At 57.0% G+C, this 57,671-nt stretch carries 50 protein-coding genes, 2 tRNA genes and 2 riboswitches (2 of these 54 cut by a window edge); of the genes, 23 read left to right on the top strand and 29 right to left on the bottom strand.

Annotated elements, in window-relative coordinates:
- On the bottom strand, positions 1-109 hold the 5' end (the start) of the coding sequence (locus B5G37_RS04265) for an Ig-like domain-containing protein (RefSeq protein WP_087254375.1). The gene continues 3,320 nt to the left of window position 1, outside the view; only the first 109 of its 3,429 coding nucleotides appear in the window; the start codon lies at positions 107-109; the stop codon falls past the left edge of the window.
- 106 nt (positions 110-215) lie between these two features.
- Positions 216-406, bottom strand: a riboswitch (cobalamin riboswitch).
- Positions 407-619: 213 nt separating this feature from the next.
- On the opposite strand from B5G37_RS04265, the gene B5G37_RS04260 reads away from it, so the two are divergent.
- Both B5G37_RS04260 and B5G37_RS04255 read left to right on the top strand, forming a co-directional pair.
- A complete protein-coding gene (locus tag B5G37_RS04260; protein WP_158099344.1) occupies positions 620-1,435 on the top strand; it encodes a histidinol-phosphatase HisJ family protein in 816 nt (271 codons plus the stop codon).
- Between the two features lie 25 nt (positions 1,436-1,460).
- Positions 1,461-1,817, top strand: coding sequence for a CoA-binding protein (locus B5G37_RS04255; protein WP_087254369.1), 357 nt, complete (start codon positions 1,461-1,463; stop codon positions 1,815-1,817).
- A 42-nt stretch (positions 1,818-1,859) separates the two neighbouring features.
- Here the strand turns inward: B5G37_RS04255 and B5G37_RS04250 are convergent, their stop codons facing one another.
- Genes B5G37_RS04250 through B5G37_RS04205 form a run of 10 tightly spaced genes read right to left on the bottom strand, consistent with a single transcriptional unit; the run spans position 1,860 to position 9,518 of the window.
- Positions 1,860-2,876 (bottom strand): ATP-binding cassette domain-containing protein, encoded by a 1,017-nt coding sequence (locus B5G37_RS04250; protein WP_087254366.1) that lies wholly within the window; start codon positions 2,874-2,876, stop codon positions 1,860-1,862.
- Between the two features lie 5 nt (positions 2,877-2,881).
- Positions 2,882-3,538, bottom strand: a complete 657-nt coding sequence (gene modB / locus B5G37_RS04245; RefSeq protein ID WP_087254363.1) for a molybdate ABC transporter permease subunit — start codon at positions 3,536-3,538, stop codon at positions 2,882-2,884.
- A gap of 19 nt (positions 3,539-3,557) precedes the next feature.
- The gene (modA, locus tag B5G37_RS04240) at positions 3,558-4,376 is read right to left on the bottom strand and encodes a molybdate ABC transporter substrate-binding protein (protein ID WP_087254359.1); all 819 of its coding nucleotides are present in this window, start codon (positions 4,374-4,376) and stop codon (positions 3,558-3,560) included.
- Between the two features lie 12 nt (positions 4,377-4,388).
- Complete coding sequence (locus B5G37_RS04235; protein WP_087254356.1) at positions 4,389-4,874, bottom strand: MogA/MoaB family molybdenum cofactor biosynthesis protein; 486 nt, start codon at positions 4,872-4,874, stop codon at positions 4,389-4,391.
- Positions 4,875-4,878: 4 nt separating this feature from the next.
- On the bottom strand, positions 4,879-5,313 hold the full coding sequence (locus B5G37_RS04230) for an MOSC domain-containing protein (protein WP_087254353.1): 435 nt from the start codon (positions 5,311-5,313) through the stop codon (positions 4,879-4,881).
- Between the two features lie 4 nt (positions 5,314-5,317).
- Positions 5,318-6,292, bottom strand: a complete 975-nt coding sequence (gene moaA / locus B5G37_RS04225) for a GTP 3',8-cyclase MoaA (protein WP_087254350.1) — start codon at positions 6,290-6,292, stop codon at positions 5,318-5,320.
- A complete protein-coding gene (gene mobB, locus B5G37_RS04220) occupies positions 6,289-6,798 on the bottom strand; it encodes a molybdopterin-guanine dinucleotide biosynthesis protein B (protein WP_087254347.1) in 510 nt (169 codons plus the stop codon). Before mobB ends, moaA begins: the two co-directional genes overlap by 4 nt.
- Positions 6,782-7,264 carry a cyclic pyranopterin monophosphate synthase MoaC gene (gene moaC / locus B5G37_RS04215; RefSeq protein WP_087254344.1) on the bottom strand — a complete coding sequence of 161 codons (483 nt, stop codon included), beginning with the start codon at positions 7,262-7,264 and terminating at the stop codon, positions 6,782-6,784. Before moaC ends, mobB begins: the two co-directional genes overlap by 17 nt.
- Positions 7,265-7,266: 2 nt before the next feature.
- Positions 7,267-8,487 (bottom strand): gephyrin-like molybdotransferase Glp, encoded by a 1,221-nt coding sequence (glp, locus tag B5G37_RS04210; protein WP_087254341.1) that lies wholly within the window; start codon positions 8,485-8,487, stop codon positions 7,267-7,269.
- Positions 8,488-8,492: 5 nt separating this feature from the next.
- Positions 8,493-9,518, bottom strand: a complete 1,026-nt coding sequence (locus B5G37_RS04205) for a molybdopterin-binding protein (protein WP_087254338.1) — start codon at positions 9,516-9,518, stop codon at positions 8,493-8,495.
- Positions 9,519-9,603: 85 nt separating this feature from the next.
- A riboswitch (molybdenum cofactor riboswitch) is annotated at positions 9,604-9,722 on the bottom strand.
- Between the two features lie 136 nt (positions 9,723-9,858).
- Between B5G37_RS04205 and B5G37_RS04200 the strand changes: the two genes are divergently transcribed.
- From B5G37_RS04200 to B5G37_RS04185, 4 genes are all read left to right on the top strand, one after another.
- The gene (locus tag B5G37_RS04200) at positions 9,859-10,236 is read left to right on the top strand and encodes a Rid family detoxifying hydrolase (protein ID WP_087254335.1); all 378 of its coding nucleotides are present in this window, start codon (positions 9,859-9,861) and stop codon (positions 10,234-10,236) included.
- A 303-nt stretch (positions 10,237-10,539) separates the two neighbouring features.
- Positions 10,540-11,202 (top strand): UDP-N-acetylglucosamine pyrophosphorylase, encoded by a 663-nt coding sequence (locus B5G37_RS04195; protein ID WP_087254332.1) that lies wholly within the window; start codon positions 10,540-10,542, stop codon positions 11,200-11,202.
- A gap of 32 nt (positions 11,203-11,234) precedes the next feature.
- Positions 11,235-12,599, top strand: coding sequence for a phosphoglucosamine mutase (gene glmM / locus B5G37_RS04190; RefSeq protein ID WP_087254329.1), 1,365 nt, complete (start codon positions 11,235-11,237; stop codon positions 12,597-12,599).
- A gap of 179 nt (positions 12,600-12,778) precedes the next feature.
- The gene (locus B5G37_RS04185; RefSeq protein ID WP_087254326.1) at positions 12,779-13,564 is read left to right on the top strand and encodes a ZIP family metal transporter; all 786 of its coding nucleotides are present in this window, start codon (positions 12,779-12,781) and stop codon (positions 13,562-13,564) included.
- Positions 13,565-13,641: 77 nt separating this feature from the next.
- Here the strand turns inward: B5G37_RS04185 and B5G37_RS04180 are convergent, their stop codons facing one another.
- The 12 genes from B5G37_RS04180 to B5G37_RS04125 form a co-directional block, all read right to left on the bottom strand.
- Complete coding sequence (locus B5G37_RS04180; RefSeq protein WP_087228682.1) at positions 13,642-13,845, bottom strand: alpha/beta-type small acid-soluble spore protein; 204 nt, start codon at positions 13,843-13,845, stop codon at positions 13,642-13,644.
- Positions 13,846-13,939: 94 nt separating this feature from the next.
- A complete protein-coding gene (locus B5G37_RS04175; protein WP_087254323.1) occupies positions 13,940-15,595 on the bottom strand; it encodes an ABC transporter ATP-binding protein in 1,656 nt (551 codons plus the stop codon).
- Complete coding sequence (locus B5G37_RS04170) at positions 15,585-17,132, bottom strand: ATP-binding cassette domain-containing protein (protein ID WP_087254320.1); 1,548 nt, start codon at positions 17,130-17,132, stop codon at positions 15,585-15,587. The genes B5G37_RS04175 and B5G37_RS04170 overlap by 11 nt, the downstream gene beginning before the upstream one ends.
- The gene (locus B5G37_RS04165; RefSeq protein ID WP_158099343.1) at positions 17,129-17,902 is read right to left on the bottom strand and encodes a helix-turn-helix transcriptional regulator; all 774 of its coding nucleotides are present in this window, start codon (positions 17,900-17,902) and stop codon (positions 17,129-17,131) included. The genes B5G37_RS04170 and B5G37_RS04165 overlap by 4 nt, the downstream gene beginning before the upstream one ends.
- 203 nt (positions 17,903-18,105) lie before the next feature.
- Positions 18,106-19,044, bottom strand: a complete 939-nt coding sequence (locus tag B5G37_RS04160) for a hypothetical protein (RefSeq protein ID WP_087254316.1) — start codon at positions 19,042-19,044, stop codon at positions 18,106-18,108.
- A 123-nt stretch (positions 19,045-19,167) separates the two neighbouring features.
- The gene (locus B5G37_RS04155) at positions 19,168-19,362 is read right to left on the bottom strand and encodes a hypothetical protein (RefSeq protein WP_087254313.1); all 195 of its coding nucleotides are present in this window, start codon (positions 19,360-19,362) and stop codon (positions 19,168-19,170) included.
- Between the two features lie 120 nt (positions 19,363-19,482).
- Entirely contained in the window at positions 19,483-20,799 is a 1,317-nt protein-coding gene (locus B5G37_RS04150) for a M18 family aminopeptidase (protein WP_087254310.1), read from the bottom strand.
- Between the two features lie 130 nt (positions 20,800-20,929).
- Positions 20,930-21,262: a cupin domain-containing protein gene (locus B5G37_RS04145; protein WP_087254307.1), complete on the bottom strand. Its 333-nt coding sequence runs from the start codon at positions 21,260-21,262 to the stop codon at positions 20,930-20,932.
- 22 nt (positions 21,263-21,284) lie between these two features.
- On the bottom strand, positions 21,285-22,925 hold the full coding sequence (gene hcp / locus B5G37_RS04140; protein WP_087254304.1) for a hydroxylamine reductase: 1,641 nt from the start codon (positions 22,923-22,925) through the stop codon (positions 21,285-21,287).
- A gap of 4 nt (positions 22,926-22,929) precedes the next feature.
- On the bottom strand, positions 22,930-23,133 hold the full coding sequence (locus tag B5G37_RS04135; RefSeq protein WP_087254301.1) for a ferredoxin: 204 nt from the start codon (positions 23,131-23,133) through the stop codon (positions 22,930-22,932).
- A 173-nt stretch (positions 23,134-23,306) separates the two neighbouring features.
- On the bottom strand, positions 23,307-24,665 hold the full coding sequence (locus B5G37_RS04130; protein WP_087254297.1) for a VWA domain-containing protein: 1,359 nt from the start codon (positions 24,663-24,665) through the stop codon (positions 23,307-23,309).
- 76 nt (positions 24,666-24,741) lie between these two features.
- Positions 24,742-25,878, bottom strand: coding sequence for a glycerate kinase (locus B5G37_RS04125; protein WP_087254462.1), 1,137 nt, complete (start codon positions 25,876-25,878; stop codon positions 24,742-24,744).
- A 240-nt stretch (positions 25,879-26,118) separates the two neighbouring features.
- On the opposite strand from B5G37_RS04125, the gene B5G37_RS04120 reads away from it, so the two are divergent.
- The 5 genes from B5G37_RS04120 to B5G37_RS04100 all read left to right on the top strand — a co-directional run bounded on the left by B5G37_RS04120 (position 26,119) and on the right by B5G37_RS04100 (position 30,850).
- Positions 26,119-27,861 (top strand): ABC transporter ATP-binding protein/permease, encoded by a 1,743-nt coding sequence (locus B5G37_RS04120; RefSeq protein ID WP_204217853.1) that lies wholly within the window; start codon positions 26,119-26,121, stop codon positions 27,859-27,861.
- Positions 27,858-29,510 carry an ABC transporter ATP-binding protein gene (locus B5G37_RS04115; protein ID WP_087254294.1) on the top strand — a complete coding sequence of 551 codons (1,653 nt, stop codon included), beginning with the start codon at positions 27,858-27,860 and terminating at the stop codon, positions 29,508-29,510. Before B5G37_RS04120 ends, B5G37_RS04115 begins: the two co-directional genes overlap by 4 nt.
- Positions 29,510-29,854: a nitrous oxide-stimulated promoter family protein gene (locus B5G37_RS04110; protein ID WP_087254291.1), complete on the top strand. Its 345-nt coding sequence runs from the start codon at positions 29,510-29,512 to the stop codon at positions 29,852-29,854. Before B5G37_RS04115 ends, B5G37_RS04110 begins: the two co-directional genes overlap by 1 nt.
- A 7-nt stretch (positions 29,855-29,861) precedes the next feature.
- Entirely contained in the window at positions 29,862-30,278 is a 417-nt protein-coding gene (locus B5G37_RS04105; protein ID WP_087254290.1) for a YbaN family protein, read from the top strand.
- Between the two features lie 98 nt (positions 30,279-30,376).
- Complete coding sequence (locus tag B5G37_RS04100; protein ID WP_087254287.1) at positions 30,377-30,850, top strand: TspO/MBR family protein; 474 nt, start codon at positions 30,377-30,379, stop codon at positions 30,848-30,850.
- A gap of 455 nt (positions 30,851-31,305) precedes the next feature.
- Here the strand turns inward: B5G37_RS04100 and B5G37_RS04095 are convergent.
- Positions 31,306-31,381: transfer RNA gene (locus B5G37_RS04095), tRNA-Ala, on the bottom strand.
- A 555-nt stretch (positions 31,382-31,936) separates the two neighbouring features.
- Here B5G37_RS04095 and B5G37_RS04085 point away from each other — a divergent pair.
- Positions 31,937-32,012, top strand: a tRNA-Ala gene (locus B5G37_RS04085).
- Positions 32,013-32,097: 85 nt separating this feature from the next.
- On the opposite strand, the gene B5G37_RS04080 is transcribed toward B5G37_RS04085, so the two are convergent.
- On the bottom strand, positions 32,098-33,582 hold the full coding sequence (locus B5G37_RS04080) for a glutamate synthase subunit beta (RefSeq protein ID WP_087254283.1): 1,485 nt from the start codon (positions 33,580-33,582) through the stop codon (positions 32,098-32,100).
- A 5-nt stretch (positions 33,583-33,587) separates the two neighbouring features.
- Positions 33,588-38,129, bottom strand: coding sequence for a glutamate synthase large subunit (gltB, locus tag B5G37_RS04075; protein ID WP_087254281.1), 4,542 nt, complete (start codon positions 38,127-38,129; stop codon positions 33,588-33,590).
- Positions 38,130-38,507: 378 nt separating this feature from the next.
- Between gltB and B5G37_RS04070 the strand changes: the two genes are divergently transcribed.
- The 3 genes from B5G37_RS04070 (at position 38,508) to B5G37_RS04060 (ending at position 45,177) form a co-directional block, all read left to right on the top strand.
- Positions 38,508-40,601 carry a glutamine synthetase III gene (locus B5G37_RS04070; RefSeq protein WP_087254455.1) on the top strand — a complete coding sequence of 698 codons (2,094 nt, stop codon included), beginning with the start codon at positions 38,508-38,510 and terminating at the stop codon, positions 40,599-40,601.
- Between the two features lie 84 nt (positions 40,602-40,685).
- Complete coding sequence (gene asnB, locus B5G37_RS04065; protein ID WP_343229681.1) at positions 40,686-42,251, top strand: asparagine synthase B; 1,566 nt, start codon at positions 40,686-40,688, stop codon at positions 42,249-42,251.
- Positions 42,252-42,558: 307 nt separating this feature from the next.
- Entirely contained in the window at positions 42,559-45,177 is a 2,619-nt protein-coding gene (locus B5G37_RS04060) for a cation-translocating P-type ATPase (RefSeq protein WP_087254276.1), read from the top strand.
- A 49-nt stretch (positions 45,178-45,226) separates the two neighbouring features.
- On the opposite strand, the gene B5G37_RS04055 is transcribed toward B5G37_RS04060, so the two are convergent.
- A complete protein-coding gene (locus B5G37_RS04055) occupies positions 45,227-45,601 on the bottom strand; it encodes a PH domain-containing protein (protein WP_087254273.1) in 375 nt (124 codons plus the stop codon).
- Positions 45,602-45,754: 153 nt separating this feature from the next.
- Here B5G37_RS04055 and B5G37_RS04050 point away from each other — a divergent pair, with 153 nt between their 5' ends.
- Positions 45,755-46,405: a DUF4230 domain-containing protein gene (locus B5G37_RS04050; RefSeq protein ID WP_087254270.1), complete on the top strand. Its 651-nt coding sequence runs from the start codon at positions 45,755-45,757 to the stop codon at positions 46,403-46,405.
- Positions 46,406-46,520: 115 nt separating this feature from the next.
- Here B5G37_RS04050 and B5G37_RS04045 read toward each other — a convergent pair whose 3' ends face one another.
- Both B5G37_RS04045 and udp read right to left on the bottom strand, forming a co-directional pair.
- On the bottom strand, positions 46,521-47,273 hold the full coding sequence (locus B5G37_RS04045; protein ID WP_242962753.1) for a M15 family metallopeptidase: 753 nt from the start codon (positions 47,271-47,273) through the stop codon (positions 46,521-46,523).
- 156 nt (positions 47,274-47,429) lie between these two features.
- Positions 47,430-48,191 (bottom strand): uridine phosphorylase, encoded by a 762-nt coding sequence (gene udp / locus B5G37_RS04040; RefSeq protein ID WP_087254267.1) that lies wholly within the window; start codon positions 48,189-48,191, stop codon positions 47,430-47,432.
- Positions 48,192-48,368: 177 nt separating this feature from the next.
- Here udp and B5G37_RS04035 point away from each other — a divergent pair, with 177 nt between their 5' ends.
- The 7 genes from B5G37_RS04035 to B5G37_RS04005 form a co-directional block, all read left to right on the top strand.
- Positions 48,369-49,028 carry a hypothetical protein gene (locus tag B5G37_RS04035; RefSeq protein ID WP_087254265.1) on the top strand — a complete coding sequence of 220 codons (660 nt, stop codon included), beginning with the start codon at positions 48,369-48,371 and terminating at the stop codon, positions 49,026-49,028.
- Positions 49,029-49,184: 156 nt separating this feature from the next.
- Positions 49,185-50,468 carry a response regulator gene (locus tag B5G37_RS04030; protein ID WP_087254261.1) on the top strand — a complete coding sequence of 428 codons (1,284 nt, stop codon included), beginning with the start codon at positions 49,185-49,187 and terminating at the stop codon, positions 50,466-50,468.
- The gene (locus tag B5G37_RS04025; RefSeq protein ID WP_343229680.1) at positions 50,465-52,183 is read left to right on the top strand and encodes a sensor histidine kinase; all 1,719 of its coding nucleotides are present in this window, start codon (positions 50,465-50,467) and stop codon (positions 52,181-52,183) included. The genes B5G37_RS04030 and B5G37_RS04025 overlap by 4 nt, the downstream gene beginning before the upstream one ends.
- Positions 52,170-53,156 (top strand): substrate-binding domain-containing protein, encoded by a 987-nt coding sequence (locus B5G37_RS04020; protein WP_087254259.1) that lies wholly within the window; start codon positions 52,170-52,172, stop codon positions 53,154-53,156. Before B5G37_RS04025 ends, B5G37_RS04020 begins: the two co-directional genes overlap by 14 nt.
- 180 nt (positions 53,157-53,336) lie before the next feature.
- Entirely contained in the window at positions 53,337-54,608 is a 1,272-nt protein-coding gene (locus B5G37_RS04015; RefSeq protein WP_087254255.1) for a substrate-binding domain-containing protein, read from the top strand.
- Between the two features lie 183 nt (positions 54,609-54,791).
- Entirely contained in the window at positions 54,792-56,300 is a 1,509-nt protein-coding gene (locus B5G37_RS04010) for a sugar ABC transporter ATP-binding protein (protein ID WP_087254252.1), read from the top strand.
- A 15-nt stretch (positions 56,301-56,315) separates the two neighbouring features.
- On the top strand, positions 56,316-57,671 hold the 5' portion of the coding sequence (locus B5G37_RS04005; RefSeq protein ID WP_087254249.1) for a galactoside ABC transporter permease. It continues 300 nt past the right edge of the window; the window shows 1,356 of its 1,656 coding nt (coding positions 1-1,356); its start codon is at positions 56,316-56,318; its stop codon lies off the right edge, out of view.

The following is a 57,671-nucleotide window of genomic DNA, read 5'->3' as shown; positions in this document are numbered from 1 at the left end:
CTCGGGCTACCACCTGGGCCATAGCCGGAGAGGCCAGAGTGAGCACCATGGTCAGGGCCAGCAACATACTGAGTATTTTCTGCCCCCATCTTCCGTTCACTGCCTTCATCTCTTTCCGTCCTTTCCTTGGGAAATAGGTCAAAAAACGGCTGCAACCAGAAGGTTGCAGCCGTTTTAGACAACACAAAAACAAGGCTCGTTGATCGCCTTCAACGTTCCTTGGTTCCACCATATGCAGGTCTTCTGGCTCTGGTCTCATCGCCCTTGCAGCCTTCCCAAGCGGTTGCCCACTCAGTGACATCTTTGCAAGCGCTCCTCCATTACAGCGGCGGCTCCGCACAGGTTTTGCACCTGTTTCCCTTTTCAATCTGCCCGGACACAGATCACACATGGCGTTTATGTAATTAGCACCATTATACATGGCCCAGAGAAAAACGGAAAGAGGAAATTTGATGGTTGTAGAATTATGGTGATTTTATCTTTTCCACTCTCGTTTACTCCCCTTCAACTGTTCTATTTCCACATAAAATATTTTTCCCGGTTCACCCCCTTTTTTCTAGGCCCAAATTTCGGTATACTAGATACGATCCCATGGAATTCACAGAAAGAAGGTCTCTGCATGCCACTTTACCTGGCTGATTACCATACCCACACCTACATTTCCGGCGACTCCCGCTCCACCTTGCTGGAGAACATCACTCAAGCCCACCGTGTGGGTTTATCCGAGCTTTGCATGACGGAACATTGGAATTTGCTCAACCAAAAGGGAGAACGGCTCCCCACCCACTACGATTTCTCCCCCCTGCTCCAGCAGTGGGAGCAACTACAGGACACCTGGGCCAATCGCATCCAGGTACGTCTGGGCATTGAGCTGGGCAACAGCACCGTAGATACCGCCGCCGTGGAGGAGGGCCTAAAGCTGCCTGAGCTGGACTTTGTCATCGGCTCTTTGCACTCCATGAGCCTGGCCCGGGATGGAGTGGGCATCTTCACCTGTGCCAAGGCCTGCACCGACCGCACCTTGGCCCTTGACGTGCTGGAGGACTACATCCAGCAGATGGAGGCGCTGGTGGAGGCGGGCACCTTCGATGTGCTGGGGCACATCATCTACCCCCTGCGCTATTTCCCCACCCAGTTCCAGCTGTCCCTGGAACCCTGGCAGGACCGTCTGGAAGAAATCTTAAAAAAGGTCATTGAAAGTGGAAAAGGTATGGAGTTCAACACCAGCCAAGGCTCCACCATCCGCCAGTGGATTCCCCTGCTCACCCAGTATCGAGCCCTGGGGGGCGAAATCATCACCCTGGGCTCAGATGCCCACCGACCGGAGTACATCGGCGCAGGATTCGACCAGGCCGTGGAGCTGCTGCGCTCCCTGGGTTACCGCTGGGTGTGCACCTACCGCCAGAGAACCCCAAAATTCCACTCCATTATGTAACACCACCCACGAAAAGGAGGATACTATGGACTTACAAGAGATTATGAAGCAATCCCGCTTCGCCATTTTGGGCGACACTCTCAACCCGGACAAGTACGCTTACAAAATCAAACAAGCCATGTTGGACCACGGCTACACCGTGTATCCGGTAGGCAAAGAGCTGGCCTCACTCAACGACATTGCCGAGGACATTGACGTCATCGACCTGTGCATCCACCCCACCAAAGGCCTCAAGCTGCTGCAAGAGTGCCGCAAGCCCTTCCGCTGTGTACTCATCCAGCCCGGTGCGTCCGATGAAGCACTGCTGGCTTACCTGGAGGAACATCACATTCCCTATCTGGACGGATGTCTGCTGGTAGGTCTGCGAGAATACTGCAAATAACACAAAACCGCCTCGGCTCCAAGAGAGTCAAGGCGGTTTTCCCTATTCTTGCGTCAGTGGAAGGAGCTGGGCCGGGGGCAATTCCACCCAGATCTCCTGGCGTTGATCCCTCCCCGCCCACACCTCATGAGGTGCCTCCATCCACAGCGGCCCGGTGGGGCCGTTCAGGCAGACGGACACGGAGAAGGGCCGCTCTTCCGTCTGTGCCACGGTACAGGCCAAGCGGTTCTGTCCAGGCCCCTGGGCCAAGCAGACATGGTGGGGCTGGATCGCCACATAGGCCGCGTCCGGCGGAACCTGCACGGGAATTCCCCATGCAACGGCATAGCAGGTGCCGTCATTCTGCCGCTCCACAGGAGACAAGTTGGGGCAGCCCATGAGCTGACAAGCAGACCGTGTACGGGGATAGTTGAAAAATTCCTCCGTGGTCTGTACCGCCTGGGACACGCCGTCGTGCACCACACACACCTGGTCACACAGTCGCCGCACCTCATCCTGACTGTGGGTGACCATGAGGCAGGGGCCGGAGAACTGGGTCAGAAATCGACTCAGTTCCGCCTGGATCTCTCCCCGCAAATGGGTATCCAGCGCCGAAAACGGCTCATCCAACAGCAGCGCTTGGGGCTTGGCCGCCAAAATTCGGGCCAGCGCCACCCGCTGCTGTTGTCCGCCTGAGAGCTGGCAGGGACGTTTTTTTCGGTGCTCCTCCAACTGGAAGCGGCGCAACAGCTCCTCCACCTGGCCCCGGTCCCGGGTGGCCACGGCGAGGTTCTGCTCCACCGTATAGTGGGGAAAGAGGGCGTACTGCTGGAACAGATAGCCCACCTTTCGCTGCTGTGGGGCCAGATTGACTCCACTCTTGTGGTCAAAGAGCACCCGCCCGTCCAATTCGATGTGTCCTTCATCGGGGGTAAGCAGCCCGGCAATGCACCGCAGCGTTACCGTCTTGCCGCTTCCCGAGGCTCCCAACAGTCCGGTCACCTCTTCCATGGCAGCGGTGAAAGAAACCTGGAGCCGGAATTGGCCCAGCTGTTTTTGGATGTCTACCGTCAGGGCCATGTCCGTCACCTCTCCTTGCGCTCCAACAAATTGATGGCCAACAACACAACAGCGGAAATACCCAAGTTCACCAGCACCCACCGCAGGGCCATGGCATCATTTCCCGTGCGCCAAAACTGATAGACCGTGGTGGAAATGGTGGCCGTTTTCCCCGGCGTGTATCCGGCGATCATGGAGGTTGCCCCATACTCGCCCAGAGCACGGGCAAAGGCCAGTACCGTCCCCGCCACAATACCCTGGCGGCACACCGGAAGCTGGATGTGCCAGAAAATCCACCGGTCACTGCGCCCCAAAGTTCGGGCCGCATCGGTGAGGGTTTGGTCGTAGCTCTCAAAGGCGCCCCGGGCGGTGCGGTACATCAGGGGAAATGCCACCACCGCCGAGGAAAACACCGCCGCATACCACACCATGGTCAAGCGCACGTCCAGACACCGCTGGACCAAGCCGCCCACCCATCCGTTGGGCCCCAACAGGCACAGCAACAGATACCCCACCACCGTGGGAGGCAACACCAGCGGTAGGGTGAGCACCACATCCAAAATTCCCTTCACCACCGGTGGGCAGCGGAAAATCACCTGCGCAGCCCACAACCCCACAAAGAAAATGAGGGCCGTGGAAATGACGGCAATACGCAGCGAGTTGAGCAGTGGGTACAAGTCCATGTCATTCGGTCCCCTTTCTTCACCCCACCAGGGTGAAGCCTACGTCCTTCCAAATCTCCATGGCTTCGGAATCGGTGTGCAAATAGGTGAGGAAGTCCTGAGCGGCCTGGTAGCTTCCCTCCTGTCCACACTTCATCACCGCAGCCGGATAGATGACCTGACGGCACATCTCAGGAGTGGCGGCATCCACCACCGTAAGCCCATAGGTGCTGGCATCGGTGGCGTACACCATTCCGGCATCCACCGCCCCCTCCTGTACCTGTCGGGCCACCTCCGAGACGTTAGAGGCATAGGTCACCTGTCCCTGCTCCTCCAGCTGGTCCAGGGAGTAGCCCAGATACTCCAAAATCTCCAGAGAGTAGGCCCCCACCGGCACATCTTCGTTGCCGATGCACAGCAAATATCCCCCATTTGTAAGGTCTGTAAAGGAATTTATCTTGCCAGGATTTTCAGGTGGAACCGCCAGCACTACCTGGTTTTCCAGCAAGTCAATCCGGGTTTCCGAGTAGACAAAATCCAAGCCACTGGTGTTCTCCCCGGTGGTGTCCTGGCTGTCCAGCTGATTCATCTGCTTTTGGGCCGCGGAGAGGAACAGATCACACGTCGCCCCCTGCTCAATCTGGGTCTTCAGAGTGCCGGAGGAGTCAAAGGTGAAGGTGAATTTCACATCCGGGTGCTGCTCCTGGTACTTCTCTGCAATCTGGGTCAAGGCTGATTCCAGAGACGCGGCGGCAAACACTACCACCTCTGTTTCCGTCTGTTCCGATTTCTGTGACGCAGGGGCACATCCACCCAAACACAGACACAGCATCAAGCCCACACACAAAAGCTTTTTCATTCCAAATCCCTCCTATCTGGCGCAGTTCCCCGCCTGTCCGGTCAAAATCTCCAAGCCGTGGGCCAAGGGCGGCAAAATGTACTCCAGGCACTCCCCCACGGCCTTGGGGCTCCCTGGCAGGTTGACCATCAGCGTCTGGCCCCGAATCCCCGCAGTGGCGCGGCTGAGCATGGCCTTGGGGGTAATTTGCAGAGAATGATAGCGCATGGCCTCCGCAATACCCGGTGCGGGGCGTTGGATGGCCTGGGCCGTGGCCTCAGGGGTCAGATCCCGGGGCGAAAATCCCGTACCTCCAGTGGTCAAAATGAGATCTGCCCGGTTCTCGTCGCAGATCTGACACAAGGTGGTGTGCAGCGGCTCGATACCGTCGGGAAACAGGTGGGTCTCCACCACCTGGTGCCCTGCCTGCTCCACCATCTGGGCAATCAGGGGGCCGCTTTTGTCCTCCCGCTGCCCAGCATAGCCCGCATCGCTCAAAGTGATAATGGCAACTCTCATCCGCTCATCCCTCCCAGACGGTCAGCTCATCCCCCACGGAGATGGTCCCGCCGTGGAGCACCCGGGTGAACACGCCCTCCCGGGGCATGATACAGTCCCCCATGACCTGGTAAATGTCACAGTGGGCATGGCACTCCTTGCCCACCTGGGTCAATTCCAACACCACATCGCCACAGCGGAATTTGGTCCCAATGGGCAGGGTTTTGAAGTCATATCCTTCCACCACCAGGTTTTCCCCAAAGGCCCCGTGGTCCACCACAGTCCCTCGGGCGCGGAACGCCTCCACCTGCTCGTGGGACAACAGGGACACCTGGCGATGCCACTTTCCTACGTGGGCATCCCCCTGGATGCCCCAGTCCTCCACAAAGGTGGCAGAGGTCACGTTTTTCTTTTGCGTCCCCTTTTTCTCGCTAATACACACAGCCAAGACCTTTCCCATGCCCTTATCCTCCTATTTGATTCATGTTGCTTGCCTCGTCTCCAGCCTGGGCCACTGTGGAAAAGTGGTGGGAGACGGGTTTCTCATAGATGGCCTGCTCCATAGCTTTGTAAAGTACTTCCCCTGGACAGCCTTTCTCTAAGTAAGGCTTGATAGATATCCCTGTGTCATATTGCAGGCAGGTTTTCAAAAATCCGCTGGCGGTCAAGCGCACCCGGTTGCACAGATGGCAGAACTGATGGCTCACCGCACTAATTAGGCCGATTCTCCCCACAAAACCAGAAAATGTGAGGTATTCGCTGGGCCCTGCCCCGCGGGGGGCTTCACAGGGAATGGGACGGCCATAGGCCTGTTCCAGCTGTTCCATCACCTGAGCATGGGTCAATCCATTCCCCTCGCGCCCCAAACCAATGGGCATCATCTCAATAAATCGCACCGAAAGGTCCTGATGTTGGGCCAATCCGGCTAGGGGAGCGATCTGATCTCGGTTATACTGGGTGGGCACGCAATTGACCTTCACCGTCAAACCTGGGGTGTTCCGGGCCGCCTCCAGCCCCTCCAAGGCCTGTGAGAGCATATCCCGGCGGGTAATGGCGGCAAACTGCTGGGGGTCCAGGGTGTCCAGGCTGATGTTCACCCCATCCAACCCTGCCTGACGTAGCTTTGGTAGCTGTTGAGCCAACAGCACCCCATTGGTGGTAAGGGTCACCGTTTCGATGCCCTCTACCCCTTTGAGCTGCTCCACCAAATGCTCCAGCTGGGGCCGTACCAGAGGTTCTCCCCCCGTCAGGCGCACGTGGCGCACGCCCAGCAAAGCCGCCGCTTCCACTACCTGAGTGACCTGCTCATAGGTGAGGATATCCCGGTGGGGCATCCAAGCCACCCCTTCCTCCGGCATACAGTACACACAGCGCAGGTTGCACCGGTCGGTGACCGAGATACGCAGATAATCAATGTTCCGGCCCAGCCGATCCCTCATGGAGCACACTCCTTCTTGATATATTGCACCACAAATGCCGCCACCTGCTCCGGGTCATCCAAGGGTAGGGTGGGGACCTGGGGCAGGCGCAGCGGTGTGTTGGTGACCAGCGCCAGTAGTGTGGCGGGGTCGCACACCGATTGGGTGGAGTTTCCCTCCCGCAACAGTTCCAGCTTGGGCCAGCGGGAATGCTTTCCACCCTCCAACAAAATAAGGTCCACCTGGGGAAACAGGGTGATAAGCCAATCCATATCCGGCTTTTTCCGCCAAATCACCTTGCTGGTCTCCCCATCGTAAATGGCCGCCCCAGCAGCACCAGCGGCCATATACCGCCCCGTATCGGTGTGGGGTGGGTCGGGGGAAAAGGTGTGGCCGTCGTGCTTGATGACCGCCACCTGTATCCCCGCTCGCTGAAAATGGGGCAGCATGGCGGTGATAAGGGTGGTCTTTCCCGAGTTTTTCACCCCGGAAACCGCCACCACCACCGGCTTATTCTCCACGCTCATACACCCCAGACTTGCCGCCCTCTTTGCGCACCAGGTGAATCTCTCCCAGCTCCATGCCCTTGTCCATAGCCTTGCACATGTCGTAAATGGTGAGCAGGGCCACGCTAACCCCGGTGAGGGCCTCCATCTCCACTCCGGTCTTTCCCGTGAGTCTGGCGGTGCACCGGGCCTTGACCGCTTGTTCCTGGGGCAACAGCTCAAAATCCACACTGACGTAGCTCAATGCCAGCGGATGGCACAAGGGAATGAGATCACTGGTGCGCTTGGCTGCCATGATTCCCGCCACCCGGGCCACACCCAGCACGTCTCCTTTGGCCGCTGTGCCGCCGGCAATGGCCTGTAGCACCACGGGAGAGACCCGGATGGTCCCCTCTGCCACCGCGGTACGCTGGGTGGGGGCTTTTTCTGATACATCCACCATCACGGCGTTGCCGTCCTGGTCAAAATGATTGAATTTGGGTTCCATTTTTATTCCCTCCCGTTGATGAAATACACGGTGCATACATCCCCCATCTGCAAGGGTACATGCCCCGCCGGTACCTCCACCAGGCAGTTGCATCCCACCAGAGAGCGCAACTGCCCTGAGGCATGGCCTTTGGGCAGCGTCACATGCCCTTGGGCATAGATGCCCCGCAAAAACCGCCGCATGGAGCAGCATCGCTGAAACGGCGTGTCCAAAATTGCCTGATACGGCTGTAAGGAAAACTGTGGCTCCGGACACAGCGCGTGTAGCATGGGCCGTCCCAGCAATTCAAAGGTAGCCGCAGCAGCAAAGGGGTTTCCGGACAGGGACAACACCGGCTTCCCGTCCACCAGGGAGTACATGGCCGGGGTGCCTGGCTTCAGCTTCACCCGCCAGAACATGCCTTTGGCTCCCACCAACTCCAACGCTGTACGTAGCACGTCCCGCTCCCCCACCGACACCCCGCCGGTGGTGATCAGGCAGTGGTGAGTCTCCAGAAGCTTCCTGATGCACTGTGCCATATCCTGGGGATCATCCCCCACCGTGCAACAGCTCACCTGCTCCACTCCCAGCTCACACAGCCGTGCGGAGAGCAGATAGGAATTGGAGGAATAAATTTTTCCAGCGGGAAGGGGGTGTGTCGATGGGTCCACCACCTCGTCCCCCGTCACCAGCAGAGCCACCCGGGGCCGACGATATACCCACGCCGTGTCACACCCGGCGCTGGCCAGAAGCCCCACTGCCGCAGCGTCCAACCGAGTTCCGGCGGTAAGCAACAGGGTACCCGCAGTATAATCCTCCCCCTGGCGGACATAGTTTTGATGTGCCCGCACTGGGGCATACACCTCCACCACAGGATTGCCCTGGTCGGTGTCCTCCTGGCGCACCACGCAGTCACACCCCACGGGCAGGGGCGCCCCGGTCATAATGCGTATGGCGGCCCCCGGTGTCACCGGCTGCGTTGCCCTCTCTCCGGCGCACACCCGCTCCAGCACCCGCAGTTGGGCGGGGGTGGCCCGGCTAGCTCCCTGGACATCCCCACTTTGCAAGGCGTAACCATCCAAGGGGGACCGGTCAAAGGGAGGCTGATCCATAGGAGCCACTACGTCCCGGGCCAGAGTTCGGCCCAGCAACTCGGTCAGCCCCACCTGCTCTTCCCCCAGGGGGCGCAGAGAGTCTATCATCAAGGCAAGCGCTTCCTCCCAGGAAACACGTTCCTGCCACATATTTCTCACACTCCGGTTCCAAAAGGGCAAATGGGATAGTGGCACTGGGCGCAGCCCAAGCACAGCCCGCCGTGTCCCATCTTCTTGATGTCCTGGCGTTCCACGGGTAGCCCCGCCGCAATACGGGGAAGCACCCGGTCAAAAATGGTGGCTTTCGCGTACATCACACACCCAGGCAAGCCCAAAATGGGGGTTCCATCGTCAAAGTAGCCCAGCAGGAACATAGCTCCCGGAAGCACCGGCGCACCATAGGAAACAATCCGAGCGCCGGTGTCCTTGATGGCCCCCGGGGTCTTGTCGTCCGGGTCCACACTCATCCCTCCGGTACACAAAATCATGTCCACCCCCTGGTCATGGAACTCCAAGGCCGCCGCCGTGATGGCCTCCCGATCATCCCCAGGCAGGCAGTGGTGGGTCACAGTGACCCCAAAAGCCGCCAGTTTCTCCTTTACCACAGGCGTAAAACTGTCCTGAATGAGCCCCTTTGCCACCTCGCTGCCGGTGGTAATGAGACCACAGGTGCGCACCTTCCAGGGAGTCAGGGAGAGAATGGGGGTGTCCCCTGCCCGCTGCTCCACCCGGCGCAGTCGCTCTTCCTCAATGACCAGAGGGATGATGCGGGTGCCTGCCAGCTTGTCCCCACGGTGCACGGCGGTGTTGGTGTGGCGGGTGGCGATGATGATGGCATCGTCGTCGTTGATCTCCTCCAACCGTGCTACATCCACCTGAAACAGGCCGTCGCAGTCGGCTCGCAGCTCAATTTTACCCTCTTTCACCGGGGTGGTGGTCATGTGCTCATTTTGGCACAGCGTGCACAGGCGCAGGGCAGCCTCATTTTCATGGAGCATTCCCTCCTGCTGTTCCCAGACATAGAGGTGCTCCTTGCCCATGGACAGCAGCACCGGGATATCCTCCGGGGTGACAATGTGCCCTTTTCGGAAGCGGGCGTCCTTGATGACCCCCGGAATGATTTGGGTGAGGTCGTGGCACAACACGTGTCCCACAGCGTTGCGGGTTTCAATGAGTTTCATGTGGATACCTCCATGAAAAAAGGGAGTGCCGCCCCAAAAAGACAGCACTCCCAAGCCCACGACACATAAGCCCCTTTTGAAAAAGGGACTGGCTGGAGTTGCTTCTTTTCAAAGACGGAAGGCCATCTCGTTTCCAACATGACCCTGGCCAGCGATCATAGGCGGTGTGCCCTTAGACCTACTGGCTCGAAGCAATCAATATTCTTTGGGTCTAGTTTATCACAACTTCAGGGACAACACAACGGTTTTTCTCTTGCCCTGTGCCCCATTCTCCTGTATACTAGCACTATATATGCGGTATTTTACCAGCGTTTCACCATCAAACAAGGAGTGATCTGTTGTGAGCAATCAAACCATCTCTGCTGCGAACGCCCCCGCTGCGGTGGGCCCTTACTGCCATGCCAAGCTGTGTGGCGATACTCTGTATACCTCTGGTCAACTGGGTCTCATTCCCCAGACCGGTGTGTTGGCCGAGGGCGTGCAGGCCCAGGCCAAACAAGCTTTGGAAAACCTGGGTGCTGTGCTTCAGGCCGCCGGCATGGACTATTCCAATGTGGTCAAGACCACCGTATTTCTGGCCAACATTGCAGACTTTGCAGCCATCAACGAAGTGTATGCCACCTTCTTCACGGAAAATCCCCCCGCTCGTTCCTGCGTGCAGGCTGGTGCGTTGCCCATGGGAGGCCTGTTTGAAATCGAGGCCATCGCTGTAAAGTAACCTCACAGTTTTTCAGTACATTCAGCAGGGTCCAGTCTCTTGGCTATCCAGAGATTGAACCCTGCTGTTTTCATCTGGAGCGATCCCATCATATACTGACATATCTCCATTCACAACGCTTGGGTTTTATGCCATATTTGAGCATTTCCCATTGCTCTGAATCGACTTCTCCCTTACATATCCGGCAACATGCCCAAGATAAAGGAATGAATTGGTAGATTTTCGACAGAAAAATCGGTTGATTCTTGACATAAAATCTACTATGATAAAGTAGATGAATCTTAGAGATGGAGGCAATCATAGATGGATGTGAAAATTCAAGATCTTTTTGACCTCTCGCATACCGCTGCTGCAGAGTATCTGGGGCAGTTTGAATATCCCTGGCAGGCGTTGGAGGGCATTTCTCAGTTCATTCTCTCCCTGGGCAGCACCTTGTCCCCGGAGGAATACGACCAGCCCCAGCCCCAGGTATGGATACACCGTACCGCCAAGGTCATGCCCTCTGCCTACCTGGGCGCTCCGTGCATCATCGGCCCCAACACAGAGGTGCGCCACGGCGCTTTCATCCGCGGTTCCGCTCTGGTGGGCGAGGGCTGCGTGGTGGGCAACTCGGTGGAGCTGAAAAATGTCATTCTCTTTGACGGGGTCCAAGTTCCCCACTACAATTATGTAGGTGACTCCATTCTGGGCTATAAGAGCCACATGGGCGCTGGCTCTATTACCTCCAACGTGAAGTCCGATAAGACCTTGGTGGTCATCAAGGGCGAGGAACTGCTGGAGACGGGCCGCAAGAAAGTAGGCGCCATGCTGGGTGACTTCGTGGAAGTGGGCTGCAACTCGGTGCTCAACCCTGGCACCATTCTGGGCCGCCACACCAGCGTCTACCCCACCAGCTGCGTGCGCGGTGTCATCCCCCAGAACAGCATCTATAAGGACAAAGATCACATCACCACCCGACAGGGTTAATTCATTCCCCAATGGAAAGAGAGGAACAACGCATGGGTAAGTATTTTGGAACGGACGGGTTCCGCGGCAAGGCCGGTGTAGGCCTCACCGCCGACCACGCCTATCAGATTGGCCGTTTTCTGGGCTACTACTATGGCCGGAAGCACCGAGCCACCATTGTGGTGGGTAAGGACACCCGCCGCTCCAGCTATATGCTGGAATATGCCATCAGCGCCGGTATGGCCGCCTCTGGCGCAGATGTACACCTGCTGCACGTCACCACCACCCCTTCTGTATCCTACGTGGCCTCCCGGGGCTGCTACGACTGCGGCGTGATGATCAGTGCCTCCCACAACCCCTTCTATGACAACGGTATCAAACTCATCAACGGCGACGGCGAAAAGATGGACGAGGGAGTCATCTCTTTGGTGGAGGACTATCTGGATGGCAAGCTGGCGCTGGACGGTGAGGCTCTGCCCCAGTTGCCCATGGCCAGCGAGGATGCCATCGGTTGCATCATCGACGACGAGGAGGGCCGGGACAACTACGCCAAGCACCTCATCTCCCTGGCCAAGCACTCCTTTCAGGGCAAGCGCGTAGCCCTGGACTGTGCCAACGGCAGTGCTTGGAAACTTGGTCCCCAGGTGTTCGAGGCCCTGGGTGCTGAGGTACACACCATTCACGCCAATCCCGATGGCCTGAACATCAACTTGGATGCCGGCTCCACCCACATCGGCGCTTTGCAGAAGTATGTGGTGGAAAATCACATGGACGTGGGCTTTGCCTTTGACGGTGACGCCGACCGCTGTCTGGCTGTGGACGAGAACGGCAACGTAGTCACCGGCGACCACATCATGTATCTCTATGGCTGCTACCTCAAGAGCGTCGGCCAGCTGGCCAACAACACCGTAGTGACCACTGTCATGTCCAACTTCGGTCTGTATAAGGCCCTGGACGAAGTGGGTATCTCCTATGAGAAAACCGCTGTTGGTGACAAATATGTATACGAGAATATGGTCAAGAATGGCCATTGTTTGGGCGGCGAACAGTCCGGCCACATCATCTTCAGCCAGCACGCCCGCACCGGCGACGGCATTCTCACCGCTCTGATGATTATGGAAGCCATGCTGTCCCAGGGCAAGTCTCTGGCTGAGCTGGCCGCCCCCGTGACCATCTATCCCCAGGTGCTCATTAACGTCCGTGTACACGACAAGAAGACCGCTCAGGACGATGTCGACGTGCAGGCCGCCGTGTCCGCCGTGGCGGAAACTCTGGGCGATACCGGCCGCATTTTGGTGCGGGAGTCCGGTACCGAACCCCTCATTCGCGTGATGGTGGAGGCCCCCGACCACGATCAATGCCAGACACTGGCCCAGCAGGTGGTCGATGTGGTCATCGCCAAGGGCCACGCCATTTAATCCCATTTCATGACTTAATTTACGAAAAGAGGTCGCAAATGCGGCCTCTTTTCACTTTTCCTTTTTCTTGACATATTTCCTACCTCCGTGCTAGAATATATTTAAAAGCCTGTCTCAGCCCAGGCTTTTGATTCACCCGACCAGTTAGCTTTCCCTAACTTGTCACAAAGGAGAGTTCTATGTCTAATTTTGAGATATTTAACGGTCTGATGATCCCCTTTGTGGGTACCGCCCTGGGGTCCGCCTGTGTGTTTTTCATGGGCAAGCACCTCAGCGACATGGTCCAACGTTCCTTGACCGGCTTTGCCGCCGGTGTCATGGTGGCCGCTTCCATCTGGAGTTTGCTGGTGCCTGCCATGGAGCAATCCGCCCATCTGGGCCAATGGGCCTTTGTCCCCGCTGTAGTGGGGTTTTGGCTGGGAGTTTTGTTTTTGTTGCTCCTGGATCATATCATCCCACACTTGCACCGCAACAGCCCGCAGGCAGAAGGCCCTCATACCAACTTGGGGAAATCCACCATGCTCACCCTGGCCGTCGCTCTTCACAATCTCCCGGAAGGCATGGCAGTGGGCGCCGTCTACGCTGGTTTGCTCACAGGCACCCAAGGTATTTCCCTGGCTGGTGCTCTGGCTCTGTCCCTGGGCATCGCCATCCAGAACTTCCCCGAAGGGGCTATCATCTCCATGCCCTTGCGCGCCGGTGGCATGAGCAAGCCGCGCTCCTTTGTCTACGGCGTGTTGTCCGGAGCGGTGGAGCCTTTGGGCGCCATCCTGACCATCGCTCTGGCCTGGGTGTTGGTCCCCATCCTCCCCTACGCCCTGAGTTTTGCCGCTGGCGCCATGATGTATGTGGTGGTGGAAGAGCTGATCCCCGAAATGTCCACCGGTAAACACTCCAACGTGGGCACGGTCTGTTTCGCCGTGGGCTTTACCCTGATGATGGCCTTGGATGTGGCTCTGGGGTAACGAGAGTAATATACAGGAAAGACCCGTGGGTGCGATATCCATCGCCCCACGGGTCTCGCTGTTTTCTGATACTGCTATTACTTCAGGCCGTTCTCGTAGGCCTCAATCATCTTCTTGACCATCTGGCCGCCCACGGAACCGGCCTGACGGCTGGTGAGATCGCCGTTGTAGCCAGCCTTCAGATTCACGCCAACCTCGTTGGCAGCCTCCATCTTGAACTTATCCATGGCCTCACGGGCGCCGGGAACCACCAGCTTGTTAGAACTGTTGTTGCTAGACATATCGTTGTCCTCCTTCAAACTTGTGTTGGATTTGGAATCCGAGCATAGTTTGAGCATCTGGCGGTTTTATATTCGTCATTTTATCTGGAAAAAATCAACATTCCATACTTTTCCACACCGAAGCACGGTCATCGCCCAGCAAAACTTTTTTTAGCGACAAGCGGTCAGTGAAGTCTCCGTGGTGGGAGATGATGACCACGCCCCCACCTCGTGCTTCCAGCCGGCACATCAAAGCCGACTGGGCCTGGGAATCCAAGTGGTTCAACGGCTCATCCAGCACAAGAAACGGGGTATCCTGAAGAAGGGCCCGGGTCAGCAATATCTTTTTTCGCTCACCGGGCGATATATTTTTTCCATCTGGCTCAATGAGATCATGCAAGGGTTTGGTGAATCCCAATTCGGTCAGCAGCTGAATTGCTGCCTGTGCTTTCTCCCGAGGCAAACATAGGTTTTCCCAAACCGTACCCGAAAACACTACGCCCTGTTGCTCCTGGAAAGCCACCTGCCGGCGAAGTCGCCCAAGGGAGAGTTCGTGGCCCTGTTCATCTACCAGGCGTCCGGTGTCCGGCTGACAGACCCCAGCTATGAGGCTGGCCAACGTGGATTTCCCACACCCATTTGGACCGGATAGCTGGACGTTTTTCTCTGCTTCCAAGGTTAGATTCAAGTGGGATAGCACCGGCTGAGCCCCGTAGGAAAAACTCACATCCTCCACCACCAGTTTCTCCACAGCCTTCTGGCATGGGTCGTCAGGCTCCTGTTCCGGCTCCTGGTAGAAATACGCCATACGTACTCCGTATGTTTTCTCCTGTTTTCCATCCACCACCACCTGTTTCACCGTTTCCCATCCCCGTTGGAGGGTGGGAAGGAGCAGATAGCCGCCCAAAATGCCGCCCACGTCCATCTGGCCCCACGCAACTAGGACGGCACCCACCAAAAGACACCCTATTTGGCTGCCATAGGTGCATAGAAATTGCAGCATCTGACCCAGCGCAGTTTTGCAGCAAGTTTCCTGGCCTGTGTGTTGCCAGTAGTCTTCAAACATGCGGCGTAACCGTTGAACCAGAAAAGAATTAAGTTCAAATCCTTTGCTGAAATCCCGTAAACTCAACAGCTCCAACTCCATCTGGAGCCGTTCCCCTTCGTATTCGGATGTCTGTTGGTTTAATTTGGCCTGCCGACGGGCAAACCACACTTCATAGACCACCGGAAGTCCAGCCAGCCCCAACACCCAGAGGAAAAAACATACGCAGCCCACCATCTCACTCCAGAGCACCGCTAGCCAGATTCCATACACCATCAAAGCTGGAGGAAGGGCCAGCAGTCGCACCACTGCGAGGTAGTACATGGTCCGATCCACCTCCATGCGATGGAGAAACTCTACGGATGGCACTCGGTGCAAATCCCAGTGAGGCATGCGCAACGTACGATTCATGAGAAAGACATCGTAGGCCGTGCCTTGGCGGGTAAGCAAGAGATTTTTTATCAAGGTCATGCCGGGCACCACCAATACCGTCACCACGATGGCCCCCAAAAAGGGTAGGAATCCTTGCCGGATGGCTGGGACGTCCAGATTTAGCAGCGCATCTGCCATATTACCCAGCCACAAGGAGGCCAACGTAGGGGCGGCAAGGGTAAGCAGGCACTCCAAACATGCCACCACGATCACACACGCCATCAACTTGGCGCAATCCCAGCGCATAGCCTGTCTCTGGTGCTGGATGGAAGGTCCGAAATACTCACCCTCCAAGGGTTACACCTCCCTTCAATTCCACCACTTGGTCCCACGCCATTCCCGGCCATGCCATGTGCGTACACACCACCAATGTTCCTGTATAGGACTGCAACATCTCCGTGAGATATGCCATACTGTCCACATCCAAATGATTGATGGGTTCATCCAAAATCAGCACATCACAAGACTTTGCCAAAGTCGCAGACAGGAAAAACCGTTTTTGCTGTCCGCCGGACAGCTGGGACAAAGGTTGATTCCCACAGGAGTTCAGGCCAAACCGCTCCATGTGTCGGCGCAGTGCCTGCCCGTCCATTCCCGGGCTCTGCTGTAACACCTGCGCCAAGTCTTCCACCGACAAATTGGTCTGAGCCTCCTCTTGCAGAACGTAGGAAATGCGTGTTCGATCTACCCCCAAGGACACGACACCTCTGTCCGGCCCTTCCAACCCTAATAGAATACGCAGCAAAGTGGATTTTCCACTTCCGTTTTCTCCTCGAAGCAATACCCGCTGCCCCATTTCGATTTTCAGCGATATTCCTGTCAAGACCTGCCGTTCTCCGAAAGCTTTGCTTACCTTCTGGCAGCTCAGCACCATCCGTTCCACTCCCAGAGGCTCCAAACCGTTTCCTTCCGTTTCCGTTTTCCAGCCCAGCCTCCGCCAAGCTTCTTGGTACTTTGCTCGCTCCAACCACCAGGGAAACACTGCGCTCATAGAGGAAAAGAGATATCCCGCCAAAATCATCAAAAGAGGCAACTTGGACACAGGCAGTCCGCCGTAGAGAACAAACAACCCCAACATCACATAGCTTCCGTAGTTCAACAGGCTATCTATGGCCTGAAACACTACCTGTTCCGCGGTGACAGCTCCCTCCGCCCGGTAGCCCCAGTTCATGACGCGTTTCTCCAGCTGATAAAAGCGGTTGAGATACCAACTTTGCACTCCGTAGCACTTTAATACATGGGCGCCATGGTATCCCTCCAGCATCCACGTGGACAAGTCTTCTTCCGCCTGACAGGTGGCGTTGTGGATGTTCCTGGCCCAACCTTCATAGGCCAAGATGGGGAGTAGCTGCACCAGATTGATGGCAAAAAACAGTGCTCCAACTCTACCATCCATCCAGATCAGCCCCATTGTGGATATCAAAAGGATGATGCTACCCCCAAGGGCGTTGGGCCAGCATTGCTCCCAAAACGAAATGATCGCCTGGGTGTCCCGGCGCAGTTTCACTTCCAACTCTCCCCGACTATGGATAGGTATCCTTCTGTGGAGCACTCCAGTGTACAAGCACCCTCGAAAGCTCTGCGCCTCCCAGGCCATGGCTTTGGCATATGCTTGTTTGAGGCAGTACAGTGGAAGCACGCTACACATCAGCAGAATCAGGATTCCCATCCCCAAAGGCATCCACTCTCCCAGCCTCCTTTCCATGACACCGGCCAGGAGTTGGGATACCAGGTAGCCACACGCCAGTTGGATGGAGAATTTCCCCAGATTGTAGCATGCCCCCAGTCCCACGGACCGAGAAAAATGCCGGGCCAAAGACTTCTCTCTCACAGGGTTTCCTCCGCGGTCAACGCCTCTTCCATGGCGCAGGCTAACGTACTATCTGCACCCATCTCCTGTCGCACCACCGTTATGAGCTGCTGCGCCATGTTCTTCCATGCCTCTCCCCCTTCTCCTCGGCCCATCACCATTAGCATCTCCACCGTCTGCACCAAGCACAACCCCATGTGCTGCCGAGCCGCCCTCTTGGCTTTCTCTCCTTCCAGCAACAGCGCCATATACTGCAACTTGGTAAAATACAGTTCTGGAATTTTCTCCAGCGTAGGCGCCACCAGGGCCTGCTGACCCAGCTCATGGTAAGTCCGGGCCAAAATACGCAGAGCATCGTATTTCACCTCGTCATCCTGGGTGCTGGCAATGAGGGTTTTGCAAAGGGTAATTATCTCCTCGCCCCGCCGTGGGGAATCCATGGTGTACAGGAGGTTGTTCAAAATCACGTCATTGCCCGGATACTTTCGCAGTCCCTCCCGAAGAATTTCCTCGGCCCCCTCCGGGTCTCTATCTCGAATTTCATAGGCCCTTTGGCAGATTTCTCGCACCTTTTCCGCCGATTCCAGGCGGTTATAATCAAACAGTTCATCGGTGGACACTCCAAAAAACGAGGCAATCACAGGAATCAATGCCACATCCGGCATTGCCGCTCCCGTTTCCCACTTGCTCACCGCTTGAAACGTCACCCCTAAAAACTGGGCCAACACCTCCTGAGAGATGTTTTTCGCTTTGCGCAGCTGCCGGATGCGGTGTCCCATCTTCTCACTCATGTCCATGTCCCTCCTTTCCTTTGCATGTATGGTAACACATCTGCCTCTGTCCTGGTATCTCGCCTTCGTTGTGATTTTTTCAACTGCAGGTTAAAAAATAGGCATAAAATCTCCGTGGAACCGGACGCTCACCAATGCGCCGATTCCACGGAGATTACGATCTGATCAGCACCGCTCAAACCCTAAATAGCATGTCCCTTATTTCACAACTGGGCACTCACCACGGCATCCTCCTTTTCTTTCTCCAGATTGGACAGGCGTTCTTCCACCGCCTCATCCATGCAGCGGAGCTGAGACATTACATTCTGAATTTGGTCCATGGTATCCCACACATTGGCCTGAGACTGCTTGATTTTGTCCAAAACCGTCCAGTCCACAAACAGCCCGTCAAAGAAGTAGTCGGCAAACCGAAGGAATCCCTCCACGTTCACCTGCATGTTCCCATCCACCTGCACGTCTGCCAATTCGGTTCGGAAGCGGCGGAGCTGATTTTGGAGCTGCACCACGTAATCCTGGGCATCATCCAAATGGCCGTGCTTGGCCATGTCAGCAAACACACCACCCCCAAGCAAATCATAGGTCCCCCAGTTTTTTGCACTGTCCAGGCTGGAGAGCACCTGTTGGGCCGTATCCAGCGCACGGGAACCTGCGCACAACGCCTCCTGGATTTCCCGCTTTTGACTCTGTTGCTGGGCAATCTCCTGTTCCAGGCGGAGAATCCGCTGGGCCTCCTGGCTTCCCGACGCCTTCACTGCCTCTGTTTTTTCCCGCAACAGGCGCTCATACTCCCGCTCACAGGAAGCTATGTCCTGAAGTCTGGCCTCTACGCGGGCCAAATCTTCCTCCACCCCTTGCAGCTGTTGCGCTGCGGTGTCATATTTGAGTTTGGCTGCATACGCCTCGGCCTTTTCCCGATCCAGCGCCTCCTCTTTTTTTCCCACCATCGCATAAAAGATGGAGGTCAAACTGGTGCGCTCCATGCGCTGTACATCCATCTGTTCCTTCTCCAGAATCTCCGCCAGCTCTTTCGCCTGGGCCTTCAACCGCGTCTGTTGTTGCCTCAGCTGTGTCCGTTTGGCCTTCAGGCCTGGTTCCTCCGCCATCTTTTCCAGCAGTTTTTGGAACGATTGGTTGTAATCCACACCGGTCCCTCCTTCTCTGTGCTTTCTTGCTCTCATTATAGAGGGATACCCCGGGTTATGCAACAAACATCTGCAAGAATGTACAAAAAACCGCCACAGAACTCTGTGACGGTTTTCTTCTTCTCATCCGGCTGTTTTGGCCTTTTTCCCGACTCTAACACGCTGGAGCACATGAATCAACGTGCTGACAAACAGGACGATACCAGACACTCCGTGCAAAATTCCCAACCACATACCCGGCATGGGCTTCAGCAGCAACCCGCTGGCAAACACCAACAACAGAGAAATCAGCATCACCCAGTTTAAACCCTTATTCATAACAAACCTCCAATTAGTCATAGCTAACTCACAGGTAGTTAGTATACGCTAACCGTCAGTTTTTGTCAACCCTTATGTGAAAAAATCCAGGGGCAGTTTCCCGCCCCTGGATGTGTGTTGTCAGTCCAAGATAAATTCGTCGCTGTCTGTGATCTTCAAATCCGTGGAGTAGAAGGCGGTGAGCGCCTGCACCATGTACGCAGAGTCCTTCACACCAGCGGTCTCATAGGCCGAGTGCATGGCCAGCTGAGGCAAGCCCACGTCCACGGTGTGGAGCGACACCTGCTGGGTGGAAAGGTTGCCCAAGGTGCTGCCCCCTGCCATATCGCTGCGGTTGGCGAACGTCTGCACCGGCACCTGGGCATCCTTACACAGCTGCACGAAGATGGCGGCGCTGATGCCGTCGGTGGTGTACTTCTGGTTGGCAGAGAACTTCACCACAATGCCCTGGTTCATATACACGCAGTTTTCCGCGTCGGTTTTCTCCGGGTGGTTGGGGTGCACGGCGTGGGCGTTGTCACAGGAGACCATGAAGCTCTTGGCCACCGCGCAGCAGTACTCGTCCACACCGTAGCCCAGAGAGGTGTGGATGCGCTGGAGCACGTCCCGCAGGAAAGTGGACAACGCTCCTTGCTTGGTGCCGGAGCCCACTTCCTCGTTGTCAAAACAGGAGAATACGTTGACTCCGTGGGGGTTCTCTCCCTGTAAGAAGGCCTTGAGGGAGGTGTAGGCGCACTGGAGGTCATCCAGGCGCGGAGAGGAGATAAACTCCTCCTGGGCGCCCCACACACTGGGGGCCACCCGGGGATAGAGATAGAGGTCGCTGCCCACCACGTCTTCCGGCTGCGCCCCCAGCTCTTGGGCAATCAGTTCCCGATAGCTGTTCTCCCCGCATGCTCCAGCGGAGAACAGCGGGAGCATGTCCACCTGCTGGTTGAACTTCATGCCGGAATTGACCTCCCGATTCATGTGGATGGCCACATTGGGGATGAGGAGCAAATCCCGGTCAATGTTCAGCAGACGAGCGGTAATCCGGTTCCCCTGGCGCACCAGCACTCGTCCAGCCAGGGACAGCGGCCGATCCAACCAGCTGGCGCAGATCATTCCGCCGTAGCCTTCCGTGTTTAGTTGCAGGTATCCGCCCTTTCCTTTCAGTTCGGCTTTCTCCTTCACTTTATAGCTGGGAGAATCGCTGTGGGAGGCGGTAATCTGGAAGTGGTAGTTGTCCAGCTCCTCGCCCACGTGGAAGGCGATGATGGAGGAGCCGTTGCGGGTGGTGTAGTACTTTCCTCCCTTGGTCAAAGACCAAGGCTGGCTCTCTCTCAGCTTCTGATACCCCGCCTGCTCCAGCATGCGGGCCATTTCTGCCACAGCGTGGAAACAGCTGGGGCTATGTTGAATGAAGTTTAACACCTCACGAGAGGTCTGTGCATACATAGTCATTTTCCTCCTAGAACTTGCTTTTCTCCATTATACAAGATTTCGCAGGATTTGCAATCATCAGAGAAAAAGCCAGAGCGTATGATACACTCCGGCTTTTCTCTGGCGCGGGTTTCCTGCGCCTGGATTAAAACACAACCACCAACAGCATCTTAAATGTCTCTTGCGCATACACCGCATGGGGGTGCCCTGCAGGCATCACAATGGACTCCCCCTCATGGAGCAGATAGTCCTCTCCATCAATGGTGATCTTCCCCACCCCGTCCAGGCAGGTTACAAACGCATCTCCACCGGATTCGTGGGTGCTGATCCCCTCTCCCTGATCAAAGGAGAAAAGAGTAATACTCAACGCGCTGTTTTGCGCCAGCGTCTTGCTGACCACCTGGCCCTGCTGATACGAAATCTGGTCTTTTAACACCAGCACTTCCGATTTGCTGATGTTTTTCATTTTTACGTCCATCTTCATCCGCTCCCACAATGGCTCAGGCGTTCTCGCCGAAAAACAGCTTCATGTCATCTTCCACACTGCCAATGCCGGCAATGCCGAAGTTGTCCACCAGCACCTTCGCCACGTTGGGGCTGAGGAAGGCGGGCAGCGTGGGTCCCAGATGGATGTTCTTCACTCCCAGGTACAGAAGGGACAGCAGCACGATCACCGCCTTCTGCTCATACCAGGCGATGTTGTAGATGATAGGCAGGTCGTTGATATCCTCCAGGCCAAACACTTCCTTGAGCTTCAGGGCGATGACAGCCAGAGAATAGGAGTCGTTGCACTGACCGGCATCCAACACCCGGGGAATCCCGCCAATATCGCCCAGAGGCAGCTTGTTGTACTTGTACTTGGCGCAACCGGCGGTGAGGATCACGGTGTCCTGGGGCAGAGCCTTGGCAAACTCGGTGTAGTAGTCCCGGCTCTTGGCACGGCCGTCACAACCAGCCATCACCACGAACTTGCGGATGGCGCCGCTCTTCACCGCCTCCACCACTTTATCCGCCAGCGCCAACACCTGGGCGTGGGCAAAACCGCCTACAATCTCCCCGGTCTCAATCTCGGTGGGCGGAGCACACTTCTTGGCGTGTTCAATGATGGCAGAGAAGTCCTTGCGCTCCCCGATCTCACCGGGGATATGCTTGCAACCGGGATATCCGGCGGCACCAGTGGTATACACACGGTCCTTATAGCTGTCTTTGGGGGGTACAATGCAGTTGGTGGTCATGAGGATGGGACCGTTGAAAGATTCAAACTCCTCCTTCTGCTTCCACCAGGCGTTGCCGTAGTTGCCCACAAAGTTGGGATACTTTTTGAAGGCGGGATAGTAGTGGGCGGGGAGCATCTCCGAGTGGGTGTACACATCCACGCCGTTGCCCTGGGTCTGCTCCAGCAGCATCTCCAGGTCCCTCAGATCGTGGCCGGAAACCAGAATGCCGGGGTTCTTCCCCACCCCGATGTTCACCTTGGTGATCTCCGGGTTGCCGTAGGTGGAGGTGTTGGCCTTGTCCAGCATAGCCATGCCAGCCACGCCGTGCTTGCCGGTCTCCAAGGTCAGGGCTACCAGGTCGTCCACGGTGAGGCTGTCATCCACCGTGGCAGCCAGAGCCCGCTGCAAGAAGGCATCCACCTCTTCGTCGTCCTGGAGCAGGACATTGGCGTGCTTGGAGTAGGCAGACAGTCCCTTGAGCCCGTAGGTAATCAACTCTCGCAGAGAGCGGATGTCCTCGTTCTCAGTGGACAGTACACCCACGGTCTTGGCCTTTTCCTCCCAGTCGCCAGAACCATTCCACAAAGCGGCCTCGGGCAGACCCTGGGTGGTGCTCAGCTGAGTAAGCAGCTTGGCCTTCTCCTCCAGGGTGGTCCGAATGCGAGCCTCAATGCTCTCCTTATCAAAGTTGGCGTTGGTGATGGTAATAAAGAGGTTGAGGGTGATGAGGTGGTTGATCTCCCGGGAGACGTTTTTTCCCTCTCCGCGCAACGCGGTGGTGACCGCGGAAATCCCCCGGCTGACGTACACCAACAAATCCTGCATGGCAGCTACATCGGGCTGCTTGCCGCACACACCCACCATGGTGCAGCCACGGCACCCAGCAGTCTCCTGACACTGATAGCAAAACATCTTTTGTTCCATGTTTTTAAGTCCTTTCGTCGTTTTCCAGCCAGCTGATGGCGGTTACGGGACAGGAGTCAATGGCCTCCTGCACCGGCGACAAGGTCTCCTCTGTGACAGGTTGGCACACGCCGGACTTGCCGTCCTCACCGATGCGAAACACCTTGGGACACAACCCCACGCATACCCCACATCCGATACACAGATACTGATCCACCGTAGCGTTCATACAAAGCACCTCCTTTTCATGGGATGCCTTTAGAATGCCACCGTGTCCAATGTCTTAAACCTTCCTCGCTGTGTCACACATCCTATCACAGGTTTCGTTGCATTTCTGTTGTTATAACAACACTTGATTCATGAAATAAATGCCAGGTGGGAACACATCCCACCTGGCATACGTTATACATCTTCCGGGCAACAGACAAAATCGGAGTCCATATAGTGGGCAAAGGTCTGGACCTGGAACTTCCGCGGCTGGCACAAGGTTCCGCTATCCTCCGGCACAGCAAAGCGCACGCAGCGCACCAAAACGTCTCGGCAGCCGCTCTCTTGATGGGGCGGGATGGGCAGTACTTTCACGCCCCGGGTCTCCTTCTCCTCGTTGTCATTGACCTCGGTGAGGATCACCGCCAGAGACACCCGGCGCTGAGGACACACGTCCTTCACGGTTACATCCACCTGGACAATGCGCCCCACCGCATCCAGGGCTATCTCTCCGGCATCCACCACCACGGCATCGGTGCACCCCTCCGCCGTCACTTCCACCGGCGTGGGACACGGCTCGGGCTGGACAATGATGTCACACCCCACCCGCACCGTGGGGTCGGGGAACACCACCAGGTTGCCCTGGGCGTCGCTGTACTGGATGGACTGATTGACCAGCTTCAACCCTCCCGTTTGGCTGCGGTGGCGCACCAGGAAGGACAGAGTAGCGCTCTCCACCCCGCTCACCCCCAAGCTGTCCATGCGCCAGGTCAGCTGGGTATCCGAGCTCTGGTCCACCGTCCCCTTGGCCGGGGGAAGAATTTGCGTAATTTCAAAATCCGGATTGAGTGCCTCCTCAATCTTCAAGTCCGTGGCCCCGGGCTTGGTGAGGTTGGCGGCCAGCTCGGCAAAGATCTCCTCCAGGTCTGCTGGTGTGGGGGCAATGGCCACATGGATGGAGTCCGGGTCACTGGCCCAGTTGTTCAACGCACTCACATCCAGACCATCGGTGCCCACCAGACCAATGCAGTAAATGATGATCCCTTTGGCCTTAGCCAAATCGGCAATGGGAGCCGGGGGTGGGCCAGCGGTAGTGTTGCCGTCGGTAAACAGCACCATCACCTTCACCGGGTTGCTCCCCGTCTCCAGCAACTGGGTGGCCTGGGCAAAGGCATCTCCGTGGTTGGTGCTGCCTCCCGCCGCCAAACCATTCACTGCCGCTTTCAAATCTGCCACCGAGGTGGTCAGTGTCGTATCCTTCCGGGCGGTGGAGGCAAAGCTCACCACCCCCATTTTGGTGCCGGAGCCCAAGTCTCCGCTTCCGCTCCCGTCGGATGTGGCCTGCTGGATGATATCAATGAATGTGTCCGCTCCCTCCTTCACCGCCGCCAGCGGCTCCCCGGCCATACTGCCGGAGCGATCCAACACCAACACGATGTCGGTGGGATTTTCGATGATATCGGGAGAAGCAGTGAGGGCCAAGGTCACCTTGAGTACGCCATCGCACCCAATTTGATCCCGGTCCACCACTTTGTTGGAACTGGTAATTCCCATCTGGGCATCCTACTTCTGGGGGTTCTATCCCCCAGCCATTCTATGCCCGGATAAGATTTTTGTCTGCCCGCTCCCACTAGGGGCGAACCGCCCGCATCAGTCGGGCCACCCGTTCCGCAGTGGAGGCCAATAAGGTGTGACTGTTGCCCATGGCCTCCTCCAATGTGATGGGACCCGGAGCCGTGGAAAAGATGGCGTCGATGCCATAGTCATAGACCCGCTCCGCCTGAGGGCCAATACTGCCCACAATGGCCACCACGGGGATATTACCCTGGGCCTTCACCCGTTGAGCCACCCCCACCGGAGTTTTCCCACACACGGACTGTCCGTCCATACGCCCTTCCCCCGTAATCACCAAGTCCGCATCGGTAACCCGGGCATCAAACCCCACGGTGTCCAAAACGGTGGTGATCCCCGAACACATCTGAGCGTTGGTGAAGAGCAGCAAACCCGCTCCCAGGCCACCGGCTGCGCCAGCCCCCGGGACATTTACCACATCCCGCCCGGTGCAGGCCTGCCCCACCCGGGCAAAATGGGCCAGATTCTGGTCCAGCTTGGCCACCATTTCCCCATCTGCTCCCTTTTGTGGCCCAAACACCGCCGAGGCTCCCTGAGGACCACACAGAGGATTGGTGACATCGCAGGCCACCACCAGGGGGATTTGGGCCAATCGGGGGTCGATCCCATTCACATCCATCCGCTCCAGCCGCTCCAAGGCGCCGCCTCCCGGCGGCAGGCTCCGTCCTTGCCCGTCCAGCAGCTTCACCCCCAAAGCCTGTGCCATGCCCGCACCACCGTCGTTGGTGGCACTCCCTCCCAGGCCCAGCACCAGACGAGCACACCCAGCATTCAGCGCCGCCAAGATGAGTTCCCCTGTGCCATATGTGGTCGTGAGCATGGGATTTCGCTTTTCTGGGCTCACCAGAGGCAGGCCACTGGCCGCCGCCATCTCGATGACCGCCGTTCCATCCTCCAGTAGGGCAAATTCCGCCTGTACCGGTTCACCCAGCGGGCCAGTGACCGACACGCAAATTCTGCGCCCCGGGACGCTGTGCAAAAACGCATCCACCGTCCCTTCCCCGCCATCTGCCACGGGGATGCCGTCCACTTCCGCCTCAGGCCACACCCGACGAATCCCTTCCTCCAAATAGGACACCGCTTGAACCGCTGTGACACTCCCCTTAAAGGAATCGCAGGCAATGACAACTTTCACAGCCATTCTCTCCTTTCTTTCCCTTTTGATCTCAGTATAACACCACCGTTTTCTCCCCTCAAGAGTGCCGTGCACCCCCAGTTTTTCCATAAGAATCTCTTGCACAAAATCCACATGTATGCTATAGTTTGCTTAGGGTAACCACACCCTGTTCTTTTTTGCACAAAATGTTAGCCACCGCTAACATTCTTTTTTGTGGTTATTGTTAGCCGCAGCTAATTGGAAGGAGATTGAATTCCCATGATGATGGACAAACGGCTGTTGGGTATGGTGCCAGACAGCAAAAAATTTATTGCCGGTAATGTGGCCTGCCAGTGGATTTCCATGGTGGCCAATACTGCCTTGGTCTTCACCCTGGGCTGGCTGGTGGAGTTGCTGCTGAATGGGCAGTCCGTACAGGGAAAACTGCCCTGGGTGGCTGGCATTGCCCTGGTGGCTCTGGTGGTGCGGTGGTTTGCTCTGCGCACCGCTGCCAGCATGAGTCACTTGGCCTCCCGACAGGTCAAGGGCAACCTGCGCCGGGCTCTGTTTGAAAAGCTGTATACGCTGGGCGCCTCGTACCGCCAGCGCACCACCACCGCCCAAGTGGTGCAGGTGGCCGTGGAGGGCGTGGATCAGCTGGAGATCTACTTCGGCTCCTACCTGCCCCAATTCTTTTACAGTCTTCTTGCTCCAATAACCCTGTTTTTCTTCCTGGCTCCCATCAGCCTGTTGTGTGCCGTGGTGCTGTTGGTGTGTGTGCCCCTTATTCCCGTAGCCATTGCCGCGGTGCAGACCTTTGCCAAAAAGCTGCTGGCCAAATACTGGGGCAAGTACACCAGCCTGGGTGACCATTTCCTGGAAAATCTCCAGGGGTTGACCACCCTAAAAATCTACCAGGCGGACGAGGCCCGCCAGGAGGAAATGGCCCAGCAGGCGGAGGAGTTTCGCAAGGTGACCATGAAGGTACTCACCATGCAGCTCAATTCCATTGTCATTATGGACCTCATCGCCTACGGCGGGGCCGCTCTGGGCGCCATTCTGGCCTTGCTCCAGCTGTCCCAGGGGCACATCACCCCCGCCGGGTGCTTTGCCATCATCCTCCTCTCGGCAGAGTTTTTCCTCCCCATGCGTTTGCTGGGCAGCTTCTTCCATGTGGCCATGAACGGCATGGCGGCTGCTCAGAAGATCTATGCCCTGCTGGATCTGGAGGTCCCCACCCCCGCTACTGAAACCGTAGAGGGCACCCCCACTCTGGAGTGCCGGGACGTGACCTTCTCCTACGATGGACAGCGGCCCATTCTCCAGGGCGTGAATCTGACCATTGTCCCCGGCACTCTCACCGCCGTGGTGGGCGAGAGCGGCTGCGGCAAGTCTACCCTCTCCGCTCTGTTCATGGGCCGCAACCAGGGGTATGGCGGACACATCACCTTGGGTGGCAAAGAGCTGTCCTCCCTGTCTGAGGACAGTCTCATGGCCCACTGCACCTACATTGGCCACCGCAGCTATCTCTTTAAGGGGACGGTGCGGGACAACCTGTTGCTGGCTTGTCCCGACGCTCTGGACGACCAGCTGTGGGCCGTTCTGCAACAGGTGAATCTGGCCCCCTTCCTCCGGGGCGAGCAGGGGCTGGACACCCATCTGCAAGAGGGCGGCAGCAACTTCTCCGGCGGTCAGCGTCAGCGTCTGGCCCTGGCCCGCGCCCTCTTGCACAACAGCCCCATGTACATCTTCGACGAGGCCACGTCCAACGTGGATGTGGAGAGTGAAAACGAGATTATGGAGCAAATTTATCTTCTCTCCCGCACCCACACGGTGCTGGTGATCTCCCACCGTCTGGCCAATGTGGCCGGGGCAGACACCATCTTCGCCATGGACGGTGGCCGCGTGGTGGAGCATGGCTCCCACAAAGAGCTGTTGGCCCAGGGCGGCCTATACGCCCACCTGTGGCAGCAGCAACGGGAATTGGAACACTACAACAACCAGGAGGAGGTCCCCGCATGAAACAGCGAAGCAATTTAGCCTGTATGGCGCAACTCATCACCTTGGTGGGGCCCCTCACCGGCGTGATGCTGGTGGCCATTCTTTTGGGTGTGCTGGGCTTCCTGGCCGCCACCCTCATCCCGGTTTTGGGCGGCGTGGGCATCCTCTCAGTGGTCAACCACTGGGATGCTCTCCCCCTTATCTTCCTCATCGCCGCCCTGTGCGCGCTGCTTCGCGGCGTGTTCCGCTACGGCGAGCAGACCTGCAACCACTACATTGCCTTTAAACTGCTGGCCATTTTGCGCCAGAAGGTGTTTGCTGCCCTGCGCCGTTTGGCCCCCGCCAAACTGGATGGGCGGGACAAGGGAGATTTGATTTCGGTCATCACCTCAGACATTGAGCTTTTGGAGGTGTTTTACGCTCACACCATCTCCCCCGCTGCCATTGCCCTGGTGATGAGCCTCATCACCGCCGCCTTTTTGGCCTGGTTCCACTGGGCCTTTGGGGTGCTGGCCCTGGTGGCCTATGCCACGGTGGGTATCCTTCTGCCGGTGCTGGCCTCCCGCCGCTCCGGTGAGACCGGCAACCGCATGCGCCAAAAGGCAGGACAACTCTCTGCCTTCGTGCTGGACAGCCTGCGAGGCGTGGATGAGACCATCCAGTATCACGGCCAGGCCCAGCGCCTGGAGGAGCTGGAGGGACGCACCACCGATCTGGGCTGGGTGCAGGGACAGATGAGCCGCATCACCGGCGGCAACACCGCCGTCACTCACACCGTCATCTGGGTCTTTGACCTGGCTCTGCTGACCCTGGGGCTGGTGTTGCTGGAGAAGGGCCAGGTGGACTTTGGCGGGGTACTCATCCCTCTCATCACCCTCATGTCCTCCTTTGGCCCGGTGGTAGCGCTGGCCAATCTGGGCACCACCCTGCAAAGCACCTTTGCCGCCGCCCGCCGGGTGCTGGACATTCTGGACGAGAGCCCAGTGGTGGAAGAAGTCACCGGTAAGGCCGCCACCACCTTTGACGGCGCTGCCTGTCAAAACCTCACCTTCTCTTACGGCGGCGAGACCATTTTGGACGATTTGACCCTGGACTTCCCCAAGGGGAAAGTGGTGGGCATTGTGGGCCGCAGTGGCTCGGGCAAGTCCACCCTGCTCAAGCTGCTCATGCGCTTCTGGGACCGCCAGGGGGGCGATGTGGCCCTCTCCGGTCGGGACGTGAAAGAGATCAATACCGCCGATCTACGGACCATGGAAGGGTACATGACCCAGGACACCGACTTGTTCCACGATACCATTTTGAAAAACATCCTCATTGCCCGCCCCAACGCCACCCGGGACGAGGTGGAAGAGGCCTGCAAAAAAGCCTCCATCCACGACTTTATCCTCACCCTACCCCAGGGGTATGACACGCCGGTGGGCGAGCTGGGCGACACCCTGTCCGGGGGCGAGCGGCAGCGTCTGGGTCTGGCTCGGGCTTTTCTCCACAACGCCCCCTTCCTGCTGCTGGATGAACCCACTAGCAATCTGGATAGTCTCAATGAGGCCGAGATTCTCCGCTCTCTCCACCGCGAGCGGGAGCAGCGTACAGTCATCTTGGTCAGCCACCGCCGGTCTACCATGGGCATTGCCGACGAGGTGCACTCGGTGGAGCATGGGAGGGTGAGCTGATGGCCTCCGCGGTGGAGAAAAAACGCCAGCGGGAGCAGAAGGTGGTGGGGCAGATGATCGCTATCTACTGCCACGGCGTTCACCACACCCCCACCGGACAGCTGTGTCCCCAGTGCCAAGCGCTGAACAACTACGCCATGGAGCGCAGCGACAAATGTCCGTTTATGCAGGAGAAAACCTTCTGCTCCAACTGCAAAGTACACTGCTACCGAGGTGACATGGCCACCCAAATCCGACAGGTCATGCGCTATGCCGGGCCTCGTATGCTCCTCCACCACCCTGTGATGGCCATTCGTCACGTGTGGGAGAGCGCCAAAGAAAAAAGACAACAAAACAGGAGATGATGCTGGTATGAAAAAAGCTCTCTATATCGTCGTGGGTTGCTTGGGCCTGGTGCTGGGCGCCATTGGCGCCGTGCTCCCCCTTCTCCCCGCCTTCCCCTTTCTGATGCTGGCCGCCTACTGCTTTGCCCGCAGTTCCCAGCGGCTGCACAACTGGTTTACCTCCACCAAGCTGTATAAAAGCAACTTGGAGAGCTTTGTCAAAGGCCGGGGCATGACCTGGAAAACTAAAATTCGCATCATGGTCACCGTCACCCTGGTGATGTCCATTGGCTTTTTCATGATGGGCAGCGTGCCCGTGGGCCGCATCATCCTGGGCTGCGTATGGCTGTTTCACATTCTCTTTTTCATCTTTGGCGTCAAGACTCTTTCCTCGGCACAGGCCGAACACTATCGCAAATTGGACGAGAACGCCTCCCAGGCATAAAGCACTTTGCCCCGTGTACCATTTTTGTGGTACACGGGGCATTTTACGGTTAATTATTTCTCCTCCTGCATATTATAGATGCAACGGAGGTGCTGAGCATGAGCCCAAAACTACGTCAATTCATTCTGTGTCTTGCCATCCCCCTGGCGGTGGGTGGTCTATCCGCCTACCTGACCATGGGAGCGATGGCAGAGTTTGAGGCATTGAACAAGCCGCCCCTGTCTCCCCCAGGCTGGCTGTTCCCCGTGGTGTGGACCGTCCTGTTTCTCCTCATGGGAATTGCCTCCTATCTGGTAGTGCGAGCCGACGCCCCGCAGCCCATCACCAAAAAGGCCCTGATCTTTTATGGCATCCAACTGGGGCTGAACTTTGCCTGGAGCCTGCTCTTTTTCAACCTGGGTCTATACCTGGTGTCCTTTTTCTGGCTGATCCTGCTGTGGTGCATCATTCTGCTCGCCACACTGCAATTTGCCGCGATCCGGCGTTTAGCTGGGTATCTGATGATCCCCTATCTGATCTGGGTCGCCTTTGCAGGGTACTTGAACTTCGCTATCTACTGGCTGAACCGATAAAAATAGCCTGGAGCCAAATTGGTCCCAGGCTATTCTTCTGTTTCTTCCTCCATGTTGCATCCACACCTGGGACAATACGGGCGTTTGGGCGTAATCCGTCCTCCGCAATATGCTCCACAGCTGGGACAACGCACCTTGACAAGCCCCAGAATCGCCCCAAGCACAATCATTCCGCCACCCAACATGGACACCAGCGTAATCGTCTCATTGTGGAAACACGGTATACCAAACAACAAAGCCCCTGCCAAAACCAACAACGCTGACACTCGGTCCCAGAATCGAAGTTTTCTCATTCTTATCCCCCATTTCCATTCTTACGCAAAAAAAGAATGCCTTTCGCCGGTAAAAAACACAACCCAAATTCGGTAAAGAATCGTTGACAATCATCCATCCACAGAACTGGTGTTTCCTCCAACAGCAGAAAAAGACCTGAAACGATTGGTTTCAGGTCTTTTTGGTGGAGATAAGCGGGATCGAACCGCTGACCTCTTGAATGCCATTCAAGCGCTCTCCCAGCTGAGCTATACCCCCAGGTCGTATTTGTTTTTGTCGCGTCCCCTGCGGAACGAATGTTAGTATAACCGAAGGCTCGACAAAAGTCAATAGCTTTTTCAAAAAATTTTTCCTCTTATTTCTCGCCCACTCCTGGCGCGTTTTGGAGCCTCCATGCATGCCTACACCGTTGTTTCGTCAAGGGCATCTGTCGCCCCAGCGATAAGGTGGGCCTGACCCTCTCTCAGGAGAGCACCTTGGAACTTCCCCTGCTGTGTATCCCCGGTCCGACCTTGAATCTGGGGGGCCATCGCCGGTGTCCTGTCCGTCACCGACCTCGACGCTGGACCGTTGGGATGTGCAAAAAACACCTGAATGGCCACAGGCAACGTGGCTGCCTCCTCCACCTATGCCGCCGATGGTGGCGAGTTTTTCTTCTACGCGGTGTTACCGCTGGCAACTATCTGGTGAAGGCCAAACAGAGCGCGTAAAAACTTTTTCAAAAAAATTGAAAAAAGCGTTGACAAACCACCTTGTCTTTGATATACTCCTTTTTGTCGGCACGAGAGAGCCGCTCAAAACAAACAAACATTCGGGGGTATAGCTCAGCTGGGAGAGCGCTTGAATGGCATTCAAGAGGTCAGCGGTTCGATCCCGCTTATCTCCACCAAAAGACCTGAAACCGATCGGTTTCAGGTCTTTTCATTTTTATTTCGAAGGCCGATGCAGAGGAACCTCTGCATCGGCCTTTTCTATCACAAATTGCTGTATCCCATCAATGAGATATCCACCGCCCGGGCTGCCTCCCGGCCCTCGGCAATGGCCCACACCACCAGGGATTGGCCCCGGTGCATGTCTCCGGCCACAAATACCCGCTCCACGCTGGTCTCATAGCCGCCGGGTTGGGTGGCCACGTTGGTGCGGCCGTCCCGTTCCACCCCGAAGGCCTGGGCCACATATTCCTGGCTGCCCAAAAAACCTGCAGCGATAAGCACCAGGTCCGCAGACACCTCCACCTCACTGCCCTCCACGGGCACCATCTGCATCCGTCCGGTGGCCTCGTCCCCTTTGGGTTCCAGGCTCACCAGCACCGCCCCGCACACCTTGCCCTGGTCGTCCTGTTTGAACTCCTTGACGGTGGTCTGATAGCGGCGGGGGTCCTCCCCAAACACAGCAATGGCCTCCTGCTGGCCGTAATCGGTTTTCAGCACCCGGGGCCACTGGGGCCAGGGGTTGCCGGGGGCACGGGTCTCCGGAGCCTTGGGCATCATCTCCAACTGGGTCACCCCTGCCGCCCCCAGGCGGATGGCAGTGCCCACGCAGTCGTTGCCCGTATCACCGCCACCAATGACCAGCACCTGCTTGCCCTGGGCCAGATGGGTGGGTACCTGCTGGAAATCGCTGTCCAACAGAGCCTTGGTGACCTGACCCAGAAAATCCACGGCAAACATCACACCCTGAGCCTCCCGGCCAGGCACCGGCAAGTCCCGGGGCTGACTGGCCCCACAGGCCAAAATCACCCGGTCGTACTCCTCCAGCAGCTCTTGGGCGGTAACAGTGCGGCCCACGTCCACGTTGCACCGGAACTCCACCCCGGCCTGCTCCATGAGGGCAATGCGGCGATCAATGACGTTCTTATCCAGCTTCATGTTGGGGATACCGTACCGAAGCAATCCACCCGGGCGGTCGCTGCGCTCGAACACCGTCACCAAGTGGCCGCGCTGGTTGAGCAGCAGCGCTGCAGACAGCCCAGCCGGACCGCTGCCCACCACAGCTACCCGCTTGCCGGTGCGCACCTTGGGGGGCTCACCGCTCACCAGACCGTGGGCAAAGGCATACTCGATGACCTGCCGCTCGTTGTCCTTGGTGGTCACCGGCTGGCTGTACTCTCCGCAAGTGCAGGCCGCCTCACACAGAGCGGGACACACCCGGGAGGTGAACTCCGGTAGACAGTGGGTGCGGGTCAGGCGAATGTACGCCTGCTCCCAGTTGCCGTGGTACACCAGGTCGTTGATCTCGGGCACCAGGTTGTGAAGGGGGCAGCCGGAGGCCATGCCGCCGATCATCATTCCTGCCTGACAGAAAGGCACCCCGCACTCCATACACCGAGCCCCCTGCTGTTGCTGCTGCTGAGGGGTGAGAGTGGTGTGGAACTCGTCAAAATTCTTGATGCGCTCCAGAGGCGGAACGGAAGGCCCGTCCTGGCGCTGATATTCCATAAATCCTGTGGGCTTTCCCATCTTCCTCAACCTTCCTTTCCGGCCACACTGGCGTAGAACGCCTCGATCTGGGCCTCTTCCCGGCTCATCCCCTGCTCCTCAAACTGGGCAGAGAGCTGCATCAGCTTCTTATACTCCCCGGGAATGATCTTCTTAAACCGGGGTAGATAGTGGTCAAAATCGTCCAGGATCTGGCGGGCCTTCTCCGAACCGGTGGCGGCCACATGGGCACGGAGCATTTGCCTCAGCTCCTCCCGGTCAAACTTACTCTCCACCTTCTCCATGAGCACCTGGCCCTTGTTCAGATTGCGGTAGAGCCGGTTTTCCTCATCCAACACGTACACCACACCACCGCTCATACCAGCGGCGAAGTTCTTGCCCGTGGGTCCCAGAACCACCACACAGCCGCCGGTCATATACTCGCAGCCATGTTCGCCCACGCCTTCCACCACGGCCCGGGCCCCGGAGTTGCGCACGCAGAACCGCTCGCCGGCCATACCGTTGATGTAGGCTTCTCCGGATGTGGCGCCGTACAGGGCCACGTTGCCGATGATGATATTCTCGTGGGGGACAAATTTGGCCTGCTTGGATGGATACACCACCAGCTTGCCGCCGGACAGGCCCTTGCCGAAGTAGTCGTTGCTGTCCCCTTCCAGCTCCAGGGTAAGGCCCTGGGGAATAAAGGCGCCAAAGCTCTGTCCGCCTGCTCCGTGGCAGCGGACGGTGATGGTATCCTGGGGCAGACCCTGGGGATGGCGGCGGGTGAGCTCAGAACCCAGCAACGTGCCAAAACTGCGGTCGGTGTTCACCAAATCCACCTCTACGCTGTGAGCCCGGCCACTGGACAGGCTGTCCTTGACCTTGGCATTTTTCAGCAACACCGTTTTGTCCTTGGTACGCTCCAGGTGGAAGTCGTAGGCGCACTGGGGATCGAAGACCGTCTGGCTGTCCGGAACCTGGGCCAGTACGCCGCTGAGATCCACCTTGGCGGCATTGCCCGTGAGATCAGTTCTCTGCCGCAGCAGATCAGTGCGGCCCACCATCTCGTCCACGGTGCGCACCCCCAACTTGGCCATGTACTCCCGCAGCTCCTGGGCGATGAACCGCATGAAGTTCTCCACATTCTCCGGCTTGCCCATAAAGCGCTTGCGCAACTCCGGATTCTGGGTGGCCACACCCATGGGGCAGGTATCCAGGTTGCACACCCGCATCATGGCGCATCCCAAAGTCACCAGGGGCGCGGTGGCAAAGCCGAACTCCTCAGCGCCCAGCAGGGCCGCCACTGCCACGTCCTTGCCGCTCATGAGCTTGCCGTCAGTCTCAATACGTACCCGGTCCCGGAGGCCGTTTTGCAGTAGGGTCTGGTGGGTCTCCGCCAGTCCCAACTCCCAGGGCAGTCCTGCATCCAAAATGGAGCTGAGAGGAGCGGCGCCGGTGCCACCGTCATATCCGGAGATCAGAATCACCTGGGCTCCCGCCTTGGCCACACCGGCGGCCACGGTACCCACGCCGGCCTCGGACACCAACTTCACCGAGATGCGGGCATACTTGTTGGCATTTTTCAGGTCGTAAATGAGCTGGGCCAGGTCCTCAATGGAGTAAATGTCGTGGTGCGGAGGCGGCGAGATCAGGCTCACCCCAGGGGTGGAGTGGCGGGTCTTGGCAATCCAGGGGTACACCTTCTGGGCGGGTAAGTGTCCGCCCTCCCCAGGCTTGGCTCCCTGAGCCATTTTAATTTGCAATTCCTTGGCGCTGACCAGGTAGCGGCTGGTGACGCCGAAGCGGCCGCTGGCCACCTGCTTGATGGCAGAGCTGCGATCATGGTCGGTTCCCGCCGACTCCAACCGCTCGTCGCTCTCGCCGCCTTCGCCGCTGTTGGACTTGCCGTGGAGTCGGTTCATGGCCACCGCCAGGGCCTCGTGAGCCTCTTGGGAGATGGAACCGTAGGACATGGCCCCGGTCTTAAAGCGGGTGACGATGCTCTCCACGCTCTCCACCTCATCCAGGGGCACCCCCTGTTCGGGGTAGTTGAACTCCATGAGAGAGCGCAACGTTCCATACCGCTCCTGGTCCACCTGGGCGGTGTACTGCTGGAACAGCCGGTAATCCCCCGTACGGGTGGACTGCTGCAACAGATGGATGGTCTGGGGATTGTAACGGTGCTCCTCCCCCTGGCTGCGCATCTTATGGCGGCCCACCGAGGGCAAAGTCAGGTCCACCGCTAACCCCAGCGGATCGTAGGCCTTGGAGTGCTGGGCATCGGTCTGGGCGGCAATGTCCTCCAGCGTGATGCCGCCAATGCGGCTGATGGTGCCGGTAAAGTAGGTGTCAATCACATCACGGCTGACGCCGATGCACTCGAAAATCTGACTCCCCTGGTAGGACTGAATGGTGGAGATACCCATTTTGGAGGCGATCTTCACGATGCCCTGGAGCACTGCGTGGTCGTAGTCCTCCACCGCAGCGTAGTAATCCTTTTGCAGAAGGCCGTCCTGCACCAGCTGCGCCACGGTGGCGTGGGCCAGATAGGGATTGACCGCGCAGGCACCATAGCCCAGCAGACAGGCAAAGTGGTGCACCTCCCGGGGCTCCCCGGACTCCAGAATCAGGGACATGGCGGTACATTTCTTGGTCTTCACCAGGTACTTGTGCACCGCCGACACCGCCAGCAAAGACGGAATGGCCACATGATTTTCATCCACGCCCCGGTCGGAGAGGATGAGGATGGTAGCACCTTTGCGGTAGGCCTTATCCACCTGGACAAACAACTGCTCCAGCACCCGATCCATGGGGGTATTTTTATAATATAAGGTAGATACAGTGGCCACCTGGAAGCCAGGACGGCTCATGGTCTTGATTTTCAACAAATCCAGGTCGTTCAAAATGGGGTTGTTGATCTTGAGCACCCGGCAGTTCTCCGGCTGCTCCTGGAGCAGATTGCCGTTTTTCCCCGCGTAGACGGTGGTGGAAGTGACAATTTTCTCTCGCACCGAGTCAATGGGCGGGTTGGTAACCTGGGCGAACATCTGCTTGAAATAGTGAAACAGGGGCTGGTACTGGTGGGAGAGCACCGCCAAGGGGGTGTCAATGCCCATGGCACCAATGGATTCACTGCCGTTCAAGGCCATGGAGCAGACGCTGTTGCGGTACTCTTCATAGGTGTAGCCAAAGGCGATTTGCAGCCGGGCACAGTACTCCCGGCTCAGCGGGGGCACCGGCTGGTTGGGAACTTTCAGGTCATGGAGCTCCACCAGATTGCTGTCCAGCCATTCGCCGTAGGGCTCTTTCCCGGCGTAGCGCTCCTTGATCTCCTCGTCGGTGTACACCCGGCCCTGCACCGTGTCCACCAGCAGCATTTTCCCCGGATGGAGCCGCTCCTTTTTCTCAATCTGATCCTCGGGGATGGGCAGCACGCCCACCTCTGAGGAGAGGATGAGCCGCCCATCGCTGGTGATATAGTACCGCGAGGGGCGCAGGCCGTTGCGATCCAGCACCGCCCCCATGATGTCACCGTCGGAGAAGAGGATGGAGGCGGGGCCGTCCCAGGGCTCCATCATGGTGGCATAGTACTGATAGAAGTCCCGGAGGGGCTGGGAGATGGTGTCGTTATGGCTCCAGGGCTCGGGGATGGCCACCATCACCGCCAGGGGCAGCTCCATGCCGCTCATAACCAGAAATTCCAGGGTGTTGTCCAGCATAGCCGAGTCAGAGCCGTCGGCATGGATCACCGGCAACACCTTACTCAGATCATCTTCCGAAAAGGTGGGGGTGGACATGGTCTCCTCCCGGGCCTGCATCTTGTCGGCGTTGCCCCGGATGGTGTTGATCTCTCCGTTGTGGACCATGAAGCGGTTGGGGTGAGCCCGCTCCCAACTGGGGTTGGTGTTGGTGGAAAAGCGGGAGTGCACCAGAGCGATTGCAGAGTCAAAATCCTCGTCCTGCAAATCCGTAAAGAAGGTGCGCAGCTGCCCCACCAGGAACATTCCCTTATATACGATGGTACGACTGGACAGCGAGGGCACATAGGTATTGTCATTGCTCTGCTCAAACACCCGACGCACCATGTACAGCTTTCGGTCAAAGGACAGCCCGGGGGCCACATCCACAGGCTTTTTCACAAAGCACTGATAAATGGCAGGCATACACGCCAGAGCCTTCTCCCCCAGTACCTGGGGCGCGGTGGGCACCGCCCGCCAGCCCAAAAACTCCAGCCCTTCCTTGGCCACGATGACCTCAAACATCTTCATGGCTCGGCTGCGGCGCAGCTCGTCTTGCGGGAAGAAGAACATGCCCACGCCGTATTCCCGTTCCCCGCCCAGCGGAATTCCCAACGGAGCACACACTTTGGTGAAAAAGCGGTGGCTGATCTGGACCAGAATGCCTACACCGTCTCCAGTCTTGCCCTGGCCATCCTTGCCTGCCCGGTGTTCCAGATTCTCTACAATGTGCAAGGCATCGGCCACAACGCTGTGATTTTTCCGGCCTCGGATGTCCACAACAGCCCCGATGCCGCAGTTATCGTGCTCCAGCTGCTTGCAATACAAGGTTTGCTCGGATTGCTTGGTCATGGTGACTCCCCCTTTGGAATATCAGTCAAAACGGACACAAGGGCGCCAAAGAACCTCCCGGGCCACCTTGCCCGCGGGATTCTCTGACACCCTTGTCCATCTCGCATTCTGATTTACAAATACATCCGTACGCCACGCACGGACTATTTATTTCGTTAAAGTATACGACACTGCCGCCCCATTGTCAACCCCTCTGGACACAAATGGCAGTTTCCACAAGTTTATTCCAGAAACAACCACTTCATTTTGCGTCATTTTTACACTTGACGCGGAAGAAAAAGGGGCGTATCATAGGCCCATCCAACGGACAAGGACGTCATGGAGCTCGCTTCTGTGACGCCCTTGTCCGTTTTCATTTTCTGGAGAGGATGGATGAACATGACCAACGTACCCACTTATTTTGGCTGCAAGGTATTTGACCAGCGTGTGATGAAGGCTCGCCTTCCCCAAGATATTTACCGCTCTCTGCGCTGCACCATGGAAGAGGGCACGCCCCTAAATTTGCCCGTGGCCAACGTGGTGGCCGCCGCCATGCGGGATTGGGCCGTGGAACAGGGCGCCACCCACTTCACTCACTGGTTCCAGCCCATGACCGGCGTCACTGCCGAAAAGCACGACAGCTTCATTTCCCCCGCCCCCGACGGTGGTGTGATTATGGAGTTTTCCGGCAAGGAGCTGATCCGAGGGGAGCCGGACGCCTCCTCCTTCCCCTCTGGCGGACTGCGAGCCACCTTTGAGGCCCGGGGCTACACCGCCTGGGACCCCACCTCCTTCGCCTTTATCAAGGGCAAGACCTTGTGCATCCCCACCGCCTTCTGTTCCTACGGCGGTGAGGCCCTGGATAAGAAAACCCCGCTGTTGCGCTCCATGGAGGCCCTGAACCGTCAGGCCCTGCGGGTGTTGCACCTGCTGGGAGACACCGATGTGAAATCGGTGCGCACCTCCGTCGGCCCCGAGCAGGAGTACTTCCTGGTGGATCGGGCCCTGTACGACCAGCGCCCCGACCTCATTTACACCGGACGCACCCTCTTTGGCGCCCGCTCCCCCAAGGGCCAAGAGCTCAACGACCACTACTTCGGTAACATCAAGGAGCGGGTGGCCGCCTACATGGAGGAACTGAACGAAGAGCTTTGGAAACTGGGCATCTTGGCCAAGACCCAGCACAATGAGGTGGCCCCCGCCCAGCACGAGCTGGCCCCCATCTACACTACCACCAACATCGCCACCGACCACAACCAGCTGACTATGGAGATCATGCAGAAAGTGGCTCTGAAGCACGGTCTGGTGTGTCTGCTCCACGAAAAGCCCTTTGCAGGGGTCAACGGATCGGGCAAGCACAACAACTGGTCCATGGCCACCAACACCGGCGTGAACCTTCTCTCTCCCGGAGAGAAACCCCACGAGAACACCCGGTTCCTCCTCTTCCTGTGTGCCGTCATTCAGGCAGTGGACGACTACCAGGATCTGCTGCGTCTGTCCGTGGCCACCGCCGGTAACGACCACCGCCTAGGTGCCCATGAGGCTCCTCCCGCCGTGGTGTCCATCTTCCTGGGCGACGAGCTGTCCGGGATTCTAAAGTCCATCGAAGAAGGAAGCCAGTACATCGCTCCTCAGAGCGAGAGCGTCAAGCTGGGCGTTCATGCCCTGCCTCCTCTGACCCGGGACACCACCGACCGCAACCGCACCTCTCCTTTTGCCTTCACCGGCAACAAGTTTGAATTCCGCATGCTGGGCTCCTCCAACTCCATCGCCTGTGCCAACATGATGCTCAATGCCGCCGTGGCCGAGTCCCTGCGCCAGTACGCCGACCGGTTGGAGCATGCCACCGATCGAGTGGCGGAGATCCACCAGATTCTCCGTGACGTCATCCACCAGCACCAGCGCATTCTCTTTGACGGCAACGGCTATGATGAGAGCTGGATTGAAGAGGCGAAAGCCCGTGGCCTGTTGAATCTGCCCACCACCGCCGACTGCATGCCCTACCTGCTCCATGAAAAGAATGTGGAGATGCTCACCCGCCACGGGGTGTTCTCCGTGCCCGAGATTAACTCCCGGTGTGAGATCATGCTGGATAACTACTGCAAGACAGTGGAGATTGAGGCCAACACCATGATTGACATGGCCCGTCAGGACATTCTCCCCGCCGTTCAAAGCTACGCCGCCCATGTGGCCCAGGGCATTACCGCCAAACGCGCTGTGAATCCGTCTCTGACCTGCTCTTACGAAGAGAACACGCTGGAGCAGCTGAGCCTGCTCACCGATCAGATCGCCCAGCGCATGGAGCACTTGGAAGATGTGACCTATCAGGTGGCTCAGTCTTCCGACGTCACTGGCGCTTCGGAAGCCATCCGGGATCAGGTGCTTCCCGCCATGGAAGCCCTGCGCCACGCCGCCGATCAGGCGGAGACCATCACCGCCAGCCAGTACTGGCCCTACCCCTCCTACGGACAGCTTCTGTTTGGAGTGCGGTAACATCAAACATACCATGGGCGCCCACACCCGGATCTTCCGGACGTGGGCGCCTGTGTATAAGGAGGAATTGACATGTGTTCCATCATGGGATACTGCTCCCCAGATGCAGATTTCTCTGCCTTTCTTGGGGGATTTTCCAAAACCAAGTCCCGAGGCCCGGACGACTCCAAACTGGTGGAAACCCCGCTGGGTGTGCTGGGCTTTCACCGTCTGGCCATTATGGGGCTCCATCCCCAGGGCATGCAGCCCTTCCAGCTGGACGGCTGTTACTGCGTATGCAACGGAGAATTGTACGGCTTTGAGGCGGTACGGGAGCAGCTGAAAGCCAAGTACGCCTTCCAAAGTGAGTCAGACTGTGAGATTTTGCTGCCTCTCTACAAAGAATACGGGGTTGACCTGTTTGCACAGCTGGATGCCGAATTTGCCTGCATCATTCTGGACACCGACGGCGGCCATGTGGTGGCCGCTCGAGACCCTATTGGCATTCGCCCCCTCTACTATGGCTATGATGAGGCGGGAGCCATCGTCTTTGCCAGCGAACCCAAAAACCTGATGGATCTGGTGAAAGAGATTTTCCCCTTCCCTCCCGGCCACTATTATCTGGATGGACAGTTTGTGGCCTATACCGACATGACCCGTGTGGACCAGGTGGTGGATGGTGATCTGGACACCATTTGCCGCAACATCCGAGAAAAGTTGGTGGCAGGCATTGAAAAGCGGTTGGTCTCCGACGCCAAGGTGGGCTTTCTCCTCAGCGGTGGCCTGGACTCCTCTCTGGTGTGCGCCGTGGCCGCCAAGGCCTCTGCCGCTCCCATCCGTACCTTTGCCATCGGTATGGATCAGGACGCCATTGACCTGAAATACGCCCGAGAGGTGGCCGAGTATATCGGCAGCCAGCACACCGAAATCATCATCACCAAAGAGGACGTGCTAGCCGCCCTGGAGCGTGTGGTGGAATTGCTGGCCACCTATGACATCACCACCATCCGGGCCAGCATGGGCATGTATCTCATCTGCAAAGCCATCCATGAACAAACGGACATTCGGGTGCTCCTCACCGGAGAGATTTCCGATGAGCTGTTTGGCTACAAGTACACCGACTTCGCCCCCTCTCCTCAGGCGTTCCAGGAGGAGGCCGCCAAGCGAGTGCGGGAACTGCACATGTACGATGTGCTGCGGGCGGACCGGTGCATTTCGGTCAACTCCCTGGAGGCCCGGGTGCCCTTCGGCGATCTGGATTTCGTGCGCTATGTCATGGCCATTGACCCCGGTCTCAAGTGCAACACCTACGGCAAGGGAAAATACTTGCTCCGCCGTGCCTTTGAGGGGGATTGGCTTCCTTTGGACATTCTGTACCGGGAGAAGGCAGCCTTCTCCGACGCCGTGGGACACTCCATGGTGGACGACCTGAAAGCCTATGCAGAGACTTGCTACACCGACCAGGAATTCCAAGCTCGCCGCGCCCGGTACACCCATGCCAAGCCCTTCACCAAGGAGTCCCTTCTCTACCGAGAGCTGTTTGAGAAATACTATCCCGGTCAGAGCCAGATGGTGGCAGACTTCTGGATGCCCAACCGCGCCTGGGAAGGGTGCGATGTGGACGACCCTTCCGCCCGAGTCCTGTCCAACTACGGCCTGAGCGGGCAATAACAGCCCATGGAGGGGAGGTTTTCCCTCCCCTCTTTTGGGTCATAATAACTTTGTGCCTGCGCCTCCATCTTGCTTTCCACCAAATTCTCCCCTTGACTTCCCCATCCCCCCATGCTACAATGAGGGCAGTTGAAAAGGGAGTAGTTTAAAGCTATGCCGTCAACACCTCGGTCAGTTTCCTGACCTGGCGGTATGCACCCTTGTGGTAACAAGACTTTTCGACAACTGTCGTATTGCGGCGGTTGGCGGGGAGTCTTTTTTGTTTGCCTCTCCGCCCCCACTCAACACATGGAAGGAAGGAATACCAATGACAGACGCCTACTACAAACAATCCCCGCAACAGGCGCTGGAGAGCCAGAAATCCAGTGCCAGCGGACTGTCCAGCCAAGAGGCTGCAGCCCGTGCCCAGCAGTTTGGCCCCAATCAACTGGCCGAAGGCGAGAAGAAAAGCGTGCTCCAGGTGTTCGCCGAGCAGTTCAAAGATCTGCTGGTGATCATCCTCATCATCGCCGCTTTGATTTCCGCCGCATCCAGCAACCTGGAGAGCACCATCGTCATCTTTGCCGTGCTCATCCTCAACGCCATTTTGGGTACGGTCCAGTACTTCAAAGCGGAAAAATCCCTGGAAAGCCTCAAAGCCATGTCCTCTCCCTCGGCGAAAGTGCTGCGGGACGGCAAGCGTGTGGAAATCCCCTCTGCCCAGGTGGTGCCCGGCGACATCGTACTGCTGGAAGCCGGCGACATGGTGGTGGCGGATGGCCGCATTTTGGAAAACTACTCCCTGAAGGTCAATGAGAGCTCCCTCACCGGTGAAAGCGAAGGCGTGGACAAGACGGCCGATGCCATCCATGCCGATCAGGTGGCCCTGGGCGACCAGAAAAATATGGTTTTCTCCGGCTCCCTGGTCACTTATGGCCGTGCCACCGTGCTGGTCACTGCCACCGGTATGAACACCGAGCTGGGTAAGATCGCCACCCTGATGAATCAGACCCAGCAGCGCAAGACTCCCCTCCAGGAGAGTTTGGATAACTTCAGCGCCAAGCTGGCCATTGTCATCATGGTCATCTGCGCCGTGGTCTTTGGCCTGTCTATTTTCCGCACCCACATGACCATTCTGGACTCCCTGATGTTCGCCGTGGCTCTGGCCGTGGCCGCCATTCCCGAAGCTCTGTCCTCCATCGTCACCATCGTGCTGGCCATGGGCACTCAGAAGATGGCCAAACAAAACGCCATCATGAAGGACCTCAAAGCGGTGGAAAGCCTGGGCAGCGTCTCCGTCATCTGCTCGGATAAGACCGGCACCCTGACCCAGAACAAGATGACCCCCCAGAAGGTGTACGCCGACGGCGCCCTGCTGGAGGGCAAGGATCTGAACCTGGCCAACCACGTCCAGCGCACACTGCTGAAAGCGGCTCTGCTGGCCAGTGATGCCACCCACGAGGAGGAGACCGGCGTCTCCATTGGTGACCCCACCGAGGTAGCTCTGGTGATGCTGGGTGAGCAGTTCGGCGTGGAAGAGGAAACCTATCGTGTTCAGCACCCCCGCCTGGGCGAGCTTGCCTTTGACTCCGACCGCAAACTCATGAGCACCCTCCACGACATTGACGGAGTGCCCACTCTGTTCACCAAGGGCGCCATGGATGTGCTGCTGGATCGCTCCCAGTGGCTACTCACCAGCGATGGCCGCGTGCCCTTCACTCAGGAGATGAAAGAGGAGATCGGCCGCATCAACACCCAGCTCTCCTCCGAGGGCCTGCGTGTGCTGGCCTTTGCCTACCGGGAACTGGACGCCATTCGTCCTCTGTCTCTGGAAGACGAACAGGAATTTACCTTCCTGGGCCTCATCTCCATGATCGACCCGCCCCGTCCCGAGGCCATCCAGGCTGTGGCCGATGCCAAGCAGGGCGGCATTCGCACCATCATGATCACCGGCGACCACAAGATCACCGCCACTGCCATCGCCAAACAGCTGGGCATCTTCCAGGAGGGCGATCAGGCTCTGTCCGGTGTGGAGCTGGACAATATGAGCGAGGAGGACCTGGACCAGTGCCTGACCTCCGTCTCCGTCTACGCCCGCGTCTCTCCCGAGCACAAGATCCGCATCGTCAACGCCTGGCAGCGCCGTGGTAACATCGTGTCCATGACCGGTGACGGCGTCAATGACGCCCCTGCCCTGAAGAAGGCGGACATCGGCGTGGCTATGGGCATCACCGGCACTGAGGTGTCCAAGGATGCCGCTTCCATGATTCTGGCCGACGACAACTTCGCCACCATCGTCAAAGCGGTGGTCAATGGCCGCAGCGTGTACGCCAACATCAAAAACGCCATCCAGTTCCTGCTCTCGGGCAACGCCGCCGGTATTTTCTGCGTGCTGTACGCCTCCCTGCTGGCTCTGCCCGTCCCCTTCCAGCCGGTGCACCTGTTGTTCATCAACCTGCTCACTGACTCCCTGCCCGCCATTGCCATCGGTATGGAGCCTGCCCGCAGAGGCCTGTTGAACCAGAAGCCCCGTGACCCCAAGGAGCCCATCCTCACCCAACCTCTGCTGGCCCGCATCGGCATCCAGGGTCTTCTTATTGCCATCGTCACCATGGTGGCCTTCTACCTGGGCTATCAAAACGGGGACGCTGCTCTGGCCTCCACCATGGCCTTTGCCACCCTCACGCTGGCCCGTCTGTTCCATGGCTTCAACTGCCGTGGCGCCGAGTCCATCTTCACGTTGAAGCTCTCCACCAACAAGTCCTCCATTATGGCTTTCTTCGCCGGTGTGGTGCTGTTGTTGCTGGTGCTCTTCGTGCCCGGTCTCAACTCCCTGTTCCTGGTCTCCCCCGCCTTTGGCATTGCCAACCTGGGCGAGATCGTTGGCTTGGCCCTCCTGCCCACCATTGTCATCCAGATTGCCAAGGTGATTTTGGAGCGCAAGTAACCCTACCAAAAAGGACCTCATGTTCTCCGGAACATGAGGTCCTTTTCTTTTATAATGCGTACTGAGAAATCACGGAGCAAATGCGAGCCACGTCTGCCCCGGCAGTAAACTCAAAGCGAATCCGGCCCAAGGAGCTGAACCACAGCTCCAGTTCGCTGTCCAAATCAAACACGCCGGAGGTCTCAATGGAGAACGCCTGCACTTTTTTATAGGGCAGAGAAGAATAATCCGTTTTCTTCCCTGTCAGCCCCTGTACGTTGATGGTGATGACCCGCTTGTTGGTGAACACCACCCCGTCTCGCACCGTACGGAAGGAGGCCACAATCTCCTCACCCGGCGCAAACAAGGGCATCAGCCGATCCTCATAAGTGCTGTTGTCCACCTGTTTGAGCTTGAGAAAATCCGCATTTTCAAAGTCGATCATATGCATTCCTCCTTTGAGTATTTGGGTCGATTATATCACCGAATCTGTCCGCTGTCTACACAAGAGAAAATCGTGAAGTTTCATTGAAATACCGCAGTTTTTGCGGTATAATGAGCCCAAGAGAGAAACTTTGGAAATTGGAGGAAACCTACCATGCCTGAAACCGAATCCCCCCGTCGGAAGCGGCGGCGCTTCCACCTGCCCGGATCCCCTTTGCTGCGCAAACTGCTGGCCATCGTAGTCGCAGTGGCGGTCATTGTTGTGGCCCTGTCCCTGGTGCGTCCCACCCTTTTTACCGATCAAAAAACCACCAAACTGGGCTTTGAAAACATTGGGGAATTGGCTACGCAGTCTGCCTACTGTTCTCCTGTGGGGGTCATCGAAGGCGACCGCGAGTTGTTCGGCATCTCCATTCCCTTTACACAGAGTAAATACATCTACAGCTATGACGTAGTCATCAAAGCCGGCTACGACTTTGCCGGCATCACTTGGTCGATCAAAGACGATTCTACCATCGTCGTACATCTCCCCGAGCTGAAAATTCTCAGCAGCGAAATCCTTCTGGATTCTTTGAAGATTTACCTGGAAGACGAGAGTATCTTCCGTCAAATCAAGCTGGGGGAAACCAACGCTGCACTGCAAAAACTGGAAGAGCAAGCGCAAGCAGATGCTATTGCCAACGGATTGTTTGAAAACGCCCGTACTAATGTCGAGAGTATTCTCACTGGATTCTTCGGAAACGTCTACGATCTGGAGCAATATGAGATTCAATTTGAAGGTGGAGAAGCAGGAGGTAATACATGAAAAAGGCATTGCTGATGGGGCTGGGCTGCGTGGTCCTGGCCATCGTACTGTTTTATTTCTGGCTGTTTTTGACGGCATAAAAATAAGGAGAGCAGCTGTGCTGCTCTCCTTATTTTTATGCAACGCCCAGATATTCCTCCAGGCAAAGTCCGCTTTCATACACTTTTTCAGCCAGTTCCGTCCCCAAATACCGGATGTGCCAAGGTTCATACTGATATCCCGTCACATTCTCTTTCCCCTTGGGATAGCGGATGATGAAACCGTACTCATGGGCATGAGCTGCCAACCACTTTCCCGCTCCGGTATAGGCAAATTGCAAATTTACCCAGCCCACATCAAAAGCCAGCCCCGTCTGGTGCTCCGAGTGTCCCGGCCAGGCAGAGTAGGTGTCCGCCTTCTCCACCCCGTCTACAGCCACATAGTCGTTGTACAGTTCTTCCTGATAGTCGAAAGAGCGGAAGCCGCTCATCATGGGCAAGGAATACCCCGCATTCCAAGCCGCAGACTGGAGCTTCTGCAACGCCTGGTAGGCCTCCGGATCCTCCCCGCTTCCATAGCTACGGGGAAGGGCATAGTCTTTGTTGACCAGAAGCACCCCGTCCACATACGTAGGCTCCACAGAATCGTAGTAGCCGTAGCTTTTTCCACTGGGGGACAACGGGCCCTGCTCCACCAGCACATCCATTTCCTTACTGCCAATCGACGAAGTCTCCTGGGGCTCCGGGGTGGTCTCCACCACCGGCTCATATGCCTCCACGGATTGTTGTTGTAGCCACTGCCCCGCAATGCTGGTGGAACATCCGGACACCATCGTCAGCGCCCCCACCACACTGCTCAGCAACAGTGCTTTTATCATCGAGTTCCTCACGGATAAACCTCCTGTTGTATGACACAGTCCACGTTCAGACTTCACTTATCATACACCATTCCGTTCTCCATGTCAACAACCCCCACTTATTTACAGTATGAATTTTGCACAAAAAATTAGGTAACTCCCCATGGTTTCGCCGTTTTTTGTCACATTTTATCGAATCATCCCATCCTGGATTATCATGTGCTTCACGGCGTCAATGGCCAGGTCAATGACGCCCTGGGTGTCGTGACACTCCTCGTGGGGTAGTCCAGCTCGATCCCGCTCTTGATTCCAAATGCACAACATGACCGCTCCAGCCCGAATGCGCAACACGGACGAGACCACAAACAGCGCCGCCGTCTCCATCTCACTGGCTAAAGCGCCCCCTTTGATCCACGCCTCCCACCTGGCAAGTAGTTCTCCTTGCACTGGCATGCGCTGGGGTGAATGTTGCCCGTAAAAGCTATCCTTACACTGGACCACGCCCACGTGATGGGGCATGCCTCGGTCTATGGCAGCCTGCTTGAGTGCAGCAGTCACAGAAAAGTCCGCCACCGCCGGATACTCAATGGGCAAGTACTCCCGGCTGGTCCCGTCCTGGCGAATAGCCGCCTGAACAATCACCGCATCGCCAGCCCGCACCTGCTGCTGCATCCCGCCACTGGTTCCCACCCGAATCATGGTGGTCACCCCCAGCTGGGCCAATTCCTCTACCGCAATGGCTGTGGATGGGCCACCGATTCCGTGGGACATCACCAACACAGGCTGTTGCGCCAGATATCCTAAATAACTGGTGTACTCTCGGTTACGAGCTAAAAATTTGGGGCAGTCCAACCCCTGGGCAATGGTCTCGATCCGGCCTGGGTCTCCAGCCAGGATGGCGTATTTCGCTCCTTCCAGCATAGCTTGGTCTAATTGAATGTGATACTGCATAATCTCACTCCTTCCCAGGTGCCTTGGAAGGCCGGTCGCTGGCCTTCCTTCTTATAATATATTGTACACCTGCTCCCCCATTCGTCAACGAAAACTTCCCCTCCGTGTGTGGAACATCTTCTTTTCCCAAATCATAGACTGGGCCAACACCTGATTCATGGATAAAAGGAGGCCGCTATGAGACGACGTTGTCACTGCTGCTGTCTGGCACATACCATCTGTTCCCTACCACCCTGCCCCGTCCAGCTCCCTTGTTGTGTGTGTCCCCCGGGCCCTGCGGGTGCAGCTGCCACCATTACCATCGGAACCGTCACCACCGGTGCCCCCGGCACCCCCGCCCAAGTCACCAACTCCGGTACACCCCAAAATGCCGTACTCAATTTCACCATTCCCCAGGGAGAACCGGGCTCTTCCCCATCCCCCAGTCTGGTTTCCTCATACTCCACCCCCACCCAACCCGGAACCTCCGGCACTCCCATCACTTTTGACCGCAATTCTCTAAGCCTGGGCAACGATATCTCCCACACCTCAGGCAGCGACACCTTTACCATCACCACACCTGGGATATATTCCGTAGAATTTCATGGGGTGATTTCCCCTGCAGACACTGACACCTTTCCCGCTACCATCATCACCTCTCTGGAGGCCAACGGCTCCATCGTCCCTGGAGGCTCCGTCCCGTTCAACTTTCAATCTGCCTCCGACGCCTCGGAGCAATCCTTCACCGTACCTATTTCTGTCACCAATGTCCCCACCACCCTGCAAATCGTCCCCACCGGCACTTCTTACCAAGCAGATGCCGTATCCATGACGGTGACCCGTCTAGGTGACAACTGACAGAATGCTTCTCTGTTGGGATGAAGAAAAGTTTGTGCATCTTCTCTCTTTCTGCTACAATAGATAAAGATCACTCATGGACTTGCATTGAATTTACGTGATATCACCATATCATGCTCCCTATAAGCTGTCACTTGGGAAAGGATGAGTACTTCAATGTCCAACAAAACCTTATACACCGTGGTTGTAGCAGACGATGAGGATGAGTTGCGAGAGGCCATGTGCGCCATGATCCCTTGGCAAGACCATGGTTTTCAGTTACTAGGCAGTGCCAGCAATGGTCTCGATGCTCTACAACTGGTGGAACAGTATGAACCGGATTTACTCCTGACCGACATTCGCATGCCTTTCATCTCTGGCATCGAACTGGCCCGCAGCGTCCGAGAGGTACGTCCGGCCACCAACATCGCTTTCCTCAGCGGCTACGACGATTTTGAGTATGCCAAGCAGGCTATTCAGTACAATATCATCAGTTATATGCTCAAGCCCCTAACTCTGGAGGGGCTAGGGGTAGAATTGGACAACATCCGACAGAAAATCGACGCGCAATTCGCCATGTTCCGTCAGGCAGCGTCCCAGGGAACGGGTCCCAACCAGCAGGCCAGCATGCTCATGCCCTTGGTTTTGGATGATTATGCAGAATTGGGTGACGAGGAGCAGCTGGTGGCCTATGCCAGACAATGTGGTCTGTTGCGGGACGATTTGGACAAACCCTGCTATTCCATCATGGTCACATGCCTGATGGAAGAGGATGGCTCCAACCGCACCACCCCTTCCTTTGTGTCTTCTGTGGACACTTTGGCAGCCAAATATTTGCGTGGAGTCAGTTTTTACGCTTCCGGCAAAGTCATATCGGTGCTACTGGGTAATCCCTCCGATTTTGACGAGTATTTGCATATCCTGGCCGACGAAATCGCCCAAATGGCTGACCGTATTTTGACCAAGCGTTGTCGCATTGGCGTCAGCCGCATGGCTCGCTCCCTCTCCACGCTGCACGCGGCCTATAAAGAGGCCATGGATGCCTTGCGTCAAGGAGACCCCGGAGAGAGCTGTGTACTGTTTATCAGCGATTTAGCTCCCGCCTCCAAAGGCGGGCATCTGCTGTGCCAGCGGGCCTTGGAGGAACTGGATCAACATTATATGGATGTGGATTTGTCCCCGGTCTCCCTCAGCGGCATGTTGGATGTCAGCCCCAACCACCTCAGCGCCTGCATCAAAAAATATGCCGGAGAAACCTTCATCAACATTCTCATCCGCAAACGCATGGAGGCGGCCCGGGATCTGCTCATCCACTCCAATTTAAAGATTCAGGACATTTCCCAGCGGTGTGGTTACACAGACCAACACTACTTCAGCTACTGCTTTAAAAAATACTGCGGGGAGTCCCCCAACGCCCTGCGCCGCCGTCTGGAATTGGAGAAAGTGGGTGTCCCCACTTGAACGAAAAGCTCTCTCAAACCGGTCTGCGCATTACCACCATCCTGGTAGCTATGGTGGTGGGTGTGGTCTCCATCATCGTATGCTGCTTCATTGTGCTGTTTTTGAACCAGTACCGCAGCGCCATGGTGCAAAGCGCCTGTACCAACAGTGTACAATCCTCCTCTCAGGTCTCCAATACCGTGGCCGCCTATCTATCCGATATGAAGCAGGCCATGGCCTTGGTGGAACAGTCCATGACCGAAGACGACGCCAGCCGAGACGAACTTCTGGGCGCGTTTTTGGAATTCCGCCCTGATGTGGTGGCCGTCACCAGCTACTCTTCTCAAGGCCAGTTGTTGCAGTGCTGGTCTCCTGGCCGCCAACCCAAGGAGCACATTCTGGAAAATCTGTCCTTTGATTTGGAACAGGCTCAGGCATCAAACTCAGCCTATATGTCCCCACCCCATGTGGAGAGCATTTTTGAGGGGTACTATCCCTGGGTGGTCACCATGACCTCCCAGCTGCCCCCCAAAAGCTCCGCCACCTGGGTCTCTCTGGACCTGAGCTTTTCCAGTCTGTCCAGCTATATCAATAGCGTCAGCATTGGTCAGCGTGGATATTGTTTCCTGATGGACCAGAAGGGAAACATGGTCTACCATCCTCAGCAGCAACTACTCTACTCGGGGTTGAAAAGCGAGGATACCTCCCAACTCTCCCAGCTGAGCGATGGGGCCCACGTCAACGACACCGTCATCTACTCTCTGACCAGCGTGGCGGGGAGCGATTGGCGGGTGGTGGGCGTCAGCTATGTAGACGAGCTGGTAGGACGCAACGTCACCGAGATGATTCATCTGACCATGCTGGGTGTGGTCATCGTCCTCATTCTCTCCTTGCTCACCAGCTGGCTACTCTCCCGGCTGCTGGGTCGCCCCCTTCGGGCGCTGGCCTCTGCCATGGAGAGTTTTGAGGCCGATGCCGACCACTTCAATTACCATCCCGTAGGCGGTACCCGAGAGGTACAAGAGCTGTCCTGTTCCTTTGGCCACATGGTCATGCGCATTCAGCAGCTGATGACCACGGTGCGCGAAGAGGAGGTCAACCTGCGCAAAACGGAATTGAAAGCATTGCAAGCCCAAATCAACCCCCACTTCCTGTACAATACCCTGGACTCCATCGCCTGGATGTGTGAACAGGGCCGAAATGCTGATGCGGTGAAAATGGTACATGCTCTGGCCCGATTGTTCCGCATCAGCATCAGCAAAGGTCACGAGCTTATTCCCATCGCCAAGGAAATTCAGCACGCCGAGAGCTACCTGCAAATTCAAAAGTATCGCTACCGCAACCGCTTCACCTATCAGTTCCATGTGGACCCCGCCTGTCTGGACTATCTGTGTAATAAAATTACCCTGCAGCCCATCATCGAAAACGCCATCAACCACGGACTGGACCTGTTGGTGGATGAGGGAAGCATTGACGTATATGTGCGCCAGGACGGGGATGACATCGTCTTCCGGGTGATGGATGACGGCGTGGGCATGAGCCAAGAGCAGATTGTGGCCATCATGGAACACGGCCCCAAAGATCGGTCTGGCATTGGTATTCGAAACGTCAATGACCGACTGCAAATCTATTTTGGCAAGGAATACGGTCTGACCATCACCAGCAAGTTGGACGCAGGCACCTGTGTGGAAATCCGCATGCCGAAGATCAAGGAGGGAAACTATGAAGGGAAATAAACGAACCGCTCTGCTCCTTGTCTTGGCTTTGGCGCTCTCCCTGCTGTGCGGATGTTCCCCCATGTCCACCATTTCCCCCCAGCATACGGTGACCCTCATTGCCAAATCCACACAGACGGAATTTTGGCTGTCTGTATTTGCTGGGGCCAAAGCAGCAGCCACCGAGTACAACCTGGACCTGAACATCATCGGCCCCAGTGCGGAGGAGGACTACGAGACCCAAAACCAAATGGTTCAGGATGCCGTAGGGGCTGGCAGCGAAGCGCTGGTCTTCTCCGCCATCCACTACGACAACAACGCCGATGCCATCAATCAAGCCGCACAAGCGGGATTGAAAATTGTGGCCATCGACAGCAACGTCAACTCCTCTGCCGTATCCACCTACATCGGCACCGACAACTATGCCGCAGGCCAGATGGCCGCTCAGGCCGCATTGGAACGGGTGTCCGGGCAACTGAACGTGGGCATCATCAACTATGATGTCAGCAGTGCCAACGGCCAAGAGCGCGAGCGCGGCGCTGTAGAAACCTTCACAAAAAGTGGACGGGCACAGGTGGTCACGGTGGTCAACACCCTGTCCGATGCCCACCGCGCCCAAGCCGACACCGAGGCCCTGCTTCAGCAGAACCCGGACATCAACGTCCTACTGGCCTTCAATGAGCCCACCAGTGTGGGCGCAGCACAGGCCATCCAGGACAGAAACCAATCTGACCAAGTGTTTCTGGTGGGCTTCGACTCCAACGTCCACACCGTGGACGGTCTGCAGGACGGATCGGTGGATGCCCTCATTGTGCAAAATCCCTATGCCATGGGATACCTGGGCGTGGAAAGCGCCTACAAGCTACTCACAGGTCAGAAAAAAAATTTACCGGAAATCGTGGACACCTCAACCCGCATTGTGGACCGTACAAATTTGTTCACCATGGATAGTCAAAAAGCCCTATTTGCCTTTGAATCCCAAAGTCGTTGGTGATGTTGCACATATTTCTTCTTTTTCCTTTTCACATTCTGTCTGGATGGGATAAAAAATTCACCCTTTCATCGGTGAATTTTCACCTTGTTTTTTTACCCAATTTTCTATAACATTGTGTACAGAAGTTGGGGCTGCATTTGTGCATCCCATCAAATTTCAGACAAGAAAAGGAGAATCGTTATGAAGAAAGCTCTTGCACTGACTCTGGCCGCCACTATGGCTCTGGGGCTGGCCGCCTGCGGCTCTACTCCTAGCAATTCTGAGGGTGGCAATGGCGGTGGTGAAACCGTAGCCAACAAGGACAAGCCTCTGGTCTGGTTCAACCGTCAGCCTTCCAACTCCACCACCGGTGAGCTGAACATGGAGGCTCTGAGCTTCAATGACAACACCTACTACGTGGGCTTCGATGCCAACCAGGGTGCTGAGCTTCAGGGTCAGATGGTTCTGGATTACATCAAGAACAACATTGATACCATCGACAAGAACGGCGACGGCATCATCGGTTACGTTCTGGCCATCGGCGATAAGGGCCACAACGACTCCATTGCTCGTACCCGCGGCGTCCGCTCCGCTCTGGGCACTGGCGTGAAGGATGACAAGGGCAACATCAACAGCGAGGCTGTTGGTACCAACGTGGATGGCAAGTCCACCTATGTACAGGACAGCACTCTGGAAGTGGACGGCAAGACCTACACCATCCGTGAGCTGGCCTCCCAGGAGATGAAGAACTCCACCGGTGCCACTTGGGATCAGTCCACCGCTGGTAACGCCATCGGCACCTGGTCCGCCTCCTTCGGTGATCAGATCGACGTGGTGGTTTCCAACAACGACGGCATGGGCATGGCTATGTTCAACGCCTGGGCCAAGGCCAAGGAAGTTCCCACCTTTGGTTATGATGCCAACTCCGACGCCGTGGCTGCCATCGCCGATGGTTACGGCGGCACCATCAGCCAGCACGCTGACGTGCAGGCCTACCTGACCCTGCGTGTGCTGCGCAACGCTCTGGACGGCGTGGACGCTGACACCGGCATCGGCACCAAGGACGCCGCTGGCAACCAGCTCAGCGAGGACGTGTTCCGTTACGACGCCGAGTCCCGTTCCTACTATGCTCTGAACGTGGCTGTCACCAAGGACAACTACAAGGACTTCCTGGACTCCAAGGTGACTTGGGCTCCCGTTTCCAACCAGCTGGATGAGAAGACCAGCCCCGTGAAGAAGGTTTGGCTGGACATCTATAACTCCAACGATACCTTCCTCAGCTCCACTTATCAGCCCCTGCTGCAGCAGTACGACAAGCTGCTGAACCTGGATGTTGAGTACATCGGCGGCGACGGTCAGTCCGAGAGCAGCGTTCTCAACCGTCTGACCAATCCCAGCGCCTATGACGCTTTCGCCATCAACATGATCAAGACCGATAACGCCAGCTCCTACATCAACCAGCTCAAGCAGTAATTCCCCGAAGATTTGGTAATCTTCCAGTTCACCCATTAGTGTAGTATAAGCTATTAGGGAGAAGGAATTCTCCGGCAGGAGAACGAATCTTCCTGTTCGGCAGAAGGAATTCTCCCTAATAGCATGTTTAAAGGAAACCTTCGACAGGCTTTGCCCTGTCAATCTGAAACAGGAGTAACGAGAATGGCAGATACAAAAGACGATATTGTCCTGTCCATCCGTGGTATGTGCAAGTCTTTTGGTCGAAACCGCGTGCTGGATCACATCAACCTGGACATCAAAAAAGGAACCGTCATGGGTCTGATGGGAGAAAACGGCGCCGGCAAGTCCACCATGATGAAGTGCCTGTTCGGCACCTACCAAAAGGACGAGGGAAGGATTTATTTTAACGGCAAGGAGATCAACTTCTCCGGCCCCAAGGATGCCCTGGAAAACGGAATCGCCATGGTGCACCAGGAGCTGAACCAGTGCCTGGAGCGCAGCGTCATTGACAACCTGTTCCTGGGCCGCTACCCCGTCAACGCCATGGGCGTGGTCGACGAGGGTGTTATGAAGAAGAAAGCATCTGAGCTGTTCCGAAAGCTGGGCATCACCGTGAACCTGACCCAGCCCATGCGGAACATGTCAGTTTCTCAACGGCAGATGTGTGAGATCGCCAAGGCCATCTCCTACAACGCCAAGGTAATCGTTCTGGACGAGCCCACCTCCTCCCTGACCGTGAAGGAAGTGGACAAGCTCTTCGAAATGATGCGCATGCTCCGGGATCAGGGCATCTCCCTGATTTACATCTCCCACAAGATGGACGAGATCTTCGAGATCTGTGATGAGATCTCGGTGCTGCGTGACGGTAATCTGGTTATGACCAAGCCCTCCAAGGAAACCAACATGGGCGAACTCATCAGCGCCATGGTGGGTCGCTCCCTGGAGAGCCGATTCCCCCCGGTGGACAACACCCCCGGAAAACCCATCCTGTCGGTGCAGCACCTGTCCACCAAGTTTGCCCCTCACCTCACCGACATCTCCTTCGATGTGCGAGAGGGCGAGATCTTCGGCCTGTACGGTCTGGTGGGCGCTGGCCGTACCGAGCTGATGGAGACCATCTTCGGCATGCGTACTCGTGCCTCTGGCCGCGTGTACTTCCGGGATCGGCTGATGAACTTTAACACCCCCAAGGAAGCCATCGACCACGGATTCGCACTGATTACCGAGGAACGCAAGGCCAACGGTCTGTTCCTCAAGTGTGACCTGACCTTCAACACCACCATCGCCAACCTGAATCAGTACAAGAGCGGCGTAGCTCTGTCTGATCCGAAGATGGTGAAGGCCACCAACAAGGAGCTGCGCATCATGCACACCAAGTGTATGGGCCCCGAGGACATGATTACCAGCCTGTCCGGCGGTAACCAGCAGAAGGTCATCTTTGGCCGCTGGCTGGAGCGCGAACCCCAAATCTTTATGATGGACGAACCCACCCGAGGCATCGACGTGGGTGCAAAGTACGAGATTTACGAGCTGATCATCAACATGGCAAAACAGGGCAAGACCATCATCGTGGTCTCCTCCGAAATGCCTGAGATCCTTGGTATCACCAACCGCATCGGCGTGATGTCCAACGGACGTCTGTCTGGTATCGTCAACACCAAGGAAACTGACCAGGAAGAGCTCTTGCGTCTGAGCGCAAAATACCTTTAATGGGAGAAGTGGCATATGGCATCTGTGAAAACAAATATTTTGACGGCTGAGCAGGAGGAAAAGCTCCGCCAGTCCATCGACGAATACGTCGGCAGTATTCAGGAGAAAATTGACGCTTTGCGGGCAGATGGCGCTGACAAAGTGCTGGAAATCCAGGGCAATCTGGACAGCCTGAAGCGGGATCGCATTTATACTCAGCAGGAGAAGGATTCCATCGCCGCTGGTTGGCGCAAGGAGCTGGAGAAGGCTAAGGCTGTGGAGGCCAAGAACAAGGCTGAGGTCGCCAAGCTGGTGGCTGACGCTGAGACCTATCTGAAGGCTCACTTCAACCAGGACTACTTCCAGTACGTGGCTGCCAGCTGCAAGGAAGAGAAGGCCTTCGCTCAGGAGAAGTATCGTGCCACTGTGGCACAGCTGAACCAGGAGCACGAAAAGACCCTGGCTAAGCTCACCGATTCCCACGAGATTAAGGACGAGAAGTACGTCCACAAAAACCGTCTCTTTGACGCCAAGATGCAGCTGGCCAAGGATCTGCAAGAGATCAAGGACCGCCGCCACGCCGCCTATGAGCACAAGTTCCACCTCATCGACCTGCTGCGCATGTCCAAGTTCACCTTTGCTGAGACCATGGCTCAGAAGGTGGAGAACTACCGCTACACCTTCAACCGCCGGGACTTCTTCCTGCGTAACGGTCTGTATCTGGCCATCATCGTGGTTTTTGCCGCACTGTGCGTAATCACCCCCGCCGTCAAGGGCATGCAGCTGCTGACGGTGACCAACGTGCTGAACATCCTTCAGCAGGCCTCTCCCCGTATGTTCCTGGCTCTGGGCGTTGCTGGTCTGATCATGCTGGCCGGTACCGACCTGTCCATCGGCCGTATGATGGGTATGGGCATGACCGCCGCCACCATCGTCATGCACCAGGGCATCAACACCGGCTCTGTGTTCGGCCATGTGTTTGACTTTACCGGAATCCCTCTGGTGGGCCGCATCATCCTGGCTCTGGTGGTGTGTATCGTTCTGTGTACCGTCTTCACCATCATCGCTGGCTTCTTCACCGCCAAGTTCAAGATGCACCCCTTCATTTCCACCATGGCCAACATGCTGGTCATCTTCGGTCTGGCTACTTACGCCACCAAGGGCGTGTCCTTCGGTGGCATTGAGAGCACCATCCCCGACATGGTAATCCCCAAGCTGGGCACCTTCCCCACCATCATCCTGTGGGCCGCCGCCGCTGTGGCTATCGTATGGTTCATCTGGAACAAGACCACCTTCGGTAAGAACCTGTACGCCGTGGGCGGCAACCCCGAGGCTGCTGCCGTGTCCGGTATCTCCGTGTTCGCTGTCACCGTGGGCGCCTTCATCCTGGCT

It is taken from the genome of Pseudoflavonifractor sp. An85 (genome assembly GCF_002161235.1).
Classification (GTDB): Bacteria; Bacillota; Clostridia; order Oscillospirales; family Oscillospiraceae; genus Enterenecus.
The sequence above is the reverse complement of the archived record's forward strand: the minus strand, read 5'-3'. Positions and strand labels throughout refer to the sequence as shown.

What these genes read in the sequence shown, in the direction of transcription:
- B5G37_RS04260 (WP_158099344.1), top strand. Translation starts at nt 620, where the DNA reads ATGCCACTTTACCTGGCTGATTACCATACCCACACCTACATTTCCGGC.
- B5G37_RS04255 (WP_087254369.1), top strand. Translation starts at nt 1,461, where the DNA reads ATGGACTTACAAGAGATTATGAAGCAATCCCGCTTCGCCATTTTGGGC.
- B5G37_RS04250 (WP_087254366.1), bottom strand. Translation starts at nt 2,876, where the DNA reads ATGGCCCTGACGGTAGACATCCAAAAACAGCTGGGCCAATTCCGGCTC.
- modB (WP_087254363.1), bottom strand. Translation starts at nt 3,538, where the DNA reads ATGGACTTGTACCCACTGCTCAACTCGCTGCGTATTGCCGTCATTTCC.
- modA (WP_087254359.1), bottom strand. Translation starts at nt 4,376, where the DNA reads ATGAAAAAGCTTTTGTGTGTGGGCTTGATGCTGTGTCTGTGTTTGGGT.
- B5G37_RS04235 (WP_087254356.1), bottom strand. Translation starts at nt 4,874, where the DNA reads ATGAGAGTTGCCATTATCACTTTGAGCGATGCGGGCTATGCTGGGCAG.
- B5G37_RS04230 (WP_087254353.1), bottom strand. Translation starts at nt 5,313, where the DNA reads ATGGGAAAGGTCTTGGCTGTGTGTATTAGCGAGAAAAAGGGGACGCAA.
- moaA (WP_087254350.1), bottom strand. Translation starts at nt 6,292, where the DNA reads ATGAGGGATCGGCTGGGCCGGAACATTGATTATCTGCGTATCTCGGTC.
- mobB (WP_087254347.1), bottom strand. Translation starts at nt 6,798, where the DNA reads ATGAGCGTGGAGAATAAGCCGGTGGTGGTGGCGGTTTCCGGGGTGAAA.
- moaC (WP_087254344.1), bottom strand. Translation starts at nt 7,264, where the DNA reads ATGGAACCCAAATTCAATCATTTTGACCAGGACGGCAACGCCGTGATG.
- glp (WP_087254341.1), bottom strand. Translation starts at nt 8,487, where the DNA reads ATGTGGCAGGAACGTGTTTCCTGGGAGGAAGCGCTTGCCTTGATGATA.
- B5G37_RS04205 (WP_087254338.1), bottom strand. Translation starts at nt 9,518, where the DNA reads ATGAAACTCATTGAAACCCGCAACGCTGTGGGACACGTGTTGTGCCAC.
- B5G37_RS04195 (WP_087254332.1), top strand. Translation starts at nt 10,540, where the DNA reads ATGGATGTGAAAATTCAAGATCTTTTTGACCTCTCGCATACCGCTGCT.
- glmM (WP_087254329.1), top strand. Translation starts at nt 11,235, where the DNA reads ATGGGTAAGTATTTTGGAACGGACGGGTTCCGCGGCAAGGCCGGTGTA.
- B5G37_RS04185 (WP_087254326.1), top strand. Translation starts at nt 12,779, where the DNA reads ATGTCTAATTTTGAGATATTTAACGGTCTGATGATCCCCTTTGTGGGT.
- B5G37_RS04180 (WP_087228682.1), bottom strand. Translation starts at nt 13,845, where the DNA reads ATGTCTAGCAACAACAGTTCTAACAAGCTGGTGGTTCCCGGCGCCCGT.
- B5G37_RS04165 (WP_158099343.1), bottom strand. Translation starts at nt 17,902, where the DNA reads ATGAGTGAGAAGATGGGACACCGCATCCGGCAGCTGCGCAAAGCGAAA.
- B5G37_RS04155 (WP_087254313.1), bottom strand. Translation starts at nt 19,362, where the DNA reads ATGAATAAGGGTTTAAACTGGGTGATGCTGATTTCTCTGTTGTTGGTG.
- B5G37_RS04150 (WP_087254310.1), bottom strand. Translation starts at nt 20,799, where the DNA reads ATGTATGCACAGACCTCTCGTGAGGTGTTAAACTTCATTCAACATAGC.
- B5G37_RS04145 (WP_087254307.1), bottom strand. Translation starts at nt 21,262, where the DNA reads ATGGACGTAAAAATGAAAAACATCAGCAAATCGGAAGTGCTGGTGTTA.
- hcp (WP_087254304.1), bottom strand. Translation starts at nt 22,925, where the DNA reads ATGGAACAAAAGATGTTTTGCTATCAGTGTCAGGAGACTGCTGGGTGC.
- B5G37_RS04135 (WP_087254301.1), bottom strand. Translation starts at nt 23,133, where the DNA reads ATGAACGCTACGGTGGATCAGTATCTGTGTATCGGATGTGGGGTATGC.
- B5G37_RS04130 (WP_087254297.1), bottom strand. Translation starts at nt 24,665, where the DNA reads ATGGGAATTACCAGTTCCAACAAAGTGGTGGACCGGGATCAAATTGGG.
- B5G37_RS04120 (WP_204217853.1), top strand. Translation starts at nt 26,119, where the DNA reads ATGATGATGGACAAACGGCTGTTGGGTATGGTGCCAGACAGCAAAAAA.
- B5G37_RS04115 (WP_087254294.1), top strand. Translation starts at nt 27,858, where the DNA reads ATGAAACAGCGAAGCAATTTAGCCTGTATGGCGCAACTCATCACCTTG.
- B5G37_RS04110 (WP_087254291.1), top strand. Translation starts at nt 29,510, where the DNA reads ATGGCCTCCGCGGTGGAGAAAAAACGCCAGCGGGAGCAGAAGGTGGTG.
- B5G37_RS04105 (WP_087254290.1), top strand. Translation starts at nt 29,862, where the DNA reads ATGAAAAAAGCTCTCTATATCGTCGTGGGTTGCTTGGGCCTGGTGCTG.
- B5G37_RS04100 (WP_087254287.1), top strand. Translation starts at nt 30,377, where the DNA reads ATGAGCCCAAAACTACGTCAATTCATTCTGTGTCTTGCCATCCCCCTG.
- B5G37_RS04080 (WP_087254283.1), bottom strand. Translation starts at nt 33,582, where the DNA reads ATGGGAAAGCCCACAGGATTTATGGAATATCAGCGCCAGGACGGGCCT.
- gltB (WP_087254281.1), bottom strand. Translation starts at nt 38,129, where the DNA reads ATGACCAAGCAATCCGAGCAAACCTTGTATTGCAAGCAGCTGGAGCAC.
- B5G37_RS04070 (WP_087254455.1), top strand. Translation starts at nt 38,508, where the DNA reads ATGACCAACGTACCCACTTATTTTGGCTGCAAGGTATTTGACCAGCGT.
- asnB (WP_343229681.1), top strand. Translation starts at nt 40,686, where the DNA reads ATGGGATACTGCTCCCCAGATGCAGATTTCTCTGCCTTTCTTGGGGGA.
- B5G37_RS04060 (WP_087254276.1), top strand. Translation starts at nt 42,559, where the DNA reads ATGACAGACGCCTACTACAAACAATCCCCGCAACAGGCGCTGGAGAGC.
- B5G37_RS04055 (WP_087254273.1), bottom strand. Translation starts at nt 45,601, where the DNA reads ATGATCGACTTTGAAAATGCGGATTTTCTCAAGCTCAAACAGGTGGAC.
- B5G37_RS04050 (WP_087254270.1), top strand. Translation starts at nt 45,755, where the DNA reads ATGCCTGAAACCGAATCCCCCCGTCGGAAGCGGCGGCGCTTCCACCTG.
- udp (WP_087254267.1), bottom strand. Translation starts at nt 48,191, where the DNA reads ATGCAGTATCACATTCAATTAGACCAAGCTATGCTGGAAGGAGCGAAA.
- B5G37_RS04035 (WP_087254265.1), top strand. Translation starts at nt 48,369, where the DNA reads ATGAGACGACGTTGTCACTGCTGCTGTCTGGCACATACCATCTGTTCC.
- B5G37_RS04030 (WP_087254261.1), top strand. Translation starts at nt 49,185, where the DNA reads ATGTCCAACAAAACCTTATACACCGTGGTTGTAGCAGACGATGAGGAT.
- B5G37_RS04020 (WP_087254259.1), top strand. Translation starts at nt 52,170, where the DNA reads ATGAAGGGAAATAAACGAACCGCTCTGCTCCTTGTCTTGGCTTTGGCG.
- B5G37_RS04015 (WP_087254255.1), top strand. Translation starts at nt 53,337, where the DNA reads ATGAAGAAAGCTCTTGCACTGACTCTGGCCGCCACTATGGCTCTGGGG.
- B5G37_RS04010 (WP_087254252.1), top strand. Translation starts at nt 54,792, where the DNA reads ATGGCAGATACAAAAGACGATATTGTCCTGTCCATCCGTGGTATGTGC.